This is a genomic window from Labilibaculum euxinicum (assembly GCF_009795715.1).
In the GTDB taxonomy this organism is placed as follows: domain Bacteria; phylum Bacteroidota; class Bacteroidia; order Bacteroidales; family Marinifilaceae; genus Labilibaculum; species Labilibaculum euxinus.
This window is the reverse complement of the sequence record NZ_WTCR01000004.1, coordinates 172,759-230,429: the sequence shown is the minus strand read 5'-3', so window position 1 is coordinate 230,429 and position 57,671 is coordinate 172,759. Positions and strand designations below refer to the sequence as shown.

Annotated in this window: 41 protein-coding genes (2 of these 41 only partly in view); 31 read left to right on the top strand and 10 right to left on the bottom strand. The window is 37.0% G+C overall.

What is annotated here, in order from left to right; genetic code table 11:
* The 18 genes from GQR60_RS06520 to ilvA all read left to right on the top strand — a co-directional run.
* Window positions 1-1,446 carry the 3' portion of a hypothetical protein gene (locus tag GQR60_RS06520; RefSeq protein WP_124992160.1) on the top strand. Its footprint begins 1,353 nt before the window's first position, so 1,446 of the gene's 2,799 nt are visible here — the last part of the coding sequence; the start codon falls outside the window, past its left edge; it ends in the stop codon at window positions 1,444-1,446.
* Between the two features lie 1,057 nt (window positions 1,447-2,503).
* Entirely contained in the window at window positions 2,504-3,307 is an 804-nt protein-coding gene (locus GQR60_RS06515) for an energy transducer TonB (RefSeq protein ID WP_124992159.1), read from the top strand.
* A 165-nt stretch (window positions 3,308-3,472) separates the two neighbouring features.
* On the top strand, window positions 3,473-3,718 hold the full coding sequence (locus GQR60_RS06510; RefSeq protein ID WP_124992158.1) for a hypothetical protein: 246 nt from the start codon (window positions 3,473-3,475) through the stop codon (window positions 3,716-3,718).
* A gap of 338 nt (window positions 3,719-4,056) precedes the next feature.
* Complete coding sequence (locus tag GQR60_RS06505) at window positions 4,057-4,434, top strand: NifB/NifX family molybdenum-iron cluster-binding protein (protein ID WP_124992157.1); 378 nt, start codon at window positions 4,057-4,059, stop codon at window positions 4,432-4,434.
* Between the two features lie 362 nt (window positions 4,435-4,796).
* On the top strand, window positions 4,797-6,758 hold the full coding sequence (locus GQR60_RS06500; RefSeq protein ID WP_124992156.1) for a GNAT family N-acetyltransferase: 1,962 nt from the start codon (window positions 4,797-4,799) through the stop codon (window positions 6,756-6,758).
* 320 nt (window positions 6,759-7,078) lie between these two features.
* Window positions 7,079-7,345: a YtxH domain-containing protein gene (locus GQR60_RS06495; RefSeq protein WP_124992155.1), complete on the top strand. Its 267-nt coding sequence runs from the start codon at window positions 7,079-7,081 to the stop codon at window positions 7,343-7,345.
* Between the two features lie 69 nt (window positions 7,346-7,414).
* Entirely contained in the window at window positions 7,415-7,783 is a 369-nt protein-coding gene (locus GQR60_RS06490; RefSeq protein ID WP_124992154.1) for a phage holin family protein, read from the top strand.
* Window positions 7,784-7,874: 91 nt separating this feature from the next.
* Window positions 7,875-8,078, top strand: coding sequence for a hypothetical protein (locus GQR60_RS06485; RefSeq protein ID WP_124992153.1), 204 nt, complete (start codon window positions 7,875-7,877; stop codon window positions 8,076-8,078).
* Between the two features lie 857 nt (window positions 8,079-8,935).
* Window positions 8,936-10,771 carry a dihydroxy-acid dehydratase gene (gene ilvD / locus GQR60_RS06480; protein ID WP_124992152.1) on the top strand — a complete coding sequence of 612 codons (1,836 nt, stop codon included), beginning with the start codon at window positions 8,936-8,938 and terminating at the stop codon, window positions 10,769-10,771.
* A gap of 92 nt (window positions 10,772-10,863) precedes the next feature.
* Window positions 10,864-12,600 (top strand): biosynthetic-type acetolactate synthase large subunit, encoded by a 1,737-nt coding sequence (gene ilvB, locus GQR60_RS06475; protein ID WP_101311019.1) that lies wholly within the window; start codon window positions 10,864-10,866, stop codon window positions 12,598-12,600.
* Between the two features lie 97 nt (window positions 12,601-12,697).
* Window positions 12,698-13,213 (top strand): acetolactate synthase small subunit, encoded by a 516-nt coding sequence (ilvN, locus tag GQR60_RS06470; protein ID WP_101311018.1) that lies wholly within the window; start codon window positions 12,698-12,700, stop codon window positions 13,211-13,213.
* A gap of 104 nt (window positions 13,214-13,317) precedes the next feature.
* Entirely contained in the window at window positions 13,318-14,364 is a 1,047-nt protein-coding gene (gene ilvC / locus GQR60_RS06465; protein WP_101311017.1) for a ketol-acid reductoisomerase, read from the top strand.
* 455 nt (window positions 14,365-14,819) lie between these two features.
* The gene (locus GQR60_RS06460) at window positions 14,820-16,313 is read left to right on the top strand and encodes a 2-isopropylmalate synthase (RefSeq protein WP_124992151.1); all 1,494 of its coding nucleotides are present in this window, start codon (window positions 14,820-14,822) and stop codon (window positions 16,311-16,313) included.
* A gap of 178 nt (window positions 16,314-16,491) precedes the next feature.
* Window positions 16,492-17,892 (top strand): 3-isopropylmalate dehydratase large subunit, encoded by a 1,401-nt coding sequence (leuC, locus tag GQR60_RS06455; protein WP_124992150.1) that lies wholly within the window; start codon window positions 16,492-16,494, stop codon window positions 17,890-17,892.
* Window positions 17,893-17,980: 88 nt separating this feature from the next.
* Complete coding sequence (gene leuD, locus GQR60_RS06450; RefSeq protein ID WP_101311014.1) at window positions 17,981-18,565, top strand: 3-isopropylmalate dehydratase small subunit; 585 nt, start codon at window positions 17,981-17,983, stop codon at window positions 18,563-18,565.
* A 14-nt stretch (window positions 18,566-18,579) separates the two neighbouring features.
* Window positions 18,580-20,145 (top strand): alpha-isopropylmalate synthase regulatory domain-containing protein, encoded by a 1,566-nt coding sequence (locus tag GQR60_RS06445; protein ID WP_225441360.1) that lies wholly within the window; start codon window positions 18,580-18,582, stop codon window positions 20,143-20,145.
* Between the two features lie 75 nt (window positions 20,146-20,220).
* Entirely contained in the window at window positions 20,221-21,291 is a 1,071-nt protein-coding gene (leuB, locus tag GQR60_RS06440; RefSeq protein ID WP_124992149.1) for a 3-isopropylmalate dehydrogenase, read from the top strand.
* 85 nt (window positions 21,292-21,376) lie between these two features.
* On the top strand, window positions 21,377-22,636 hold the full coding sequence (ilvA, locus tag GQR60_RS06435; RefSeq protein WP_124992148.1) for a threonine ammonia-lyase IlvA: 1,260 nt from the start codon (window positions 21,377-21,379) through the stop codon (window positions 22,634-22,636).
* A 17-nt stretch (window positions 22,637-22,653) separates the two neighbouring features.
* On the opposite strand, the gene GQR60_RS06430 is transcribed toward ilvA, so the two are convergent.
* From GQR60_RS06430 to GQR60_RS06420, 3 genes are all read right to left on the bottom strand, one after another.
* Window positions 22,654-23,214: a transposase gene (locus GQR60_RS06430; RefSeq protein WP_124992147.1), complete on the bottom strand. Its 561-nt coding sequence runs from the start codon at window positions 23,212-23,214 to the stop codon at window positions 22,654-22,656.
* 200 nt (window positions 23,215-23,414) lie between these two features.
* Complete coding sequence (locus GQR60_RS06425) at window positions 23,415-23,792, bottom strand: hypothetical protein (RefSeq protein WP_124992146.1); 378 nt, start codon at window positions 23,790-23,792, stop codon at window positions 23,415-23,417.
* A gap of 572 nt (window positions 23,793-24,364) precedes the next feature.
* Window positions 24,365-26,437, bottom strand: coding sequence for a prolyl oligopeptidase family serine peptidase (locus tag GQR60_RS06420; RefSeq protein ID WP_124992145.1), 2,073 nt, complete (start codon window positions 26,435-26,437; stop codon window positions 24,365-24,367).
* 186 nt (window positions 26,438-26,623) lie between these two features.
* On the opposite strand from GQR60_RS06420, the gene GQR60_RS06415 reads away from it, so the two are divergent.
* The 3 genes from GQR60_RS06415 (at window position 26,624) to GQR60_RS06405 (ending at window position 31,239) form a co-directional block, all read left to right on the top strand.
* Window positions 26,624-28,159, top strand: coding sequence for a TldD/PmbA family protein (locus tag GQR60_RS06415; protein WP_124992144.1), 1,536 nt, complete (start codon window positions 26,624-26,626; stop codon window positions 28,157-28,159).
* Between the two features lie 44 nt (window positions 28,160-28,203).
* The gene (locus tag GQR60_RS06410) at window positions 28,204-29,520 is read left to right on the top strand and encodes a TldD/PmbA family protein (protein WP_124992143.1); all 1,317 of its coding nucleotides are present in this window, start codon (window positions 28,204-28,206) and stop codon (window positions 29,518-29,520) included.
* A gap of 111 nt (window positions 29,521-29,631) precedes the next feature.
* A complete protein-coding gene (locus GQR60_RS06405; protein ID WP_124992142.1) occupies window positions 29,632-31,239 on the top strand; it encodes a DUF6377 domain-containing protein in 1,608 nt (535 codons plus the stop codon).
* Window positions 31,240-31,359: 120 nt separating this feature from the next.
* Here the strand turns inward: GQR60_RS06405 and GQR60_RS06400 are convergent, their stop codons facing one another.
* Entirely contained in the window at window positions 31,360-31,962 is a 603-nt protein-coding gene (locus tag GQR60_RS06400) for a hypothetical protein (protein WP_124992141.1), read from the bottom strand.
* A gap of 392 nt (window positions 31,963-32,354) precedes the next feature.
* On the opposite strand from GQR60_RS06400, the gene GQR60_RS06395 reads away from it, so the two are divergent.
* From GQR60_RS06395 to GQR60_RS06370, 6 genes are all read left to right on the top strand, one after another.
* Window positions 32,355-34,430: a glycoside hydrolase family 97 protein gene (locus GQR60_RS06395; RefSeq protein WP_225441359.1), complete on the top strand. Its 2,076-nt coding sequence runs from the start codon at window positions 32,355-32,357 to the stop codon at window positions 34,428-34,430.
* A gap of 184 nt (window positions 34,431-34,614) precedes the next feature.
* The gene (locus GQR60_RS06390) at window positions 34,615-37,890 is read left to right on the top strand and encodes a S41 family peptidase (protein ID WP_225441358.1); all 3,276 of its coding nucleotides are present in this window, start codon (window positions 34,615-34,617) and stop codon (window positions 37,888-37,890) included.
* 420 nt (window positions 37,891-38,310) lie between these two features.
* Window positions 38,311-38,898 carry a hypothetical protein gene (locus GQR60_RS06385; RefSeq protein WP_124992140.1) on the top strand — a complete coding sequence of 196 codons (588 nt, stop codon included), beginning with the start codon at window positions 38,311-38,313 and terminating at the stop codon, window positions 38,896-38,898.
* 24 nt (window positions 38,899-38,922) lie between these two features.
* The gene (locus GQR60_RS06380; RefSeq protein WP_191991596.1) at window positions 38,923-40,341 is read left to right on the top strand and encodes a flotillin family protein; all 1,419 of its coding nucleotides are present in this window, start codon (window positions 38,923-38,925) and stop codon (window positions 40,339-40,341) included.
* Between the two features lie 321 nt (window positions 40,342-40,662).
* On the top strand, window positions 40,663-43,494 hold the full coding sequence (locus GQR60_RS06375; RefSeq protein WP_124992138.1) for a M16 family metallopeptidase: 2,832 nt from the start codon (window positions 40,663-40,665) through the stop codon (window positions 43,492-43,494).
* A 142-nt stretch (window positions 43,495-43,636) separates the two neighbouring features.
* Window positions 43,637-45,337, top strand: coding sequence for an SWIM zinc finger family protein (locus GQR60_RS06370; protein WP_124992137.1), 1,701 nt, complete (start codon window positions 43,637-43,639; stop codon window positions 45,335-45,337).
* An 84-nt stretch (window positions 45,338-45,421) separates the two neighbouring features.
* Here the strand turns inward: GQR60_RS06370 and GQR60_RS06365 are convergent, their stop codons facing one another.
* The 6 genes from GQR60_RS06365 to GQR60_RS06340 all read right to left on the bottom strand — a co-directional run bounded on the left by GQR60_RS06365 (window position 45,422) and on the right by GQR60_RS06340 (window position 51,192).
* Entirely contained in the window at window positions 45,422-46,723 is a 1,302-nt protein-coding gene (locus GQR60_RS06365) for a S28 family serine protease (RefSeq protein ID WP_124992136.1), read from the bottom strand.
* A 44-nt stretch (window positions 46,724-46,767) separates the two neighbouring features.
* Window positions 46,768-48,150: an aminopeptidase P family protein gene (locus GQR60_RS06360; protein ID WP_124992135.1), complete on the bottom strand. Its 1,383-nt coding sequence runs from the start codon at window positions 48,148-48,150 to the stop codon at window positions 46,768-46,770.
* Between the two features lie 394 nt (window positions 48,151-48,544).
* Entirely contained in the window at window positions 48,545-49,150 is a 606-nt protein-coding gene (locus tag GQR60_RS06355) for a lysine exporter LysO family protein (RefSeq protein WP_124992134.1), read from the bottom strand.
* Between the two features lie 115 nt (window positions 49,151-49,265).
* Window positions 49,266-49,550 carry a LysO family transporter gene (locus tag GQR60_RS06350; RefSeq protein ID WP_191991595.1) on the bottom strand — a complete coding sequence of 95 codons (285 nt, stop codon included), beginning with the start codon at window positions 49,548-49,550 and terminating at the stop codon, window positions 49,266-49,268.
* Between the two features lie 181 nt (window positions 49,551-49,731).
* Window positions 49,732-50,742 (bottom strand): aldose epimerase family protein, encoded by a 1,011-nt coding sequence (locus tag GQR60_RS06345; protein WP_124992133.1) that lies wholly within the window; start codon window positions 50,740-50,742, stop codon window positions 49,732-49,734.
* Window positions 50,743-50,919: 177 nt separating this feature from the next.
* Window positions 50,920-51,192 carry a DUF493 family protein gene (locus GQR60_RS06340; protein WP_124992132.1) on the bottom strand — a complete coding sequence of 91 codons (273 nt, stop codon included), beginning with the start codon at window positions 51,190-51,192 and terminating at the stop codon, window positions 50,920-50,922.
* Window positions 51,193-51,454: 262 nt separating this feature from the next.
* Here GQR60_RS06340 and GQR60_RS06335 point away from each other — a divergent pair, with 262 nt between their 5' ends.
* The 4 genes from GQR60_RS06335 to GQR60_RS06320 all read left to right on the top strand — a co-directional run.
* The gene (locus tag GQR60_RS06335; protein WP_124992131.1) at window positions 51,455-52,576 is read left to right on the top strand and encodes an efflux RND transporter periplasmic adaptor subunit; all 1,122 of its coding nucleotides are present in this window, start codon (window positions 51,455-51,457) and stop codon (window positions 52,574-52,576) included.
* 6 nt (window positions 52,577-52,582) lie between these two features.
* On the top strand, window positions 52,583-55,747 hold the full coding sequence (locus tag GQR60_RS06330) for an efflux RND transporter permease subunit (RefSeq protein ID WP_124992130.1): 3,165 nt from the start codon (window positions 52,583-52,585) through the stop codon (window positions 55,745-55,747).
* A 75-nt stretch (window positions 55,748-55,822) separates the two neighbouring features.
* Window positions 55,823-57,121, top strand: a complete 1,299-nt coding sequence (locus tag GQR60_RS06325; RefSeq protein ID WP_124992129.1) for a TolC family protein — start codon at window positions 55,823-55,825, stop codon at window positions 57,119-57,121.
* 474 nt (window positions 57,122-57,595) lie between these two features.
* Window positions 57,596-57,671, top strand: the start of a protein-coding gene (locus GQR60_RS06320) for an ArnT family glycosyltransferase (protein ID WP_124992128.1). 1,496 nt of this gene lie beyond the right edge of the window; 76 of the gene's 1,572 nt are visible here — the first part of the coding sequence; its start codon is at window positions 57,596-57,598; its stop codon lies beyond the right edge, outside the window.

Below are 57,671 nucleotides of genomic sequence, written 5' to 3'. Positions count from 1 at the left end.
ATGCTGAAAGACAGTGACGTGAGATCCTCGGTTTATCCGAAAAATATCCCCGCTACTTGTGGCAATTGTCACAAGGGAATTTACAATGAATACATACGGAGCGATCATGCAATTTCAAAAAACAATGAAGAACAAAAATTCCCGACCTGTACGGTTTGTCATTCGGCTCACCTTATTTCCGAGATCGACAAAGATGAATTTATGCATGAAATTACTCATCAATGTGGCCTTTGTCACAAACATTTGTCTGAAAGCTACATGGATACCTATCATGGGAAGGCCTATCAGCTGGGTTATTTAAAAGCAGCCCGATGTTCCGATTGTCACGGCGCTCATTCCAATATGAATGTGAAGGATCCAAATTCAGCCGTTGGCTACGACAATATTGTGGCAACCTGCCAGAAATGCCACGAAGATGCAAACATGCGGTTTACCGGATTTTTAACTCACGCAACACATCACAACCGCGATAAATATCCGGCTCTGTATTTCACCTTTTGGGGAATGTCCTCCTTACTGATTGCTGTGTTCGGCTTTTTTGGTTTGCATACCCTTTTATGGTTGCCCCGATCCTTGCGCGAACGAAGGCGGAAGAAACTGATGCCTCATTTTGGCAAGGCTGTTTATATCCGGCGATTTACCGAAAGCCAGCGGATTACCCATGTGTTTGTTATTTTAAGTTTTGTGATATTGGCCCTAACCGGTATGATGCTTAAGTTTGCAAATATGCAATGGGCCAGACATTTGGTTGATTTGTTGGGTGGTGTTGAAATGGCAGGTACATTGCACCGTTTGGGGGCCGTAGTTACTTTCGGATATTTTGTTTTTCATCTTTTTTCACTCATTAAAAACAAGAAAAAAATGGGTTTTGGATGGTCGCAATTTATATTTGGCAGGCATTCTCTGCTGTTCAACCGTCAGGATGCTAAAGATTTTTGGGCAAGCATGAAGTGGTTTGTAGGAAGGGGAGAACGACCAAATTACGGGCGATGGACTTATTGGGAGAAATTCGATTATTTAGCCGTATTTTGGGGTGTGGCCATTATCGGTTTTACCGGATTGGTCTTATGGTTTCCCGAGCTGTTTACCAAGTTTATGCCTGGCTGGCTGATTAATGTGGCTCAAATCATTCATAGCGATGAAGCCTTGCTGGCAGTAGGTTTTATCTTCACCATTCATTTTTTCAACACGCACTTTCGCCCGGAATCCTTTCCCATGGATACCGTAATTTTTACCGGTCATGTGCTGTTGGAGGAATACAAGGCCGACAGGCCAAGAGATTATGAAGAATTGGAAAAATCGGGCAAGTTGAACGAATTAATCGTCGAAATGGAGATTCCTGAAGAGAAAAGGCGGATCGTGAAAGTATTTGGTTTCTTTTTCCTTTTCGTAGGATTTCTTTTGATTGCTTTAATCATCTATTCCTTGCTTTTTGGATCCAGTTAAATGCCTGATTTTGTAAGGGAATCTAATATAGAAAAGGAGTCAACGCTAAGGAGCACAAAGAATACAGAATATGAAGGGCTCAAACATCAATAGACTGAGGTAAAACCCTAGGTCTAATGAATCATGAACATCCGTCGCAAAGGAAGTTGACAAACTGCTCCCGACGATTAAATTTGGCTAAAACCACGCGGCAAACTGCTCCCGACGATCAAACTTGGCTAAAACCACGCGGCAAACTGCTCCCGACGATCAGATTTGGGTAAATCCACGTGGCAAACTGCTCCCGACGATTAAATTTGGCTAAAACCACGCGGCAAACTGTAGCCTGTTAATTTATCCAATCCATAAGGTTTGTATAGTCAAGCTTAATGTTATTAATATCGTATTTTAGTAATGATTAATCGATCAATAAAGGTAAACTAGTATCCAATCAAGGAATATGTTGTTGGAGTGCACTTGCTTGAGGGCTCTTTTTTTATTGTTGGTTTTTACAGCAGGTAAGCTCTCGTTAATTGCCAAAGCTGTTTTTGGTGTTCAAATTATCTCTTCTTATAAAAGATCTGTTTGGCTGGCGGGATTTCTTCCTTTTCCCGGTCAGATCTTTCTGTTTGCAAAACAGGCTCATTTGTGCGCCCAATAGCTGTCACGGAAGGGGTGTTGGAGCATACGAAAAAGCAAGCCTGTGTAAATGAACAGACAAAGAAGCGAAAGTTTGGTGTGTTTTTCCAGAAAGTAAATAATGTCTTAGCATCTGAAAAGTGCTTAATTTTTCCCTCTTAATTTTAAAAAGAAATAGGGTCATAGTACTATTATTAAGTTTATCTTTAATACTTAATTATTTGGAACAAGGGAATCGTTTTGCATGATTCAAGTAAAACAATTGGGATTTACGATTGAAGAAGCGAAAGATCTCTTGCAAAAATAAAAAGTCTATAATATCTGATTTTGAGGGATAGAAGACACAATAACAACAACTTACACAAGACAACAGATAAGTGATGTAAGACGCATAGCGTCTTAGCCACTTGTTGGGCAACATTTTAAACAACACAGTAACATGATAAAAACGACACTTTTATTAGTTTATTTATCTATCACTTTGATAGGTTTTTCACAGACTTATTATGACCAAGGAACTCAATATCTTCAAACTGGAGATTATATAAAAGCTGATTCTATGTTGACACTTGCAATAGAAGCAATACCGTTTGGAGATGCATACTATAATCGAGCAATTGCAAGATTGAAAATGGATAATATGGCTGGATTCTGCATAGATATAAAAAAGGCTGCTTCTTATAACGATATTGAAGCAGAGAAATTACATATACAATATTGCCTTAATATTGATACAATAAACTATTCAGATACGTACGAAATTGTTGAGAATGTATCTTCATTTGTAGAAATAGTAAATAAGGAAAAATATTACGATTTGACAGAGGGTTTCGTCTTTGACAAAAATGACAACCAGATTGCTAGATATAGAATTCAGAATAATTACAAGTGGTATGGACTTGTACCAAATATGCCGGAATTCGAGGGAGGAGAAAAGAAAATGCTTAAATTCCTAAAATCTAACTTAGTATATCCTGATTCCGAAATAGATGCGTACAAAAAATATGCTGGAACCTATGCTACAGTTTATGTTCAATTTGATATTTCAGAATCAGGTAAAGTGACAAACGTCCAAGTTTCTGATGAGAAGAAAGAACATACGGAGAAAAACATAAGCAGAAATTTTGTAAATGAAGCTCTAAGAATTGTGAGTCTTCTCCCTGACTTCAAACCTGGAACTTTTAAAGGTGAATCAGTAATTGTTAGAAACGTGATACCGATTAAATTTGATTTTCCTAAATAAAAACGATTGCCCAACAATGTATATAGCAAATAGGCGTGATAGTAATAAATTCAACGGTTTTAGCCCGCTCCAACTTCATCTCGGTTTGATAGGTTTGAAGCACGCAATCGCCTACTTGCCATATACTCAACGTTGTAGGAAATACAATAATAAACATTTAACACTATGAATACTAAAAAAATATTTGGATACATTTTTATAGTAATTTCAATTATCCTTTCAATTGCTATAATTGGTCAATTACCAAGTTTTGTTTCATCGATAACTAACTTATCTAATATTTTTAACAAAAATATAGACAGTGAAAAATTTGGTAATATTATAGGGGCATTTATGTATTGGGTAATTCATATTACCCTAATAATTATTCTTTGGAAGTATGGTAGAAAGTGGACAAAAAAGAGATCGTAACTATAAAATGATTAATTATCCCGCTTAAAAATCCATAACAAAAGTAACCGTTGCACAACTGGTTAATATTTCTAAAAAACAAGATTCATCCCTGATAAATGAGGCATTTATTTTGAATCTCCTGTGGTCTGCATAGGCTGGGGAATTTAAAAATTGGGATCTCTCACAACTTTCCAATTCGGTTTCTATACTCAATCAGATACAAACAGGAAGGTTTTATTCCTTATTTGGAACTAATCTGAGAATCAAAGCCCAATGTTCTAAATAATGTTTTGCTAATTTTATAAAACAAAAGGATAAAATACCTTTGTGTAAAATCAATCAATAAAAATAAAAAAATGAAAATAGCAGTTCCAGTAACAAGCAGCAGACAAATCGATGGTCATTTTGGTCATTGTGAATTTTACAATGTGTTTGCAATTTCAGAAAACAAGGAAATTGTTGATGTACAAAAGATGGAATCACCACAGGGTTGTGGCTGCAAATCGAACATTGCATCGGTTTTGGCTGAAGCAGGCGTAACAGTAATGCTTGCCGGAGGAATTGGCAACGGAGCAATTAATGTACTTAACAATTCAGGAATTGAAGTAGTTCGAGGCTGTTCGGGTAATGCCGAGGAAGTGGTTAAGCTGTATGTTGCAGGCCTGGTAAGTGATAGTGGCTCGAGTTGTCAGCATACTCATGGCGAAGGAGAAGATCATCAATGCAGTCACTAAAATTCTTTGTTTAAGAAGAAAATTACAGGAGTAGAAAGAACATATTTTGCAGTTTGGCCGGCAACATACTCAAAAATCAGTTTAAGGATAAAGTAGCTGTATTTAAATAGCGGTCAATGCAACTGTTTTTTATAACTAAAGAGGTTTATAGTCAGTGCTGTAAACCTCTTTTTTGTGATGGAACAAGTGCCGTTTATACAATGTCTTTTTAACAGATTATACAAGTGAAAATATTTGCAAAATTGCAAATCTTCAATCACTTTTATTATTTAATTTGTAGTAGTAAATGTGATTTGTATTTAAATTAAGAAGTAAGATTAGTCCATTATTAATCAGTGTTATAAACGACTGTAAGAAGTGTTATGAATGTTAAGATAAGAAAGTCCGACATCAATGATTTTAATTTTTTAGTAAAATTAGAAGAGGAGTCTTTTCCTGCTTTTCAACAAAGTACAAAGCAGAGTATCAAGCATGGTATTCAAAGTGATTTTCAGGAGATATTAATCGTTGAAACAAAGGATAAGAACAGAGCGCCGATTGGAGCTTTGGTTTTGTTTAAATACAGTAAATCATTACGCATATATTCTATTGCTATATTGCCCGAATACCAAAATCTGGGATATGGTGATTATTTACTTAAACATGTATTTGAATTTGCCAATCGTCAGAATTATGAAAAAATATTGATTGAAGTAAGTACCAGAGACACAAAACTAATAGACTGGTATAAGCAAAGGGGATTTAATTCTTTTGAAAGAATAGCTGACTATTACGGCGAAGGAGAGGATGCTGTGAAAATGGAATTTAAAACCAATATTGCTTCATGTTCTCATAAAACAACCAATATTATTGTAATTAACCAACCTTATAAATGGACATTCCCAGATATAAATGCGAAGATTATTACCGTTAAAGAATATATAAATAATCCAGTATATCAGACAAATACAGATTTCAGAATCTTTAACTTGTGCAGCAGTTATAAGTATCAAAGTTATGGTTATTATATTTCTTTACTTGCTTCGGCCCGTGGGCAGCGGATTATACCAAGTACAATTACGATTCGTGATTTTCGTATCGTGAACGTGATTCATTCCATTGCTTATGATATTGAGGAATACACCAATAAATCACTGCATAAGGAGAAGGGAAATACTTTTTCCTTACATGTTTATTTTGGACAAACAAATACCAAAGGTTATAATGCGCTGGCGGCTAAGCTTCATCAATTGTTCGAAGCACCTTTGTTCAAAGTGGATTTTATTAAGCATGATGAAAAATGGATTATTAAAAAAGTACAGGTTTTAACCCTGAATAAGGTGGCAGAGCAGGATTTAAATTCGGTGTATGAATTTGCCAAAAAGTATTTCAATAAAAAAAGATTTCACAGCACTAAACTGGTTAATTACAAGTATGATATAGCTGTACTTGTAAATCCTAAGGAAGAGAATTCACCTTCTTGCCCTAAAGCATTGCAGAAATTTAAAAGTGCGGCCAATCGCCGAGGATTATATTTGGAGTTTATAACAAAGCAGGATATTGATAAAATAAATGAATTCGATGCTTTGTTCATTCGGGAAACAACAAGTGTAAATGATCATACTTATGAATTTTCGCGTACAGCTTATGCCGAAGGTTTGGTTGTTATTGATGATCCCTGGTCTATTTTAAGGTGTTCCAATAAGATTTATCAGAATGAAATATTTAAGAAGCATAAATTATTAACGCCTGAAACAGAGGTATTCACCAAGAATTTATTTGACCCTAAAGTTTTGAATCAAATGAATTATCCTTTGGTGTTAAAACAACCCGACAGTGCTTTTTCATTAGGGGTGATAAAGGTTGAAGATAAAGTTGAAGCCCGTGCCGAAATAAATAAGCTTTTTAAAATTTCGGATATGGTTGTTTGTCAGGAATTTCTTTACTCCGACTTCGATTGGCGAATTGGAATTATTGATAATACGCCGCTGTTTGCCTGCAAATATTACATGTGTAAAGATCATTGGCAAATATACAATTGGAAAGGCGAAGAGGAAGATAAAACGGGTAATTCCGAAACTGTCAGCATCGAATCGGTTCCTGAAATTGTGGTGCAGACAGCCTTAAAAGCATCAGCTTTAATAGGAGATGGTTTGTATGGCGTAGATTTAAAAATGATAGATGGTAAAGTTTATGTTGTTGAGGTAAATGACAATCCAAATATCGATGATGGCATTGAGGATTTTGTGTTAAAGGATCAATTGTACGACACAATTATCGATTCGATATATCAGCGAATAGAGATCGCTAAAAATGTGCAGCGAATAGATTTCAGACGAAAATAAGCCCTGCAATCCGGTTGCTTTGTATAAATTACAAATGATTTAAAATGAAATTTAAATAAAAAGATTGCATCTTCAGCAATACATTTGTTTTTAAGAACATAGTAATGCCAATATCATCACGATATTGGCATATTTTATATGTAAAATTCAATGTGTAGATAGTTTTTAATAGTATGATCGGACAAAATATACTTATAAAAAAAATGCCTGATGCAGAATGAAAAAATTGACTACTGCAGTAAAAATCCTTAACTTGATATAAGGTGTTATACATCAAATCTTTATAATATATTTATTGTTTCATTTTAAAATTTTATGATATGTCAAGTACAGGAGGAATTGTTGCGGGCTTGCTAGTTGGCTGTGCAATTGGTGTTGGTTTAGGTGTTTTATATGCTCCCGATAAAGGGGAGGTAACCCGTAAAAAAGTGAAAGCGAAGGCAAAAGAAAAGGTTGAAGAATTAGATGCTGTTTTCGATAAAAGTGTAGAAAACATGCGTGTTAAAATGGACGAACTAATTGTGGCGTTAGAGAAGAAATTAGAAGACTTCAGAAGAAAAGAAAAGGAAGAAGAAGAATTAGCATAATTCTTTCTGACGTCTGTTTGTTATTGAAATCAAATTATTGAAGTTTCAGTTTGCTAAAACAAAAAGATATTGGGAAAAATCGCCGAACAGTTCACACAATTAAAGGAGCTGCTTATTGAGTATTTCGATTCTAATGTTGAATACTATAAGTTTGCTGGTTTCGAAAAATTAATGCGCTTCGTTGTTGCCATGACGTTTGCTGCTGTGTTTTTCATATTGCTTATGCTTGCATTGTTTCTTTTTGGATTTAGTGCTGCCATATGGCTGGGCGATTTGCTGGGAAATGAAGCTGCAGGTTACCTGGGCATAGGTTTCTTTTATCTCTTTTTGTTGTTATTGGTTTATCTTCTTAAAAAACCCCTGATTGAGCGCCCATTGATCAAATTCTTTCATCGATTCCTTTTCAAAAAGGAAAATAAAAATAATGAACCAAGCTGAATTCTATCGATTCTAACGCCAAAGCTATGGGTTTATTATTCCAGATTTTTCACAAATTACGGTAACACTGTAAAAATAAAATAGATACTAAATGAAGCGCTTTCGGTCACTTAAGGATATTGAAAAAGAAAGATACCGCCTTTATCTGGAAAAGGAATTGGCTGGTTACAAGCTGGAATATTTTTTTCGAAATACCAGAAAAAATTTTAGTGCTGAAAATTTTTTGGAGAACAGTGTTGGAAATTGGTTTGGAAGAACGATTGGACGATTCATCAGGAAAAAAACCAATCCTTAAATTTCCATAGAGGGAATACTCTGGAAAGAAAGGAGTATTACTAAAAAAACGCAGAAAAATTCGGAGTAAAAAGTGATTAAAATTGGAGGCTGTTGAGAAATTAAATATCAATAGTCTCTTTTTTTTTGCAGAATAGTAGATGGAAACTAAGAAAGAGGGATCGGATATTTTGTCTCGAATTAGGCTAAAAGCAAAGGGTGCAAAGCTTTGCATAAAATTATTTTCGGTTTATTTTATCTGTTTTTTGACAATTGAAAGTTACATTTAATCGCAATCGCTGTAAAAATTATAAGTATTGATAATCAGTGCTTAATGGTAGTTATTTAGATTATTATCAGATTAAAAAAAGCAATTGGGAATCGTAAGATTTGCAAATAAGGGATTTTTCCTCTTATATTTGTCGCATAGATTTGTCAACGTAATCAGATCGAAAGAGAGATTGTAGATGTTCGTTGACAAAATTAAAAACAAATTATGAATCTTTAGAGGTTCGAATCAACAAAAAGAATATGCAATTTAATTCAGTAATTATTATTAGCGTCATTATTCGCGTCCTTCTGGACACGATTCGAGGCTGAGCATATTTAAATTAAACGAATTTAATTTTACAAAATATCTAAGGCCTCTTCAAAACGAAGGGGCTTTTTTTTTGATCCGATTATTGTATGTTATCATTTAAGGTAGTCATTATCGTCATTATTATTTCAATTGTCATTATTAGAATGACAAGGAAGGAAAGCGTGCACAGACAATAACTTTCTATAAAACGAAATTATTAGCGCTCTTTCCAACGAAAGGGCGTTTTTTTTGACGCAAACTGAAACAAACAAGAATAAACTATTAACGAATTAACCAAAATGTATAAAAATAAATTACGCAGTGATCAGACCACACAAGGCCGAAGAATGGCCGGAGCGAGAAGCTTGTGGCGGGCAAACGGAATGAAAGAAGAGATGTTCGGAAAGCCGGTTATTGCGGTGGTGAACTCTTTCAGCCAATTTGTACCGGGACATGTGCACTTGCAAAATGTAGGGCAAATGGTGAAGACGGAAATTGAAAAGGCCGGCTATTTTGCTGCTGAATTTAATACGATAGCTATTGACGATGGAATAGCAATGGGTCACGACGGAATGCTCTACTCTCTGCCTTCACGCGACGTAATTGCCGATAGTGTTGAATATGTTTGCAATGCTCACAAGGTTGATGCCATGATCTGTATTTCCAACTGTGATAAAATTACTCCTGGAATGATGATGGCTGCCATGCGATTAAATATCCCTACTGTTTTTGTTTCGGGTGGACCAATGGAAGCCGGTGAGTCGAAAGGCGAGAAGCTTGATTTGGTGGATGCCATGGTAAAAGCCGGTGACGATAGTGTCAGCGATGAGCGCATGCAGGAAATTGAAGAATCAGCTTGTCCTACTTGTGGCAGCTGTTCGGGAATGTTCACCGCCAATTCTATGAACTGTTTGAATGAAGCATTAGGTTTGGCTTTGGCAGGAAATGGAACTTTACTGGCTACTCATAAACTTCGTAAAGATTTGTTTACTGATGCGGCGCAATGCATTGTAGATATTACGAATAAATACTACAAAGAGGGTGACGATCGGGTTTTACCTAGATCAATTGCCACAGTGGATGCTTTTAGAAATGCAATGACATTGGATATTGCAATGGGAGGATCAACAAACACTGTGCTTCATTTGTTGGCAATTGCCCATGAAGCCGAAGTTGATTTCACCATGAAAGATATGGATGAACTGTCTCGTAAAACACCAAATTTGTGTAAAGTAGCTCCAAATTCGCCTAAATATTACATCGAAGATGTGAACAGGGCGGGAGGAATCATGAGTATACTTGCAGAATTGGATCGTGGAAATCTTTTAAATACTGATGTGTATCGTGTTGACTCTGCCAACCTAAAAGAAGCTTTGGAATTGAATGATCTTTTTTCTGAAAAGTTGACTGCTAAAGCACTGGAAATATATCATGCTGCACCAGGTCAATCGGGTAGGAACTTAACGTTTGCTTCTCAAAATACTGCTTTTAAGGAGCTGGATAAAGACAGAGAAGCCGGTTGTATCCGAAGCATGGAAAATGCTTACACTCAAGATGGTGGATTGGCCGTTTTGTTTGGAAACATTGCTCCAAACGGGAGCATTGTAAAAACGGCAGGAGTAGATTCGTCAGTTTTCAATTTTACTGGTACGGCAAAAGTATATTATTCACAGAAAGATGCTTGCGAAGCCATTCTTACAAAACAGATTAATGCTGGCGATGTGGTTGTGATTCGTTACGAAGGACCAGCTGGCGGACCCGGAATGCAGGAAATGCTGTATCCAACCTCTTACCTGAAATCAATGGGATTGGGAGCAAAATGTGCTTTGATTACCGATGGACGTTTTTCTGGTGGAACTTCCGGATTATCAATCGGTCATGTGTCTCCTGAGGCAGGAGCCGGAGGAGCAATTGCTTTAATTCAGAATGGTGATAAAATTGAAATCAGTATCCCTAAAAGAAGCATCAATGTCTGTATTTCTGATGAAGAGTTAGCACAAAGAAGAAAAGACGAAGAAGCATTTGGTCAGGAAGCATTTGTGCCGCGAGGACGTAACCGTCAGGTTTCAAAAGCTCTGCAAGCCTATTCAAGACTTGTGTCTTCGGCAGATAAAGGAGCAATTAGACAATTATAAATTATTAATTAAGAATTAATAATAGAGTCAAAGGAGTCAAAAAATTTTAAGGAATTCACTGCTTTCGACTTTTGGCTAAAACAACAAACACAATGGAAGTAGCAGCAAAAACAAAAAATACAAATGGAATGATTAAAACCATTGAAAGAATATCGGGAGCCGAGATTTTGGTTCGAACGCTTATTCAGGAAGATGTAGATACCATGTTTGGATACATTGGTGGTGCAATCATGCCTGTTTACGATGCTTTGTACGATTATCAGGATGAAATGAAACAGTACATGTCGAGGCATGAACAAGGAGCAATGCATTCTGCTCAGGCTTATGCACGAATCAGTAAAAAACCAGGTGTGTGTTTTACGACTTCGGGTCCTGGCGCAACAAATGTAATTACCGGATTGGCGGATGCATATCTGGATTCGACTCCTATGGTTGTAATTACCGGACAAGTAGCCAGTGGTTTATTGGGAACAGATGCTTTTCAGGAAACCAATATGGTTGGTCTGTCAATGCCTGTAACAAAATGGAATTATCAAATTACAAGTGCTGATGAAATTGCCAAGGTAATTGCTAAAGCATTCTATATTGCCCGTTCAGGTCGTCCGGGTCCGGTTTTAATTGATATCACTAAGGATGCTCAGATTGCCACAGCAGATTACGAATATAAAAAATGCGAAAGGGTACGTTCTTATCAGCCGGTTCCAAAAATAAATCAGTCGGAGATTGAAGCCGCCGCCGCATTAATCAATGGTGCAAAAAAACCATTGCTTTTGGCCGGGCAAGGAATTTCTCTTTCGGGAGCTGAAAAAGAATTGATGGAATTTGTTGAGAAAACTCAGGTTCCTGTTGCTTGTACTTTGTTAGGATTGTCATCATTCCCTACTGATCATCCGTTGTATGTTGGAATGTTGGGAATGCATGGAAATTACGGACCGAATATGAACACCAACGAATGTGATGTTTTGATTGCAGTTGGTATGCGTTTCGACGACAGAGTAACCGGGGATACAGCAAAATATGCCAAACAGGCAAAAATCATTCATATTGATATAGACAGATCAGAACACAACAAGAATATTATAGTTGATGTACCTGTATTTGCGGATGCCAAGCAAGCTTTAGCCGAACTGAATAAGTTGGTTAGTGGTGGAGAAAAAGCAGCATGGATGAAGACTTTCAAAGATTACTATCAGCTTGAATTTGATAAAGTAATTAGTAAGCAGGCTTATGCCAATAAGGAAAACATTAACATGGCCGAGGTAATTCGATTGCTGTCGGAGCAGACTAATGGCGAAGCTATTTTGTGTACCGATGTTGGACAGCACCAAATGACAAGTGCCAGGTATTATGAGTTTAAAAACCCAAATACTCAGATTACATCAGGAGGACTAGGAACCATGGGATTTGGTTTGCCTGCAGCCATTGGAGCTCAAATAGCTGATATGGATGCAACGGTTGTATCTGTTTCCGGAGATGGTGGATTCCAAATGACTTTACAGGAGCTTGCGGTAATCAAACAGTATAACCTGCCGGTTAAAACAATTGTATTAAACAACTCGTTTTTAGGAATGGTACGTCAGTGGCAGGATTTGTTTTTCGAACAACGATTTTCAAATACCCAGCTGGAGAATCCTGATTTTGTAAAGATTGTTGATGGATACGGAATCAAAGGAAAAAGAGTATCGAAGAGAGAAGATTTGGATGCTGCAATAAAAGAAATGCTGGAAACACCGGGAGCTTTCTTTTTAGAAGTGATTGTTGAAACGGAGTGTAATGTTTTGCCAATGATTGCACCGGGAGCTGCAGTATCAGATATGCGGTTGGAATAAGTTTAAAGTAAAAGGAGAAGGTTTAAAGTGAAGAGAATAAACCATTTTATTGAGTTTTATCTCGTATCTCATTTCTCACATCTAATATCTAAATAAAATGAAAGAATATACAATAACAGTTTTTTCTGAAAACGACATCGGTTTGTTGAATGAGGTAACCATCGTTTTCTCGAGAAGAAAAATTAACATAGAAAGCTTAACTGTTTCCGAATCGGAAGTAAAAGGGGTTTCACGATATACCATTGTTGCTTTTATGGATGAAATGAAAGTTGAGAATGTGGTTCGTCAAATCGAAAAGATCATTGGGGTATTCAAGGCCTTCTTTTTTGAGGCTGATGAGATTGTTCATCAGGAAGTGGCATTGTTTAAAATTGCAAATTCTCCCGATTTAAATGGAAATCTGGAAGCATTAATGAGAAGTCAGAATGCAAAAATTCTTACTGTTCATCCGGATTTTCTGGTGATTGAAAAAGTTGGGTATAAGGCTGATAACCAGGAATTGTTTAATGAACTGGAACAGTTTGGTGTATTGCAGTTTGCCCGTTCGGGTCGGGTTGCAGTATCCTGTCAACAGAAAGAATTTACAAGTTATTTAAAAGAATTATCAAATTAAAAATAGATGTAAGATGATAGAAATGAGATGTGAAAAAATAGAATCGTTCACATTTCACTCTCAAAATCTAATATCTAAAATCTAATATCTAAAAAATAGAAAAAATGGCAACAATAAACTTTGGTGGCGTTGAAGAAAAAGTAGTTACACGTGAAGAATTTTCGTTGGAAAAAGCACGTGAGGTAATGAAAGATGAAACCATTGCGGTTATCGGATATGGTGTTCAGGGACCAGGTCAATCATTAAATTTAAAAGATAATGGTTTTAACGTAATCGTTGGTCAGCGTAAAGATTCTAAAACCTGGGATAAAGCTGTCGCTGACGGTTGGGTTCCAGGAGAAACTTTATTCGAAATTGAGGAAGCTCTTGACAAAGCTACCGTTATTCAATATTTGTTATCAGATGCCGGACAGATTGCTGTTTGGCCTACAGTACAGAAATATTTGAAGCCAGGTAAAGCACTTTACTTTTCTCATGGTTTTGGTATCACTTACAAAGAGCGTACGAATATTATTCCTCCGAAGGATGTTGATGTAATTTTGGTGGCTCCAAAAGGATCAGGAACCAGTTTGAGAAGAATGTTTTTGGAAGGACGTGGTTTGAATTCTTCGTATGCGATTTTTCAGGATGCAACTGGAAGAGCTTTCGACCGTGTTGTGGCATTGGGAATTGGTGTTGGTTCAGGTTACCTGTTCGAGACTACTTTTAAAAGAGAAGTTTACTCGGATTTAACTGGTGAGCGTGGAACATTGATGGGATGTATTCAAGGAATTTTTGCTGCACAGTATGAAGTTCTTCGTTCTAACGGACATTCTCCTTCTGAAGCGTTTAACGAAACTGTTGAAGAGTTAACTCAAAGTTTAATGCCATTGGTTGCTGAAAATGGAATGGATTGGATGTATGCAAATACTTCAACAACAGCACAACGTGGAGCATTAGATTGGTGGAAACCTTTCCGTGATGCTACCAAACCGGTTTTCGAAAAATTGTATAAAGAGGTTGCTGCAGGTAACGAAGCACAACGTTCTATTGATTCCAACAGTCAAAGCGATTATCGTGTGAAATTAGACGCTGAATTAAAAGAACTTCGCGAAAGTGAAATGTGGCAGGCGGGTACTGCTGTTCGTAAATTAAGACCTGAAAATAACTAGAAATACATTCAAAACCTGACAGATTTTTAAAACCTGTCAGGTTTATTTCAAGCTTGGATATCCCATTAATTAGAAAACAAAGATTGGCTTAGTTTGCAGGTTAATAGGGTTTTGTGTTTTAGTTTGTGTTTCGGGAAATGTATTTGAATTAGTTTGAAGATCGTAGTTGCAATTGAATAATTGTTTTTCCCAAAGGCCATAAGTTTTTAGGTTTGTCAGGGATTGGGAGATTTCTCCCATTATTCTAAAATAGTCCAAAACTTTAGTAAGATGATTTATGATAGTATCCTTATTGGTTTTAACCTGATTATTGATCTCATTATTGGAGAATCAACAAGGAAGACTGTATAATATTCTAACTAATGTAAGGTTATCATGCAAGGTTCTTCCAAAGACAGGGAGAATTTTTTTTTGCAGCAAAAACGAGTAGTAGCATACGTAAAAACACAAATACAATGAGTGATAAAATATTTATTTTCGACACCACACTTAGAGATGGTGAACAAGTTCCGGGATGTCAATTGAATACAATTGAGAAAATTGAAGTTGCCAGAACTTTAGAGGCTCTTGGAGTGGATGTTATAGAAGCAGGTTTTCCTGTTTCAAGTCCGGGAGATTTCAATTCAGTCGTCGAAATAGCCAAAGCGGTTAGTAATCCCATTATCTGCGCACTTACCCGCGCTGTTGAAAAGGATATCGATGTAGCTGCCGAGGCTCTTAAATTTGCAAAAAGAGGGAGGATTCATACCGGAATTGGTACTTCTCCTTATCACATAAAATCAAAATTAAATTCAACCCCCGAGGAAATACTCGATCGTGCTGTTCGCGCAGTAAAGTATGCCAAGCGTTATGTCGAGGATGTTGAGTTTTATGCTGAGGATGCCGGGCGTTCAGATAATGAATATTTGGCCCGCGTAGTTGAAGCGGTTATTAAAGCCGGAGCTACAGTTATTAATATTCCTGATACAACAGGATATTGCCTTCCCGGAGAATATGGTGCGAAAATTAAGTACCTGATGGAAAATGTCTCCAATGTTCACAAAGCAATTTTATCAACCCATTGCCATAATGATTTGGGTATGGCTACTGCGAACTCTTTAAGCGGCGTAATTAATGGAGCCCGTCAGGTAGAGGTTACCATAAACGGAATTGGAGAACGGGCAGGAAATACTTCATTGGAAGAGGTGGTGATGGCCATTAAAACGCATCATGCCTTGCCTTTCTATACCGATATCAAGAACAAGGAAATTTATGCTGCCAGTCGTTTGGTTTCGTCTTTAATGAACATGCCTGTTCAGGCAAATAAAGCCATTGTTGGAAGAAATGCATTTGCTCATTCATCAGGAATCCATCAGGATGGATTCTTGAAAAACAGAGAGAATTACGAAATTATCGATCCTGTTGATGTTGGGATTAAGGAATCAGCAATTGTTTTAACAGCCAGAAGTGGTCGTGCAGCATTAAATCATCACCTAAGTCAAATGGGCTATACATTAACCAAAGATCAGCTGGATGATGCCTATAATCGATTCTTGGTGATGGCTGATCAGAAAAAGAATTTGACAGAGAAAGATCTTTCGGAATTAATGGGTGATGCCAATGATTTGCAGAAATCAGTGGAATTGGAATTACTGCAGGTTGTTTCCGGTAAATCAACCATTCCGATGGCTACGGTACATCTGAAAATAAAAGGAGTCAGCTGTGCGGCAACCGCTGAAGGAAACGGGCCGATAGATGCTTGTTTCAATGCGGTTAAAAAACTGATAGAACAAAAATTCACTTTGGGTGAATTCCTTGTTCAGGCGCTTACCCGCGGAAGCAATGATTTGGGAAAAGTTCATGTTCAGGTTGAACACAAAGGTCGTACAGTCTATGGATTTGCAGCGAATGTTGATATCATTACAGCTTCTGTTGAAGCATTGGTTGATGCGCTTTCCAAAATAGTATAAGACAGATTTAGATAAAAATATTCAGAAACTATTTGAATTTGTTTTTAGAATTTTTTTCGGTGAAAGATGAAGCGTAACAAGGCAAATTAAGGCAGTTAGGCTTTATTTATTCATATAAAAAAACTGAAGGATAAATTAAAACAGTTTCTCAAATACATAATCGTATTAAAAGAGTAATATGGAACCAAAAACACTATTTGATAAAGTATGGGATGCTCACGTGGTTGAGAAAATTGAAGGAGGCCCCAGTGTATTTTATATTGACAAGCATTTGATTCACGAGGTAACCAGTCCGCAGGCATTCTCCGGATTAGAGGCAAGAGGAATGAAAGTTTTTCGTCCTGAAAATACCATTGCAACTCCAGATCATAACATTCCGACAGAAAATCAACACTTAACCATTAAGGATGAATTGTCGAGAAAGCAAGTTGAAACTTTAACGGCTAACTGCGAGAAAAATAACATTACACTTTATGGTTTAAATCATCCATATAATGGGATTGTTCATGTTGTTGGTCCGGAGCTTGGACATACCCAACCGGGAATGACTCTGGTTTGTGGTGACAGTCATACTTCAACACACGGTGCTTTTGGAGCTGTAGCTTTTGGTATTGGTACTTCGGAGGTAGAAATGGTTTTGGCAACTCAGTGTATTTTGCAGCCGAAGCCTAAAAAAATGCGGATTACTATTGATGGCCAACTGCAAAAAGGCGTTACCGCAAAAGATCTTACACTTTATGTGATAGCACAGCTGGGAACCGGCGGTGCAACCGGATATTTTGTTGAATATACAGGATCGGCAGTTCGTGCTTTGAGTATGGAAGGTCGAATGACTGTTTGTAACATGAGTATCGAAATGGGAGCCCGCGGAGGAATGATTGCTCCCGATCAAACTACTTTTGATTATGTGGAAGGTCGTGAATTCGCACCAAAAGGTGAGGACTGGACAAAAGCTTTGGCCAAATGGAAAGAGTTAAAAACTGATGAAGGAGCTAAGTTCGATAAAGAATATACATACAAAGCTTCGGACATTGAACCAATGCTGACTTATGGAACCAATCCAGGAATGGGAATTGGTGTTTCCGGAAGTATCCCAACGGCAAAAGATGTGGATCCAACCGAATTGCCAACTTTCAAAAAGTCATTGGATTATATGGGATTTGGTTTAGGAGACAAACTATTGGGTAAGAAAGTTGATTACGTTTTTGTGGGTAGTTGTACCAATGGTCGTATTGAAGATCTTCGAATTTTGGCTGCTGCGGTTAAAGGAAAGAAAAAGGCAGATTCAGTTACTGCATGGATTGTTCCCGGATCAAAACAAGTTGAAAAACAGGCTATAGAAGAAGGCTTGGTTGAAATTTTGGAAGAAGCAGGATTTAAAATGCGTCAGCCTGGCTGTTCTGCATGTTTAGCCATGAACGACGATAAAATTCCGGCAGGAAAATACAGCGTTTCTACATCAAATAGAAATTTTGAAGGAAGACAGGGACCTGGCGCAAGAACAATGTTGGCCAGTCCGCTTACGGCTGCAGCGGCTGCAATCACCGGAGTTGTTTCCGATCCTAGAGAATTGTTTTAATCAAATTCAGTTATCAGTAAATAGTAATTAAACAGTATTTGGTTAGCGTAACGATAGCTATCGGCTAACTGCTAAAAGTTAAATAATTATGCCAATAGATAAATTTACCACATTGGAATCGACATATGTACCGCTTCCCGTTGAAAATGTGGATACAGATCAAATTATTCCTGCACGTTTCCTAAAGGCGACAAGCCGTGAAGGATTTGGTGAAAATCTTTTCCGCGATTGGAGATATACTTCTGACGGAAAAGAAAACCCTGATTTTGTTTTGAATAAATCTGAATATTCAGGCGAAATTTTAGTGGGAGGAAAAAATTTCGGAAGTGGTTCATCAAGGGAACACGCAGCATGGGCAATTCACGATTATGGTTTTAAAGTTGTTGTGAGTAGTTTCTTTGCTGATATTTTCCAAAATAATGCATTGAATAACGGAGTACTTCCTGTTATGGTTTCGCCTGAATTTTTAGCGAAAATATTCGATGCCGTAGAGAAAAATAAGGAACAAAAAATCGTAGTTGATTTGGAGAAGCAAAGCATTAGTCTGAATGGAGAAAGCGAAAGTTTTGCAATTAATCCTTACAAGAAAAATTGTTTACTGAACGGATTCGACGATATCGATTTCCTTCTCGCAAGAAAAGAAAAGATAGAGGCTTTTGAAGCCAATAACTAATAGAACATGCAAAGATGAACGAACTGCGTAGCTTAGAAATAATGGACACCACTCTGCGGGATGGTGAGCAGACTTCTGGGGTAAGCTTTAATTCCGAGGAAAAGTTAGGCGTTGCAAAATTATTACTGCAATCCTTAAAAGTAGATCGGATAGAGGTAGCCTCAGCCAGAGTATCTGAAGGAGAATTTCAAGCAGTAAAGCGAATTACCAAATGGGCAGAAGAGAACGATTGTCTGGACAAAATTGAAGTTCTGGGTTTTATTGACGGAACTGCCTCTCTTGATTGGATTCATGCAAGTGGTGCAAGAGTAGTGAATTTGCTGTCGAAAGGTTCATTAAAGCATTTACAGGGACAGTTGAAAAAATCACCGGGACAGCATGTTCAGGATATTAAAGACGCCGTGGCCTATGCATCAAATCTGGGAATCAAGGTAAACCTATATCTTGAGGATTGGTCGAATGGGATGATTTCTTCAAGAGATTACGTTTGGTATCTGATGGATGAGCTTCAACATGAAAACATTCAGCGTTTCATGTTGCCCGATACTTTAGGTGTATTAAATCAGGTGCAGGCTTTCGATTTTTGTTATGCTTGCCGCGAAAGATATCCAAAACTGCATTTCGATTTTCATGCTCATAATGATTACGATTTGGCAGTAGCTAATGTTTATTCTTCAATTTTAGCTGGTATTAATGGCATTCATACAACAGTGAATGGTTTAGGCGAACGAGCGGGAAATGCTCCTTTGGCTTCCGTAATAGGAGTAATAAACGATCATTTGGCTCGTAAAATAAATGTTGATGAGAACAAAATCAATATTGTTAGTCGAATTGTAGAGACTTTCTCAGGAATTCGGATACCCAGAAATAAGCCTTTGGTAGGAGAGAATGTTTTCACACAAACCTGCGGCGTTCATGCCGACGGCGATTCAAAGGATGATTTGTATTTTAACCGTTTAATGCCCGAAAGATTTGGACGTGAACGCAAATATGCCCTTGGCAAGACATCGGGTAAGGCGAACATTAAAAAAAATCTGGAAGAGCTGGGGATTACTTTGGAAGAAGAAACCATGAAACTGGTTACAAAGCGGGTCATCGAACTGGGAGATAAAAAAGAAGTAGTTACCATAGATGATTTGCCTTACATTGTTTCTGATGTTTTGAATCAGACAATGGATGAGATGCCAATTCAGATCAAACATTATTCTTTGTCTTTATCCAAAGGAATGCGTCCGTTTGTTTCTATTAATCTGGAAGTAAACGGGAAAATGTACGAAGGAACATCGTCTGGTGATGGTCAATTCGATGCTTTTATGAATGCCATTTGGAGCATTTATGACGAATTGGGCAGAGAACGGCCAATATTGACCGATTATCTGGTTCGAATTCCTCCGGGAGGAAAATCAGATGCTTTGGTGGAAGCTTTTATTGCATGGAATTATAAGGGGAAGGAATTTAAAACCCGGGGATTGGATCCTGATCAGATAGAAGCAGCAATAAAGGCTACTCTTCGAATGCTGAATTTAATTGAGCAACATGACAATGTACTCGCAGGGCAATTATCAGATAACAATAAATAAAAACATAAAATGTGTAATTGGATTTTGATAAAGTTAAATCTTCTCAAATCTGATATCTAAAGATCTTACAACAAAATGAAGTACAAAATAGCAGTATTGGCCGGAGACGGAATCGGACCTGAAATAGTAGCACAGGCAAGAAAAGTTACCGATGCAGTTGTTCAAAAATTTGGACACGAATTTGAATATACAGAAGCTTTGGTAGGAGCTGTAGCCATTGATGAAGTTGGTAACCCTTATCCTGACGAAACACACGAATTGTGTATGAATTCGGATGCCGTTTTATTTGGCGCCATTGGTCATCCCCGGTTCGATAACGATCCAAGTGCAAAAGTTCGTCCTGAGCAAGGTTTGCTGGCCATGCGTAAGAAATTGGGCTTGTATGCTAATCTTCGTCCGGTAAATACGTTTAAGTCGCTGATTCATAAATCTCCTTTAAAAACCGAATTGGTTGACGGTGCCGATTTTATGTGTATTCGTGAACTAACCGGAGGAATCTATTTTGGCCGTCCGCAGGGACGTACCGAAGATGGACAAACTGCTTACGATACATGTGTGTACTCCGCCGATGAAATTGAACGAATTGTTCGTTTGGGATTTGAATATGCAGGAAAACGCCGCAAAAAACTAACCATTGTTGATAAAGCAAATGTATTGGCTACATCAAGATTGTGGAGAGAAGTTTCTCAAAGAATTGAGCCTGAATTTCCTGAAATTGAAGTAGAATATATGTTTGTTGACAATGCAGCTATGCAGTTAATTACCTGGCCAAAACGTTTCGATGTAATGGTTACCGAAAATATGTTTGGAGATATCCTTACCGATGAGGCGAGTGTAATTTCAGGTTCAATGGGAATGCTGCCTTCAGCATCAATAGGTGTTCACACTTCGGTATTTGAGCCAATTCATGGTTCTTATCCACAAGCTGCAGGTAAAAATATTGCCAATCCTTGTGCTACGGTTCTTTCTGCAGCCATGATGTTCGAATACGCATTTGGCTTGATGAAAGAAGGAGCTTTAATTCGCGAAGCAGTTGACAAAGCATTGGAAGCAGGTATTGTTACTGAAGATATTGCTGATGGCAAAAAGGCTTACTCAACGAGTGAAGTTGGTGATTGGTTGGCAAATTACATTCAAAATGCATAATTAATACACATCATATGTAAGAATAAGCCTGAAGGAATTGGTTACTTTCAGGCTTATTTATTTTAACAAAAAAAAGGGGGACGAAATGTCAGAAGAAATTTATTATCCGCTAATGGCGGATATTGTTAAGGCAAACAGGCGGGTTCAGGAGGTGGTGTTGGAAACTCCTTTACTCAAAAACTTAAATCTATCATCAAAAAACGAAGCAAATATTTATTTGAAAAGGGAAGATCTGCAACAGGTTCGTTCCTATAAAATCAGAGGTGCATATAATAAGATATCCAGTTTGTCGAAAGAGGTGCTGGCAAAAGGAATTGTGTGTGCAAGCGCGGGCAATCACGCTCAGGGAGTTGCCTATTCCTGCAATAAACTGAAATGTTTCGGAAAAATCTACATGCCCGAAACAACCCCTCGTCAGAAGATTAAGCAGGTGAAAATGTTTGGCGGCGATCAGGTGGAAATCATTCTTACCGGTGATACTTTTGATGATGCCTCGGCCAAAGCAAATGCGGATGCTCTGGAGCTGGGACAAACCATTATTCACCCGTTTGATGATCCAAAGATTATTGAAGGACAGGGAACCATTGGTTTGGAAATACTGCGGCAGCTTAAAGAGTGCATTGATTATCTGTTTCTGCCGATTGGCGGAGGCGGTTTGGCTTCCGGAGTAGGAGCATGGATCAAGGAATTTAGTCCGAATACAAAAATTATAGGTGTTGAGCCCGAAGGGGCTGCTTCCATGAAAATGGCATTCGAAAAAAAGGACAATGTGGCTTTGGAGACAATTGACCGCTTTGTAGATGGTGCTGCAGTAAGAAAAGTGGGAGATCTTACCTGGAAAATATGCGAAAAGGTTTTGGATGGAATTGTGGTTGTTCCGGAGGGACTCATCTGCTCAACCATTTTGCAGATGTACAACGAGGATGCAATTGTGGCTGAGCCTGCAGGAGCCTTATCCATTGCCGCTTTGCAATTAATGAAAGAAGAAATAAAAGGTAAGAATGTGGTTTGCGTACTAAGCGGAAGCAACAACGACATTACCCGAATGGAAGAAATCAAGGAGAGAAGTCTGTTATACGAAGGCTTAAAGCATTATTTCATGGTGCGTTTTCCGCAGCGTTCGGGAGCTTTAAAAGAATTTGTAAACGATGTGTTGGATGCGGGTGACGACATCACGCATTTTGAATATTACAAAAAGAGCAGCAGGGAAAAAGGCCCGGCAGTTATCGGAATCGAAGTACAAAATCCTTCCGATTTACAGCGCCTGCAGCAACGAATGACCGAGCGCAATTTTATTTTTAAATACCTGAACGATAAAACGGATTTGTTTCAGTTCATCGTTTGATAATTTTCTTAGGGTGATTAACATTTTTTCAATGTAGAGACGTTGCATGCAACGTCTTGCCATCTTTTAGGATTGGAATGAATGTATTCCTCAATTCTGCTATATTCTTCCTGATTTCGAATGATTCTTTCATGGAAACGGGCTAGCCAGCTAAATGAATGGGAATCATTTAATCCGCACCATCGTGTTAGCACAGATTTGTAGGATCTGATTATTGCGGATAAACTCCCGGATTTTGGAGAGATGGATGCCATGTATTCGTTTTTATTTGATGTATCCGTAGGGACATTGCTCGTAGGGATCTTGCATGCAAGATCCCTAGGGTTTACAATTCCAATTATTCCGTGGATATGATCTGGCATAATTACGAATTCTCCCAATTCAACATTCGGAAAATGTTCAGGGATCTCCAACCAAAAGATCTGTGCCTGTTTTCCGATTACAGACAATTGCATTTCTTCATTCCTGATTTCACCGAAGAAATACTCCCTGTTTTTTGTGCAGATTGTTACAAAATACCAGCCTGTATTGGTGTAATCGTAGTTTCTTTTTCGGATAATTTTACGATTGGGATGCATCGATTTTTGTTTAGGTTTTCTTCTTTTTTTTTGATGTATGGTAGGGACATTGCATGCAATGTCCTTACGGCTATCCTTCATAAAAAAAAACAGCATCCTTAAAAGCTTCCATCTTATTTTTTTAGAAATAGTAATCGGTTGTGCAATGGCTACTTTTGTTGTAAAGCGTTTTTATACACTATTTCAGCTCTAAATCTTAATTAAATTTTAATCCATTTCAATGCCTGTAGCATACCTGTCAAACCAGAAACACCGCATATTGTAGCCATTAGAATTCCCCATGCTATTGGCTCATTCATTTCATTTCCAATAATTATCGTCATAGGTAATGCAAGATCAACAAGCATTATCAGTCCGCCAAAAATAAAAGTCAATATTTTCATAGTTTTATTTTCCGACAGTAGCGGAATGAAAACAGGTATTAATGATATTGCAATCCAAACTGTAACTGTATTAAATACTCCAATTGTCATTTCAACAGGAACAACAAACAGTCTAATCACATAAATTATAAAACCTATTAGCATTACTAAAAATATCAATGAAATTCTGATTCGTTCATTTTTTAGATTTTCCATATTACTGTTCTTTTAAAATTCTTTACAATTTTTAAATCAAGCCATAGGCTTTATTTAGTTTATATTTTTAGTAAAAGTGTATTTCCCTAGCCATATAGGGTAATAATATGTGTACTAAAGTACTAAATCGAAACAAAGATTCAAGCTGTCAAACCTGCCAACTTGCAGTTCTGCGGGTAATTGCCTAAAAAAAGGTTTTTTGTCTGGGCGGAAACCCAAAGGAGAACGGTAGGGATATTGCATGCAATGTCCTTACGGTTATCTTGTGTTTTTATCTATTGCAGTTTGGCTTTAGCCAACTGAAATTAAAATATTCTGAGTGTTTTTATTTAAAATTTAGTTCTCTGCTTTACCCATTTAGTTTTTTCGAAATGTCATTTTTTGCTTTATCTATTTGGGTATTGATCAAAAAAAGGAACATACCTATGAAATGGTATAAGACTACTATTATTCCGACACATGGACTAGTAGTGGTCCGACACCCGGACTAGCAGTTGTCGGATCAGCACGACTGTAAAAAAGCGATAGCCAGTAATTGCTTATTGCTTTTTTTTTGCCTGTTGAATTTATTTTTAGTTCAGAAGAATTTTAAAAATAAAATCATATAAGTTGGATTGGGAATTAATACGAGAATAGTAATTCATTCCACCATAATGGCCTGCATCTTTTTCAACCCTCAATAAAATTGGGTTCGTTTGTGCCTTTCTATTTTGAAGTTGAGCTACAAATTTGTAAGAATGTAGTGGTGGAACTCGATCGTCATTTTCAGATGTCATAACTAACATGGCGGGATAATTTACATCTTCTTTAATGTTGTGTAAAGGCGAATAACTGCGAAGATTAAGAAAATCTGTTGAGTCTGCTACAGTTCCAAATTCATCTTTGTGCAGCACACCAACAGTAAACTGTTCAAATCGTAACATATCAGTTACAGCAACAACGGGAACAACTGCAGCATATAAATCTGGTCTTTGAATTGCAGCAGCAGCTACAACCAAACCTCCATGTGAACCTCCTGTACAGGCCATTTTATTAGCAGAAGAATATCCTTCTTTTATTAAATATTCTGTAGCAGCATTAAAATCATCAATTGTGTTTTGTTTGTTTAATCTTTTTCCAGCTCTTGCCCACGACATACCTAAATCACCGCCTCCACGTATGTTGGCATAGGCATAAACACCACCCTTTTCAATGAAATGAATTATTCCAGGATTGAAGTGTGGCGTTGAAATTGAACCAAAACCACCATATGCTTTTAGCAGACATGGATTATTCCCATCGAGCTTTAATCCTTTCTTGTACACCAAATTCATAGGTATACTTATGCTATCATTAACAGGATACTTAATAGATTTTGTTTCGTAATTTTTAAAATTGAATACAACATTTACAGCTTCCCCATATTTTACATCAAATGTTTTGACATTAAAATGATAAGAAATGGATGGCATTGTGTATTGTTCCCTATAGAAGATCAGGTTTTCATCTTCTTTTTCGCCATTAAATCCACTAATTGAACTACCACTAAGAAAATTCATATTGAATAATTGTTTTCCGGAATAATCAAACACTTTTAAAATAGGATGTTGATTGCTTTGATAGGTTACGATAATTCGATCCGTTTTAGTAATACAACTTAATAAAACTCCATTATTTAATTCGGGAACAATTTGTCGCCATTCAAAAGGATTATACGGATCAATTGCAACGACGGAACCACCATTGGTTTTTCCTGTTGTAGCAATCAATTCTCCATCTTGGCTATCAATTACTGATATACTTGCTTTTTGCTTCATCAATAATGGACGTAAATATGGTTTTTCTGATTGATAATCAATAAAAAAGTAGTTGAAGTAATTTGTAGTTTCTTCTTCTAAAATAAAATAGCGCTCATTAGAGGTGGTTACATATGAAAATTTGGTAGTAGGATTTTTTCTTTTAAAGATAAGTTTGTCCTGTTCTTGAGTATCTCCTAGTTTATGGAAGTAAACTTCTTCTCCAACTGCGGCATAGAATTCTCCAAGATATGGATATTGTGAATAGAAGAAGCCATCACCTTTCCATGCAACAGAAGAATATTTTATTCCTTTTAAATGATCCTTATGTTCTTTTCCAGATGGTAAGCCAACAACTTTAATTTCTCGCCAATCCGTTCCATTTCGGTTGATCATGTACACTAATTTTTCAGAGTCACGAGAAACATCAAAACCGGTAATGTTAACTTTGTCTCCTCCATTTTTAAAGTTGGGATCTATTAAGAGTTGATTAATGTTGTCGTAACTATCACCTATGTACAAGCCTGAAGATGCTAGTTTATTTCTTCGACCAGAATCAAAATAGTATTTTCCTTTTTTTGTAGCATAAAATCCATCAACAAAACCATACTTTTTAATTGATGCTTTTGAATTGTATTTAATTGATGCTTTTCGAAGAAACTTTTGAGATATTTTATTTTCATCTTTTATCCATTGTTCAACTTCAGGACTTCGAATATCTTCCATCCATCTATAATTTTCTGAAACGGGGTATTGATTAAAAAAGGTATCTACAACAGTTTGTTTTGGACATGTAGGATATTCAAGCTGTTGTGATTGTAATGTTTGAATGCTTAATAAGCAAATAATTACTAACAGAAAATGTTTCATTAATGATTGATTTTATGTTTTAAATTTTGAAAATTTATCAAAAATAATAAAAACTATGGATATCTATAATTGAAAGGGGCAGAATTCAAAAAATATTAGATTAAACTTTGTTATGATAATGAAAAGTCTTAACTTTTTGGACACCAAAGAATTCAAAGAAAACCCAAACCCTAAAAAAACTTTTATATGAACAATGAATTTTCAAGAAGAGAGTTTATCCGAACAGGATCTTTCTCTTTAGCGGGAATGGCAATTTTGCCCTCATTCTTAAGCATGGGATGCAATCGGATTACTGAACAATCGGGCTTAGAGGAGTATTACGCTCATTTTAATGTTGATAGAGAAATGCTGCAAAAAGTGATGGCTGAAGCATTATTAAGAGGAGGAGATTATTGTGATCTGTATTTCGAACATTCTCTTTCAAACTATGTTGGACTTCAAGACAAGCAAGTAAATCGAGCCGGATCTAACATTGACTATGGAGTAGGTGTACGCGTTTTAAAAGGCGATCAGACCGGTTATGCTTTTTCGGAAGAGATTTCTTTGGATGCTATGAAAAAAGTAGCCAAAACTGCAGCAAGTATTGCAAGTGAAAGCAAAGACTATCCACCTATTAATTTGCAGGAAAGAGTACATCCTGAATTCTGTAAAATTAAAACTTCCTGGGAGGATGTATCTATCAAGCAAAAAATACCATATCTCCAAAAATTGAATGATAAGATTTTCGATTTGGATGGTAAAGTGGCTAAGGTTCAGGTGTATTTGGACGACAGTTCTTCTTATATTCTTTTTGCGAATTCCGAAGGCGTGGTAAGTTTTGATTATCGCCCTATGGTGAGTTTTATTGCTGTTTGTGTTATGGAGAAAGGAGATCGGAGAGAAGATTTCTTTGCATCCCGTTCCATGAGAATAGGATATGAATATTTGAATGAAGAGTTAATGGATGAAATCGCAAATGAAGTTGTTGTAGGCGCCAATAAACAATTTGAAGCTGTGAAACCGAAAGCAGGACAAATGGAGGTGGTTTTGGCTGCCGGCGGAGCTGGTATTCTATTGCATGAGGCAATGGGACACGCATTCGAAGCAGATTTTAATAGGAAGGAAACCTCAATCTTTAGTGATAAAATGGGGCAAAAGGTAGGAGAAGATTTTGTGACTATTATTGATGATGGAACCAACCCAAATTATAGGGGGACTCTGAATATTGATGATGAGGGAATCCTTACCCAGAAAACAAAAATGGTTGAAAATGGCGTATTAACCAGTTATCTGCACGACAGAATTAGTGCAAAATATTACAATGTGGCACCAACAGGAAATGGCCGCCGGGAATCTTTCCGCTATGCCCCAATTCCTCGAATGAGAAATACATATATGGAAGCCGGACCTCATAGCAAAGAAGATATTATTGCCAGTGTTAAGGATGGAATTTATGTGGATACATTTACAAATGGAGAAGTGCAAATTGGAGCAGGGGATTTTACTTTCTATGTGAAATCGGGTTATTTAATTGAAAATGGTAAACTGACCCAACCAATAAAAGATGTAAATCTGATTGGTAATGGGCCGGAAGCTCTTCGTCAAATCTCAATGGTAGGTAAGGACCTTAAAATTGATTGTGGAACTGGAACTTGTGGTAAAGGCGGACAAGGAGTTCCTGTATCTATGGGATTGCCGACGGTTAAAGTAGCACAACTGACTGTTGGTGGGGTTAATGCTTAATCATGCATTAGAGTTTACTTGTAATCAATTAAAAAGAAGTTTCGATGAAAGACAATAAAAAAGTGGAATTGGCCCAATGGGCTTCCAAATATGCCACAGAAAATGGCGCAAAAGAAGTTTCAGTTTCAGTTTATGATTCTAAAGAATCAGAGGTTGAAGTGAGAAAGCAGAAAATTGAAAAAATACAGGAATCGATTCAAAGTGGATTAAGCCTTAAGCTTTATGTGAACGGTAAATACTCAACACATTCTACAAATCGATTGGACAGGAACGATCTTGAAAAATTTATCAAGGAGGCTATTCTGGGTACGAATTATTTAGCCAAAGATCAATATCGTTCTTTACCAGATCGTCATCTTTGTTATGATGGAACCGAAAAGGATTTGAAATTATTTGATTCAAATTACGACTCGATAGATCCTCGTCAGAAAATCGATTTGGCCATGCAGGTTGAGGCTGAAACGACAGGTATGGACGAAAGAATTATCAGCGTTACCGGATCTTATAGTGATGGATCGTACCGTAGTTATTTAGTGTTGAGTAATGGCGTTGAGGGGTTTAAAGAATCAACGTCTTATTCTATTGATGCAAGTGCGTCAATTAATGGAGGTGATAGTCGCCCAAGTGATTATTATTATAATGCCACAAGATTTTGGGATCAGTTATCTGGAGAAGGTGTTGGGAAATATGCTGTTGAAAGAGCTTTAAGGAAAATTGGAGCCAAGACTATTCAATCGGGAAAAATGGAAATGCTGATTGAAAACAGATCAGTAGGCCGTGTATTTAATTCTCTGCTTCAACCCATGTTTGGTTATAACCTTCAGCAAAAAAGATCCTTTTTAGAAGGAAAAATTGGCAAAAAAATTGCTTCTGATTTATTGAGTATTACCGACAATCCATTTATTGAATCGGGACGTAATTCACGATTGTATGATGGTGATGGTTTGGCTTCCCGTAAAATGACGGTAATAGAGAATGGTATACTTCAGACCTACTATATTGATGATTATTACGGTAAAAAGTTAGATATGGAACCAACTACAGGCTCGTCATCTAATTTGATTTTTGAACTGGGAGATAAAGACTTATCAGCTTTGACCAAAGATATGAATGAAGGTATTTTGGTAACTGGTTTTAATGGAGGTAATTCCAATTCTGCAACGGGTGATTTTTCGGTTGGAGTAGAGGGCTTCTATGTTAAAAAAGGAGAAATACTTCATCCTGTATCAGGAATGAACATTACCGGAAATCATAAAGAGATTTGGAACAATTTAATTGCGATTGGTAACGATCCATTAACTGATCGTTCGTGGCAAACACCAAGTATGCTGTTTGAAGGTGTCGATTTTAGTGGATTATAATATTGCGAAAATAAGTTTAACTCAGCCCTGTCAATTTGATAGGGCTTTTTTGCTGCAGAAAATATTAATCTTACTTTTACCCCTTGTTCAGCAAACCCATATTCAATAAGCATGTACAGAAGTGTCATTCTAACATTTTTTGTTTTACTAAGTCTGAATTCTTTCGGACAAAATGATTCTCTTGCATTTCAGTTTGCCGAGGCGAATAAATATATTGAAGCGAAAGACAGCATTGTTCAGGTAAAAAAGAACAAAATCGCCTTGCTGACAGATTCCCTGCATCATTCAAATTTTGAGGACCGAAGAAACGAGGAGTACAATTTATTGGTGAGATTGACCAAAGAATACGAGTATTTTGTTTACGATTCGGCTTTTTATTATGGGAATTTGGCATTGAAAACGGCTTATCGGTTAAAGGATGCATCAAAAATTGCTGAAGCCAAATCAAATATTTCCCTGATTCTTCTGCTTCGGGGATTATACAAGGAAACCATCGACAGCATTCAGACCATCGATCCGATGGCTTTGGATCAAAAAAAGCGCATTGACTTTTATTCTGTAGCTTATCGTGCCTATTACGATTTATCCAATTCCCGTTGGGGATATTATGCGCCCAAATACCGCGAAAGCGGGAATTTATATGCGAAGAAAATTGCAGCAGAGGGTGATCCAGATTCTTTCGAATATATTCTGGCTTTGGCATTAAAAAGTCAGAATAATAACGCCAGTTACGATGTTAAAAAGTATTGCACATCCTTATTAAATAAAAAGGATTTAACCCCGCATCAGGCTGCGATAACCAATTGTATTTTGGGCATTTCGTATTTAAAACTGCAGGAAAAAGAAAAAGCAAAATATCATCTTTGTAAAGCTGTTGTAGGTGATATTCAGTCTACCACAAAAGAAACTTTGGCGGCGAAAGTATTGGCAGAACTACTTTTTCACGACGGAGATTTAGAGAAAGCAAACCGGTTTATCTCCGAAGCTCAGAGGGATGCGGTATTTTACGGCAGCAATGCGCGGCAATTGGAGATATCATTTATTCGGCCCGATATTGAAGCTGCTGTTTTGAATAAAGTAGAAAAGGAAAAAAAGATCATATCCAATATTTCTCTGATCGTGTCTCTTCTGGCCTTGCTGTTAATTTCTTTTTCCATCATTATCTACCGGCAGGTAAAGGAATTGAAAAAAGCCCGTAAAGAGATTTTGGAGAGCAATAGTAATCTTCGGCAATTGAATGAACAGCTTCGTGAGGTAAGTAAAATTAAGGAAGAGTATGTTGGTTACTATTTCAATTTCAGCTCGCAGTTTATCGAGAAACTGGAAGCGATGAAAAAAGCCGTTTCGCGCCAGCTAATCACGAAGCAATATGATGCCATCGAATCGGAATTAAAAAAATACAATTCGAAGAAAGAACGCGAGAATTTGTTTCAAGACTTCGATCGGATTTTCCTGAAATTGTTTCCTGATTTTGTGAATCGATTCAATCAATTGTTCGAAGAAAAAGATCGAATCAGTTTAAAAGATTCTCCATGTTTAAATACCGATTTACGGATTTTTGCATTGATCCGATTAGGCATAAACGACAATGAGAAAATAGCCGGTATTCTTAATTTTTCGGTGAATACCATCTACACTTATAAAACTAAAATTAGGAATCGTTCCATTTATCCCAATGAAGAATTTGATTTAAAAGTGATGGCGATAAAGTCGGTTTAACTGTAATTAATGCCTATTTTATAACAAAGCACTACAAATTTTCTTATACGAAAAACTCCCAACTTGCCATAAGCAGTTTGGGAGTTATTTCTCTTAAAAAATCAAAGTTGAATCAGAGAATTAAAAGCGATAAGCTAAGGATAATAAGACAGAAGAACTATCAAAACCATATCTAATATCGGAATGGTCTACTTTGTTACTATACTCTGGAATCCTTCTTTCTTCCGATGTTTGTCCAAATGTATATTTAAGGTAAGGCAGAACTTCTGCACCTAATATTAATTGATCACTAATTATATAATTTAAACCAAACACAAGATTAAGTCCAGGTGTAAATAAATTACTTTTTCTTTTACTTGGATCAGTGGTAGATCCATTGTTTTCTTTTGAGTGATTATATCCAAATGATAAATCGAGGCCATATCTGTATTCAAGATTTTCTGTAATAAGTTTTCTGTATTCTTTTCCAGCACTAAAACTTAATCCGAATTGTTGAGAATCACTATCATTAAATGCTTTGTCTGAATTTCTATCTTCATTCATCCCTGATAAAAAAATGGTATTGAATCTCCATAATGACTGTTCTGTACCAATTTTATAGCCGAAGCCAAATTCATCCAAATTTCTAAAAGTGAGACCAACCTCTTTTATTTTAGTTTTTTCTTGAGCCATTACAAAAGTTGATAGTGTAAGGGCGATTAATAAGATCACCGTTTTTTTCATGTTCTATAATTTTAGTAAATATTATTAATTATTTATAATTGTTGTTAATTAACAATATTTATGCCAATATATATTAATATGTTTTTTTTATTCAGGAAAATAAATTGTCAAAGTTCAATTATTCACTTTGCTGAAGATTCAAGTTCTCAAATTATTGTATGTGTAGCTTATAAAGGATATTGTATTTTATCTATATTTTCAAGAGTTTCGTATTTTATTAATGCAAAGACTGTTAGGTTTTTAGGTGTTTTTGGGTGATGTTTTAATCTATATTTTCAATTAGTATTTAGTTATTGAGCTTATTCTCTGGTTACTTTGATAATTATTCAGAACTTATAGGAATTAACTATAGTTTGAACTTAATTAATACTAATCTTTTGATTCAAAAAACTATGAATTTTAAATCAACACTGTTTTTTATTGCTGGTCTTGCAATGATATTGGCATCCTGTGCCAATGGCAAATTAGTCCGGAATGTTGAATCGCCCGATGGAAAAATTGGCGTTCAATTCAGTATGGTCGAAGGACAGGCCACTTACGAGGTTTTGTTCAATGGTAAAAAAGTAATTGAGCCGTCAACTTTAGGCTTCGATTTTCAGAATATGCCATCTATCGAAAAAGGATGGAAGATTGTTAACTCACAACTTTCATCAAGTAACTCAACTTGGGAAATGCAGTGGGGCGAGAAAAGAGTGGTTGTGGATAATTTCAATCAATTAGTATTGAATTTAGAAGAAGAACAGGCTCCAAACCGAAAAATGAATTTGGTGTTTAAAGTATATAATGATGGTCTTGGATTTCGGTATGAATTTCCGGAACAGGAGGCTATGAAAGAGGTGATGATTACCGATGAAAATACACAGTTTAATCTCACCGGCGATCACAAGGTATGGTGGATTCCGGGCGATTGGGACATTTACGAACACTTATATCATACTACCTCACTTACCGGTATCGATGCAATTGCATTGCGTTCCAACGACAATCTGGCTCAAACTTATATACCGGAAAATGCGGTGAACACTCCGGTTACCATGAAAACAGCTGAAGGTGTTTACTTGAGTTTTCACGAAGCCAACCTGACGGATTATGCAGGAATGACTTTGAAAGTAAACAAAGAGAAATTGATGCTGGAAAGTGAATTGGTTGGATCGGACAGAACGGGTTACAAAGTAAAAAGAGCTGTACCTTTTAACACACCTTGGAGAACCATTCAGATTTCTGAAAATGCAGGCGGTTTAATTGAATCCGATTTGATTGTAAACTTGAATGAGCCCAATAAAATTGGATCGGTTGATTATTTTAAACCGATGAAATATGTAGGCATCTGGTGGGATATGCATTTGGGAACCAAATCATGGGATATGGCCAGTGGCAAGCACGGTGCTACAACCAAATATGCTAAGGAGCTAATCGACTTTGCTTCAGAAAATAAGATTGGTGGTATTTTGGTTGAAGGGTGGAACACCGGTTGGGAACACTGGATTGGTTTTGAGGATCGCGAAGGTGTTTTCGATTTTGTTACTCCTTATAAAGATTACGATTTAAAGGAAGTGGTTCGGTACGGAAAAGAAAAAGGAGTAGAGTTGATTATGCATCATGAAACTTCGGCGGCTCCGAGAACTTACAATCAGCAAATGGATACAGCCTATCAATTGATGAATTCGCTGGGAATTCATTCGGTGAAAACAGGCTATGTTGGCAAAATTATCCCGAAAGGAGAATATCATCACGGACAATGGATGGTGAATAACTACAGAAGAGCTGTGGAAACAGGTGCGAAATACAAAGTGGCAGTTAATGCTCATGAACCAATAAAAGCAACGGGTTTGCGTCGAACTTATCCGAATGTAATTGCCCGTGAAGGATTGCGCGGACAGGAATTTAATGCCTGGGCAAGCGATGGAGGAAATCCTCCGGAACACCTTCCAATTGTAGCATTTACGCGAATGTTGGCAGGGCCTATCGATTACACGCCGGGTATTTTCAATATCAAGTTAACACCAAACAAACCAAACAATCAGGTGAATACAACCTTGGCGCAGCAATTGGCATTGTATGTGGTAATTAACAGCCCTATTCAAATGGTTCCCGATTTAATTGAGAATTACAAAGGAAACGATGCATTTCAGTTCATTCGGGATGTAGCCGTAACCTGGGAAACCAGCAAGGTGTTGAATGGTGAAGTAGGGGATTTTGTGACCATCGCCCGTAAGGATCGTAATTCTGAAAATTGGTTTGTCGGATCAATTACGGATGAAAATGCCCGCGATATGAATATAGATTTGAACTTTCTTACTCCAGGAAAGAAATATAAAGCAACACTCTATTTGGATGGTAAAAATGCTCACTGGGATAAGAATCCAACTGAGTTTCAGATCCTAAATAAAGAGGTAGATAACACGTCGAAAATAGAATATCATTTGGCTGAAGGTGGCGGAGCAGCCATTAGTTTGATCGAATTATAAGACTTAGAATTATTATTGTGTTAAAGTGGCATTCCTTTTTTTAGTAATGTCACTTTTTTTGTAGCTTCACGGAAAGTTTTTTATGAAAATAAATTGATATGCTACTTAAAGCCAATACTTTCTGTAATTAAGGAAGGATTTGTTTTACACCAAATAATATTCACACACTAACTTATAAATTGAAATGTTAAAATTCAATCTTAAAATTGTGGCATTTTGTCTTATTCTATTTGGGACAATGAAAAGTGCTCAGGCCGAAAAGGATGTTCGTTTAATGAGATATCCTGATATCAATAAAAATTTAATTGCCTTTGTTTATGCGGGCGATATCTGGACAGTAGATTCCGATGGAGGTGATGCCAAAAGATTGACTTCGCACAAAGGAATGGAATTGTTTCCTAAAATCTCTCCTGATGGGCAATGGATTGCTTTCTCGGCTGAGTATTCGGGGAGCCGTCAGGTTTATGTAATGCCTTCAACAGGAGGAACACCTAAGCAGTTAACTTATTACAATTCGGTTGGAATGATGCCCCCTCGTGGTGGATTTGATGATGCAATACTAGACTGGAATCCGGATAGCAAATCCATTTTGGTGCGTATGAATCGTACTCCTTTTGGAGAGCGAAACGGAACCTATTATCAGGTAAGTATTGATGGTGGCTTGGAACAGGCCTTACAAATTCCTGAAGGGGGATTTGGAGTGTTTTCACCGGATGCAAAAAAAATATGCTATGCCCCAATCAGTCGTGAGTTTCGTACCTGGAAGCGTTACAAAGGAGGTAGAGCTGCCGATTTATGGATTTATGATTTGGAAAAGGATCAATCGGAGAGAATTACAAAATTTGTAGGTTCCGATCAAATTCCTTCCTGGTATAAAAATGCCATTTATTTTGCATCAGATCGAGATTTAAAGTTGAACATCTATAAATATGATGTGGACAGCAAAGAGATTACTCAGATGACTCATCACAAAACATTTGATGTAATGTGGCCATCGGGTGAAAACGGACAGATTGCTTATGAGAATGGTGGTCAATTGTTCAAACTAAATCTGGAAACAGGGAAAGAGGAACGCGTTGTTGTGAACATCAATTTCGATAATCCGAATACATTACCTTATTATAAGAATGTAAAAGATTTTATACAAAGTGTTGCCGTTTCTCCTTCAGGGAAAAGAGCTCTTTTTGATGCTCGCGGCGATATTTTTTCGGTTCCTGCCAAGAACGGACCAAGTATCAACTTAACACAAACTCAGGGAGTTCGGGAAACTGCACCAAGCTGGTCACCAAACGGGAAATACATTTCTTACTATTCAGATGCTACGGGTGAATACGAAATTTATCTTTTGGAGAACAAAAAGGGAGCAAAAGCGAAACAAGTAACTTTTGGTTCTTCGGCCTGGATGTATGATGCCAAGTGGTCGCCGGACAGCAAATACATGCTGTTTTTCGATCGTACTTTAAAGCTGAAATGTTTAAATGTTGAAAGTGGAGAAGTTAAAATAGTTGATGTTGCCAGACGAAATGAAATTACTGATTTCTCATTTTCACCTGATTCGAAATGGATTGCCTATGTGAAAGACAGTAATAATGATCAGGGAGCAGTTTGGGTTTACAATATCACGACAGGGAAGAATTATCATTTAACGGATGATACTTTTGGTGATTCATCTCCGGTATTTTCGAAGGATGGAAACTTCATCTTCTTTTTATCAAACCGTGATTTCAATCTTGATTTTTCAAGCTTCGAGTTTGATTATTTGTACAACAATGCAACCCGGATTTTTGCCATGTCGTTAAAGGCAGACGGACCTAAATTGTTTGCTTTAAAAAATGATGTTGAAGAGGTGAAAGAAGATAAACCTGTTGTTGACGAAAAGAAAAAAGTGAAAAAGGATGATGCTAAACCTGAAGAGAAGGTCAAAGTTGAAATTGATTTTGAGGGCATCTCCAATCGCATTACAGCTTTTCCTTTATCATCAGGAGATTACGATAATCTGGAAGCTGTTGAAGGAGGAATTTTGTACACCAGCGATAGAGCCTTACATCATTATACCATAGAAAAAGAGAAGGATGAAGTGATTTTAGATAAGGTTTCCGGTTATTCTTTAGCCGGAAATGGTGATAAATTATTGTATTGGGCAGGTGCTGCATATGGAATTACCGATTTGTCTGCTGGTCAGTCGGCCGATGCCGGCAAACTCCAATTGGATGATTTGGACATGAAGATTGATCCTAAAAAGGAATGGAATCAGATTTACAACGATGGGTGGCGTATTTTTCGGGACTTCTACTATGTGGATAACATGAATGGTGTAGATTGGGCGCAAATTAGAGCCAACTACAGTCAGTTGATGCCATATGTAAGTCATCGTGCCGATTTGGATTACATCCTGGGTGAGATCATAGCGGAAACCAACACCGGACATTGCTACGTGAACTATGGCGATTTCGAAAAGGTGAAAGCTGTGGAAACAGGTTTGTTAGGAGCAAAATTAAAAGCTGATGCAAAAACGGGTAAATACATCATCTCAAAAATTTATCAGGGCGAAAACTGGACTCCTAACCGACGATCACCGTTAACCGAGCAAGGTGTTGATGTAAAGGAAGGTGATTACCTGTTAAGCATCAATGGTCATGCTTTAAGTACAGACGTGAATCCTTATCTTTATTTGGAAGATCAGGTGGATAAAATGGTGGAGATCACCGTGAACAGTCTGCCCGGTTTTGAGGGAGCAAAAACCTATACCATTAAACCAATTGAAAGCGAATTGGAATTGATGTATCTGAATTGGGTGAACGAGCGCCGCGAGATGACAGACAAATTATCCGGAGGAAAGATTGGATATATCCACGTTCCAAATACAGCAGTGGAAGGCAACAGGGAATTGAACCGAGGCATGTATGCCTATCACGATAAACAAGCCTTAATTATTGATGATCGTTACAATGGCGGCGGATTTATTCCTGATCAAATGGTAGATCTTTTAGACCGTAATGTATTGTCTTACTGGCATCGCAGAGGTCTTGAGGCGAATCAAACACCTGCAGTTGCCCACGATGGACCAAAGGCAATGCTGATTAATTCTTACTCATCTTCAGGGGGAGATGCTTTCCCATATTATTTCAAGAAAAAAGGTCTTGGCAAATTGATAGGAACCCGCACCTGGGGTGGATTAGTGGGTATGTCGGGTAATGCCGGATTAGTCGATGGCGGCTACATTGCTGTTCCCCGCTTTGGTATTTTCGATGAAAATCAGAAATGGATCATCGAAGGAGTTGGCATGTATCCTGATGTAGAAGTGTACGATGAACCACATTTGATTGCCAAAGGAATCGATCCTTCCCTGCAAAAAGCAATAGAAATACTGCTAAAAGAATTGGAGAATCAATCGGAAGAAAAAGTAGTAGCTCCGGCGGATCCAAACCGTTCCAATTGGATTGAAGTGGATGTGAAATAATAGATGAACAAAGTCTTAAACTATAAAAGGAGCATCATTTGGTGCTCCTTTTTATCTACATAAAATTTGGTAAGATAATTTCAGGAATCAACACTCTTTCGTATTATTTCAAATTGCTTTCACGATCTTCACTGCGTTGCGGTATCCTTTCTAGGGAAGATTCAATGTAAAAACACATACAAAAGTTAAAAGTGGTGAATTCTCACATTTTAATGGGAAAATGTTCGAAGAACAGAGGGGAGCTTGTATTTACAAAGAATCCTTTTCTTTAGGAGAAGTGAAAAAGATTTTTCACCCCCCAAAAAACACTTAAAAACATGTAAAAATAAGAATACGGCAAAAAAGATAATAACTGGTAAGCATAATGGATAATAGGTCGATATTTATTATTATTTTCATCCTAAATAAAAAACAATAATTATGATACTACAAATTTCAGATTGGTGGAGTTCAATGGAAATGGTGGAAAAGATCTTCTGGAGCATTTCAGTCCCATTTTCTCTTCTGTTTCTAATTCAGATCGCACTTACTTTTGTTGGTGGTGATATTGATGATCTGAGTGCTGAAGGAGATGCAGATACTGCAGTGGAAGGCGATACTGGAATTGATTTTCAGTTTATAAGCTTAAAAAACCTGATTGCCTTTTTTGCTGTATTTGGTTGGACAGGTATAATTTGTTTGGATATGGGCTTAGGAGCCGGTGTCTCGACATTAATTGCTACTCTTGCTGGTTTAGCAATGATGTTAATTATGGCTTCTATTTTGTATTTCATGGGAAAGCTGGTAGAAGAAGGAACCTTAAATATAAATAATGCCAAGGGGAAAATCGGCAATGTTTATTTGTCTGTACCGGCCAATAGAAAAGGAATGGGAAAAGTACAAATTGAAGTGCAGGGGCTTCAAATTTTGGATGCGGTTACCGATAGTGATTCAGATATTCCTACCGGTGCAGTAATTCAGGTTGTAGATGTTTTAAATGATCAAATTTTAATTGTAAAACCTTATTAAATAAACTATTAATAATAAGTTATCATGGGAGAATATGTTGTTCTATTAATTGCGGTCATTGTAATTGCCGTTTTTTCTTTAATTGTATCGTTTTTTAAGAGATACAAAAGGTGTCCGTCCGACCGCGTTTTGGTTGTGTATGGAAAAGTTGGTAAAGGAGTAGATACCGAATCGCGTTCGGCCAAGTGTATTCATGGTGGTGCAGCCTTTATTTGGCCAATCATTCAGGATTATGCTTTCCTGGATTTAACACCGCTTTCGATTGAAATCAATTTGAAAAGTGCTTTGAGTAAGCAAAACATTCGTGTGGATGTACCTTCTCGTTTTACTGTAGGAGTTTCTACAGAAGGAGGAGTAATGACTAATGCTGCTGAGCGACTATTAGGATTGTCTCAGGCAGATATCAGTAATTTGGCTAAGGATATTATTTTCGGTCAGTTACGTTTGGTAGTTGCTACCATGGATATTGAGGAAATCAATAGCAACCGTGATAAATTCCTTGCAGCTGTATCAAATAATGTTGAGGCTGAATTGAAAAAGATTGGTTTGAAACTGATCAATGTGAATGTTACGGATATCAACGATGAATCGGGATATATTGAAGCATTAGGTAAGGAAGCTGCGGCTAAGGCAATAAATGATGCCAAGAAAAGTGTTGCTGAGAAAAACCGTGATGGTTCTATTGGTGAGGCAAACGCCCATCAGGCACAACGTGTGCAGGTTGCTGCTGCTGATGCATCGGCAGTTGAAGGAGAGAATACGGCAAAAATTACAATTGCCAATTCGGATGCGCGCAGAAGAGAGAGAGAAGCAGAAGCAGAACGTTTGGCTTCGGCTGCAGAGAAAGTAACTCAGGCGCGTGCTTTAGAGGAAGCTTATGCTGCTGAACAATTGGCTGAAAATGCCCGTGCAACTCGTGATAAAGCAACACAGACTGCTAATGTTGTGGTACCTGCCGAGATTGACAAGCAAAAAATTGAGATTGCCGCCGAGGCGATTGCAGAACAAACCCGTCGTCATGCGAAAGGGGAGGCTGATGCGATCTTCATGAAAATGGAAGCAGAAGGTAAGGGTATTTATGAAATTTTAAGCAAACAGGCTCAAGGTTTCGATAAACTTGTTCATGCTGCCGGAAGTGATGCTAAAGATGCAGTAATGTTAATGATTGCTGATAAGTTGCCGGAATTGGTTAAAACTCAGGTTGATGCTATCAAGAACATCAAGATTGATAAGGTTACTGTTTGGGAGAATGGAAGCGGAAAAGATGGCAAAACATCTACCGCTAACTTTATGCAGGGCATGATGGGATCTATTCCTCCGATGGAAGAACTTTTCAAAATGGCTGGAATGGAACTGCCAAACTATTTGGGTAAAAAAGTAGAAGAAGGTGAAACCGTTGAATTCGACGATGTTTCGGATACCAAAGAAAAAGAAGAGAAATAAGCATATTTCTTTTTAATATTGGAAAAGGAGTACCGGTTGGTGCTCCTTTTTTATGCTTATTTCGTTGTTTTTATTCATAGGATTTGACCCTATGTGGATACTATATTTTTTTTCATTGATTCTAAACCGATCAAGTTTTAGATTAACCATGGAAATGTTGACAGATAGGTAAATGATATCATTTTAAAGGTGAAAGAATAGTAAATATATTGTGTTAAAAATCATTAAGTAAATTGTTAAATAGCTAATTATTTCTTTAATTTATAAGAATTACACTTATGTTGTGTATTTTGTACTACAAATCACTAAAACAAATCACAAATGATTAAGAATTTATTTAGCAAAATGAGTCTTTGTACTGTTTTGGCACTGACCGGCACTGGAATGCTGTCCGCTCAAAACAATATGGATGCTAAACTTCCTATGGATCCGAATGTGAGAACCGGGAAATTAGACAATGGATTAACCTACTATGTTCGTCACAATGAAGAGCCTAAAGATCGGGCTAGTTTCTACATTGTTCAGAATGTAGGAGCAATTTTGGAAGATGATAATCAAAATGGATTGGCTCATTTTTTGGAGCATATGGCCTTTAATGGGACGGAACATTTTCCAGGAAAAGGTGTCCTTAATTATTTAGAGAAATACGGCGTAGCATTCGGTCGTAATATTAATGCTTATACCAATGTAGATGAAACGGTTTACAATCTAAGTAATGTTCCAACTACGAATGAGAATTTGCTGGATTCTACTCTTTTGGTTTTACACGATTGGTCGAATTATTTAAGTCTTACTGGTGAGGAAATCGACAGCGAACGTGGAGTAATTCATGAAGAATGGAGAACCCGGCGATCTGGAGGAATGCGTGTTTATTTAGAAAAAAACAAACTCGTTTATCAAGGCTCTAAATATGAAAAACGTGATGTTATTGGAGATCTTGATGTCATTGATAATTTTGACCATCAGGTAATCAGGGATTTTTATCACGATTGGTATCGTACCGATTTGCAGGCCATTATTGTAGTTGGAGATATTGATGCAGAGAAATTTGAACAAAAAATAAAGGACATGTTTGCACATATTCCTGCTGTTGAAAATCCGGAGGAAAGAGTGTATTTCGATGTTCCTGAAAATAAGGAACCAATTGTTGGTGTAATTACAGATCCTGAAACCAGCAGAATTAGTTTTGAAATTGTTTACAAGCACAACGCGACTCCTTTTTCCGAAAAAAATCTAAACTATTATCGCAAGCTTTTAATCGAAGATCTTTATTCAAGTGTATTGGGAGATCGTTATAACGAACTGCTCCAAAAAGGGAATGCACCATTTATAGCCGGTTATGCCGCATATTATAATAAAGCCCGAAAAATGGATGTTTTTCAAAATGGAGTTACCCTTAAAGAGGATAATATTTTGGGCGGAATTGAAGTGCTTTTGAAAGAAACAGAAAGAGCCAAAAGATATGGTATAGTGGCTTCAGAATTGGAACGTGCTAAAATGGCTATGTTGAGTAAAATGGAAAGAGCTTATAAGGAAAGGAACAAGCAGAACAATGATCGCTTGGTTCGTGGCTATCAGCAAAATTATTTAACCAATGAGCCTGTTCCTGGAATTGAGTTTGAGTTCGAAGCAATGAAACAATTATTGCCTGGTATTAGTGCAGAGGAAGTAAATGCGGTTTCAAAAGGATGGATTACGGATGAGAATGAGGTGATTACCTTATCGGCTCCTGAAAAAGAAGGATTACAATTGCCGACTAAAGAACAATTACTTGCAGTGGTTGCAAAAGTGAAACAAATGGAGTTGGCGCCTTATGAAGATAAAGTGATAACTGAACCTTTACTTTCAGAACAACCTACGGCCGGAAAAGTTGTAAAAGAATCAAACTTGAAGGGTTTTGAAGCTACAGAGTGGACATTGGCTAATGGAGCAACTGTAGTTGTGAAAAAAACAGATTTCAAAGAAAATGAAATTAGTTTACAAGCTTTCAGTAAAGGTGGAAACTCTTTGTATGAGGTTAAAGATTTGCCTTCTGCAGAATTGCTTGGTGGTTTTGTACCTAATTTTGGATTGGGCAAATTTGACAAGATTAGCCTGCAAAAATTATTAACGGGTAAAGAGGTTAAGGTAGCACCATATGTAGGTGAATTATCAGAAGGACTTAACGGGAATTCATCCATAAAGGATTTTGAGACCTTATTGCAGTTGGTGCATATGTATTTTGAGCAACCACGTTTCGATCAGGAAGCTTTTAATGCATTGAAAGGAAGATATATGGCTTATGTGGCCAATATGGGAGCTGATATAAACAAAGCGTTTAGTGATTCCGTATCAATGACTTCTACCAATCACAATCCAAGAACAATTCTGTTTGATACAGATATGATTGACAAATTGGATTTTGAGACAATGAAACGCATTTATCAGGAGCGGTTTGTTGATGCCAGCGACTTTACATTTGTTTTTGTAGGCAATATAGATGCAGAGGAAGCAAAACCAATGATAGAAGAATACTTGGGAAGCATTAAGGATATAGACCGTGAGGATAACTGGAAAGACAATGGTGTGGATTATCCTGAAAAAGATACTTATACCCATTTTGACAGAGAGATGGAAACTCCTAAAACAACCATCGAAATTGATTTTCATGGTGATATTGAATATTCAAAAGAAAATTCAGTATTGATGGATGTTGTTGCCAAACTTTTAGATAAAAGATATCTTGAGGTGATTCGTGAAAAAGAAGGAGGATCTTATGGTGTGGGAGTTGGTGCTTCGGTTGATAAATTTCCTCGGGAAGAGTATAAATTAGTGATTCGTTTTGATACAGATCCTGCCAAGGCTGAAAAATTAAAAGGAATTGTTTATAATGAGATTCAGGCTCTTTTCAACGAAGGTGTTAAAGAAGATGACTTGCACGAAGCGAAGGAAAATTTCATTAAGGTTCGTCAGGAGAATCTTCGTAAAAATGGTTATTGGTTAAATGCGATCAATCGTTACTATGTGTACGATGAGGACATGATGAGTACTGAAGATTTCGAAAGAATGATCAACTCAATTTCAAAAGAGAAGGTTGAGAATTTTGCTAAAAAGTATTTTTCAACACCAGCAAAAATTGAAGTAGTAATGTCTCCAACACAGAAAGAGATTTAATTCCAATTCATTAGTATAATAAAAAGGATGCCCATTTATGGGCATCCTTTTTTGCGTTCTAAATCTCTTTCATAAGTGAGAGTGTTCTATTCAATTTCCTTGAATTTATATAAATTGCAGGGGTGTAAATAAAACAGAGATAATGGAAATATCATTTAATGAATTTGAGCAATACATAGATGACAAAATTTTAAAGCGCGGGTTGTCGTATTTTAAGAATAACAAAGTAAATCAGCCAATAGAAACAGGAATAGGGGAATATGAGGCTACAGTTGAAGGGACTGAGGATTACACGGTAAAATTGGTAATTAGGAAAGATATGATTTTGGAGCATGTTTGTAATTGTCCGTATGATTGGGGACCTTTCTGCAAGCATGTTGTTGCTGTTATTTTTTATTTGCAACAAGATCAATTGAATTTGAAAAGAAATCCACTTACTAAGACATCCGAAATACCTGCTGTGAAAAAAAAGCGCAAAACATTGGCGGATAAAGTAATTTCAATGCTTGAAAATGCATCTCATGATGATCTGAAACAATTTGTCCGAATAAAGGCAGAGGAAGATAGAGGATTCCGAAATCAATTATTGGCTTACTTTGCTCAATACAATACTTCAGAATCGAAAAGTTTTTATGTAAATCAAGTGAAATCGATTGTGAGTTCAGCTTCGGATAGATATGGTTTTGTAAGTCATTCATCTTCACGAGATGTTTATTATGAAGTAAATAATCTTCTCGAATCGGCACAAAATCAATTTGATAGAGGCAACTATAAAAGCACTTTTTTTATATGTACAGCTATTATGGAGGAGATGGTAAAGGCTGTTAATTATGGTGATGACAGCAGTGGTTATTTAAGTTTTGGCATCGATTCATCTTTTGACTTATTAGTGCGTATTGGAACATTACAATTGGATGAATCGATTCGAAAATTGTTGTTGGATTATTGTTTGAAAGCATACGGAAACAATACTTTTGGGGGTTGGGACTGGCATTTAGGATGTCTCCATATAGCATCATTATTATTAAAAACAGAGGCCGAAATAGAAAGTTTTTTCGTGTTGACAGATCATTCAGAAGTGTCGGAATATTCGTTGGAGGAAATGCAGGCAATAAGATATAATGTGTTGCTGAAGTGTAAAGGCGAAAATCAGGCTGCCGAATATTTAGAGGCACACATATCCAATTCGAAATTACGAGGCATAGCTATTGAGAATGCTTTGAAAACGGAATCGTACGAAAAAGCAATTGGCATTGCTGTGGATGGTATTAAATACGATAAGAAAGACAGGCCTGGATTGATTCATGAATGGTATGATTGGTTATTGAGAATTGCGCAGAAGCAGAATGATACCGAGAAAATTATTGAATATGCCCGTTTTTTATTTGTAGATAATTTTAGATCAAAACAGGATTATTATCAGATATTAAAAGAAAATATAGCTCCTGAATCATGGTTTTCATTTGTGAATGAATTGGCAAAAGACTTAAGAAAATCAAGTAGGTGGGATCATAGCGGTTTGTTGGCAAAAATTTACATAAAAGAGGAATGGTGGGATAAACTTTTGGTTTATTTACAGAAGAATCCGGACTTCCCAACCATTGATACTTACAGTGAATATTTAATAAGTAATTATCCTGGTGAAATCATTAATTTATACGCTGTTGCAGTTAAGAAATATATGGAAGATAACATAGGGAGAGGTCATTATCAGAGTATTTGCAGATACATAAGACGAATGATTAAGCTTGGCGGAAGAGATGAGTCGAACGATCTGATTGCATATTTAAGAAAAGAATATCCAAAACGGAAGGCTTTATTGGAAGAATTAAATATGATTTAAAAGATAAAGAGACCATCTGAATTCTCAGACAGTCTCTTTTACTGGTTTTGTTTTTCCTTTTACAGATGCTTGTCCCTCAAATAATTACTTTTCATTGTTAACGGTTAATTGTACATCCATCCATTTTTCCAAAGTGTTTAAAATTTCTTTCTTCATTTCAGGAGGAAAGCTGTTGATTCTTGATCTGTGAGATCCTTTGGGATTCACAAACTTTTTGCATTTGTCATTTCCTTTCAGATTAACTGAAGTTGCCGACCATGTATCGTTCTCACCATATATGAACAATATTTTTTCCGCATCAGTCTGCAGCCATTTGTTAATTTTAATCATCGATGAGGCATCAAATTTCCGGATAGGTTCATTGGGGAAAGTAAAATCGAAAGTGATATCCTTTTCATCGTTCAGGTATTGTTTGAAAGGAGCAATTTCGTAGCTATACATTCCAATCTCGGTTAATGCCTGATGATAAAATGCAAGAAGCGGTTTGATGTTGCTAACATCGAAAAAATCGATACTTGATACTTTAAACAAATGCTCGAAAAGCTCTTCAGAATTGGCATTTTTATCGGGAATGCTGTCAATTCCGCCCCATTGCCAATAGGCAAATGGATATTCAAGAATACTTAAATCAAGTGCCTTTTCCAGGCCCATTGAGAAAGAATAGTTCTTCTCTTTTGCATAGGCATCAGCAAGAGGAAGTAATTTTTCTCTGTTATTAAAGCAAGCCAGCTGAAATTGATAAATCTGATCTCTGGTTTCTTTACTGCCTACACTGGCAAGGCGTTCGTGGATTCTTTTGTCTTCACGAGCCAGATTAAGTGGTGCAACATAAGGAACACTAACATCAACATCATCAGGATAAAAATACCTGTGAAAAATAGTTGTTTGCCCTCCTTTACTGATTCCGGTCGACAGCCATTTTTCGGGATATATTTTACGCAAAGCCTGAATGATTACATGCTGATCGGCAGCTGCTTGTTTGATGTTTAGGTATTGCCAATTCAAACTATCGGGCATTGAATTTTTAAAGTAACGGTGCTCAATGGTCAATTGATTTGCATTCAGTAATTTGCTCAACTCCCCAGCCTTTTCAGACCAAATCTGATAACCTTCCAGTTCCACAACCATAGGCTGATCGAAAGACTGATGACCCAATAAGACCCGTTGTTGAAATGTTCCCGCTTTGGGATTTTGATGATCGAGATCTTGTGTAAAATAGAGTTCGTAATACGCTGCAAAAGTAGAGTCTCCGGCAATCTTTTTTACACTTACTCCTGGGATTTCTTCAAGTTGGGTCAGCAGATCTTTTGGTTTTGTTTGTCCGCAGGAGATGCTGCCAACGAAAAGAAATCCAATCAGAAGGAATGTAATTTGTTTAAGTTTCATTGATTAGTAATTTTAGAAAATATAGGGCGTGTTAATGATAATTTTTAGATTCTTTCTCTTTCTACATCAGCAATGCTTTTAGGAATAGGTTTTCCTAACAAACGGGCACCATCAGGAGTAATTAAGAAATCTTCTTCATTCCTAATGCCTCCAAAGTCTTTGTATTGTTCTACTTTATCGTAATTAATGAATTCCTCGAATCGTTTTTCGGCTTTCCACATGTCTATTAATTCAGGAATAAAATAGATTCCCGGTTCAATGGTTAATACAAATCCCGGTTCAAGTTCTCTTCCCAGACGCAATGATTTTAGTCCAAACAGAGTACTTTTTGCTTCGCCGTTGTAACCAACACAAACCTCGCCTAAATTTTCCATATCATGAACATCCATTCCCATCATATGACCAGTACCGCATTGAAAGAATAAGGCGTGTGCTCCTTGTTGAACAGCATCTTCAACATTTCCTTTCATAAAACCCATTTGCTTCATTCCTTCGGCAACAGTTCGGCATGCAGTAAGATGAACATCTTTAAATTTAGTACCGGGCTTCAATTTTGCAATGGCCGCATTGTGAGCATTCAAAGCAATCTCATAAATTTCTTTTTGGCGGGTTGTAAATGTTTTATCTACAGGAAATGTACTCGACATATCACCAGAGTAATGCATTCCATTTTCAGCACCACAGTCAAGTAATACCATATCGCCGTTTTTTAATGTATTGCCATGATAATGGTTGTGAAGTGTTTGTCCGTTTATAGTTGCAATTGTTGGGAAAGATGGTTGTCCACCCATGCTGATTGCTATTTCCTGAACTTTGGCAGCAATTTCATATTCTTTCATTCCCGGGCGAGCCATACGCATGGCTGCAAGATGCATTTCTGCTGTAATGTTAACAGCCTCTTCAATTTGAATGATTTCTTCGGCTGATTTGTAATTTCTTTGATTTACAACCGCCTGAATGAATTCAGAAGATGCATTTTTTACTGAAATATTGGGATGAACATTCAATAGGGACTGTAATTTAATTTGATGTTCAGGACGGTAAGAGGGCAGGTGATGAACTCTTTGTCCTTTTGTTAAGGCTTTTTCAAGATATGTTTTTAATTCTGACTGGGGAGCTGTCTCTTTAATTCCAACAGCTTCGCTTTTTTCTTTTATGGTAGGCTGGGTACCCATCCAAACAATATCATCAATGGTTAATTCATCGCCGAAAATAATTTCACGATTTTCATCGATATCTATAATTGCATTTAGTCCGGCATAATCGGAACCAAAGAAATATAGAAAGGTACTGTCCTGACGGTAATGATAAGTATTGTCAGCATAGTTCATTCCACTTTCGTCGTTGCCAAGAAAAAGCAGGATTCCTGATTTTACGTCAGATTTAAGTTTGTTTCTTCTGTTGATATAGGTTTCTTTTGAGAACATCATTATGGGTATTTGGTTAATTAATATATACTATTGAGTATTTGTTTAAGTACCTTAACAAATTGGTAAATTTAAACTGGATGTAATTTATTTGTTCAATGAGGAAACTATTAAATTATGCCAGCGGATACAAGAATCTCACTAAAGGACATTATCAGTTAGAATGCACAGAACAAAATAAGTTGTGAAAAGTGATATTGGGGAGATTTAACAAATCCAACATTCGAACAAACCTTTGTACGAACAATTGTAAAGAAGTATAAATTCGTTAAAACAAAACATGATAAGCTTGTTGATTCGGAGTAAATTTATAAAAAACAAATTAGTTTATTGGTGTATTATTTTTAAAATGAGTTTAAACTGCAGTAAGTTCCTTTTTAAAGCCGAAAAAAAATTATACGAATTTTAGTATGATTGGAATAATTACAGGGACTAATATGGTAAGTACTATTCCACTAAAAACGGCAATGATAGCGTACTCTTTTCCTGAATAGCGTACAATAATCGGCAGGGTCGTATCCATTGCAGTTGCACCACCAGATGCAATCCCGGCTAATTTTCCAAAGTATTTTACAAATAAAGGAGTTGCTAAAAGAGTCAGTATTTCCCTGATGATGTTTGAAAGAAGAGCAATAACACCCAGCGTATCGCTATGGAATTCTGTAATAATAACGCTGGATAAACTATAATAGCCAAATCCGGCTCCCACAGCCATTGCTTCACCAATACCAATATTCGAAAGTAAGGCAGAAACAGCAGAAACACCAAGAAGAGATCCTACAATGACTGATAGAGGAACCAAAATAATCTTGATGTTCACCTCACGGATTACTTTCCACGAACCGCGATCGGTTCCAATTCCCATACCCACTAAAAACATCAACAAATAAAGAGCATATATACTGAAATCACCTTCTAAAAGAGAGGAAGGTAAAAAGCGTGTTAGTCCAAGGATTAAGCCCAGAATAAAGAAGCCAAGAATTATTAAACTGCCTTTCATGTGTCTAAATTTGTTTTTTATTGCCACATGGAATTTGCCATGCTGGAATAATAATCTTCCTATGTATTAAAATCTCTTTGGTTTGGATGTTCATAGTTATCGTTGAAATAGAGATTTATTTCTTTTTGAAAAATAGGATATAGGTAAAATAGGCACAAATTAAAGAACCTAAAACAGCTCCGATTGTAAGGATCAAAGCTTGAATTCCGATAGAATCAAGATTGTTTAGTATTTGTTTATTGGTTCCAACACCTATCCCCAAAAGAAAAAGTAAAAGGAAGATTGAAAAGGAAGTTAAAACACCTATGATTTTAATGGTCTTTGGTCTGTTGCCAATGAGGAGACCAATTCCAATTCCTAAAACCATTATGGATAAAACAATGATGATGTCCGTTAGCATAGTTGTGACAATCTTATTAAAATAAGTTTTGAAATCTGAGCCTGCAAGATTGGTTTTTTCTTTCAGATAATAAAATTGTAATATCAGATAGTTTGTTTTTTATTGCCGCGCTATTTCAGGAGGAGACATTTACAGTTAATAAAAAAGGCTGCATCTTTCGAAACAGCCTCTTATCTATTTTTTAGAAAATAAGTTTGTAGTTTGTCTGATGCTGGTACACTTCGCCAGGTTGTAACCACCCCTGTTTAAAGTTTGTATGATTGGGAGCATCCGGATAACCTTGAGCTTCTAAAGCAACACCTGAGAAAGAACCGAATTTCCCAGCTGCGATATATTTTCCTGTATAAACCTGTAAACCAGGGAATGTAGTTGCAATTTCCATTGTCACTTCACCATTTTTATCAGAAAGTTCAGCTATTTTTCTTGGTGTTTCAGTCGATTCTCCAAATGCAAAACAGTCGTCGTAGTTCTCAATATCTTCGATGTCTCTGTCTATTTGTTTTTTTGTTCTAAAGTCGAAAAGAGTATTCTTGATATTGTATATTTTACCGCTTGGAATCAACAAATCGTCTGTTTCTAAAATGAACTCAGTATCAATCTGAAGTTGATGGTCTAAGATACTCTCAAAATTGTTTGATAAGTTAAAATAGGCGTGTTGAGTTAGATTAACCGGGGTTGTTTTATCCGTTACAGCTTTGTAATGAATCTGCAATTCGTTATCATCAGTCAACTTATAAATTACCTCAGTATTTAAATTGCCGGGAAAATTTTCTTCTCCGTCGGGACTCAGGTAAGTTAATTTTAAATCAGTATTTTTCCCGATTTCTGCTTTCCATACTTTTCTGTCAAACCCAATATCACCACCATGCAAATGGTGCATTCCATGGTTGCAGGGAAGCTGGATTTCTTTTTCATCAAGTGTAACTAATCCTTTGTTAATTCGATTTCCAAACCGACCGATTAAAGCTCCAAAGTAAGGATAGTTTTTAAGGTATTCCTCATTTGTATACTCTTCAAGCGAATCAAAACCCAGAACAATCTCTCTTTCCTCGTTGGGCAAAGGAAGAGTAAATGAGGTAAGAATACCACCATAATTGGTGATTTTTGCTGTCAGGCCATTTTTATTTCGGAGAGTGTATAGTTGTACTTTTTCTCCATCACGAGTCAATCCAAAATCAATTACATCTATCATTTAAAAAATTGTTAGTTTTATTCAGAAGCCCGAAAGTAAAACAAAATATCCATTTTTCATTTTAGAAAGGGAATTTTTAACAAATTAATTAACGTAAAGGCAATCAGAGGAATGGAGAGTTTAATTAGCTCTTTAGCATAATCAGTTTTTTAATAAGGATGTAAACAGTGGCTTTTGTTAAAGTATCATTATGCCTTCAATGCGCTGTGCTTTCATGTAAATATCGATTACGGCATCAGCTGATTCCATCTCTTTTTTCAAAGTAATTCCTATGAATTTTAAGTCTTTGGAAGTTTTAAAAGAAAATTCAGTGTCTGCAGGGAAAAGTTCCTTAACAGCCTTTACTTTTTCATCTGAATTGGGAATGATAAATTTAAACATGTATAATGAAGGCCAGGTTAATGACTCCATGAGCTGATATCTAAGTTTCGTATATTTTTCTTTTTCCATTTTGTGTTCAAATATAAATTGGAGGTCAAAAATCGGAATTTATTTTGAATTTATCGGTTTTTGAAAACTGAATGTTCAAATAGAAACGAATAAAACCCGCTATTTGTTTCACTGAAAGTTTAAATCGGGAGGTTTGTCGAAATCCAAATGAAAATTTTAAAATTGGTTAAGATTATCTCATAAATATCTATCTTTATGCGTTATAAATAAAAATTATTGATCGTAAAAATTCTTGTTAAGAAACTCCAAATAAATTTTATAGATGAATCGGAAAATAACCATCGTTTTACTGGTAATTGCAACATTGGCAATTTCTTTTGTTGCAATGAAAGGCTTAAGCAGTTTAAAAGAATCTCCTAAAAAGAATTTAGATAAAAAAAAGCTGCCATTTGTTAAAGTTGAGGCTGTAAAGTACAATGAAATATCTTCTCCCATAGTTGAGAAAGGACGATTGGCTTCTAATCTGGAAGTGAATTTGAGTTCGGAAGTTGCGGGCAGAATCGTTGAGACAGGTGTTCCTTTAAAAGTGGGACAGAAGTTTAAAAAAGGACAATTGCTGATTCGTATTTACGAGGAAGATGCAAAAATGGATTTACGCGCTCTTAAAAGCCGTTTTCTGAATAAACTGGCTGAGAATTTGCCGGATATTAAAGTTGATTATGCAGATAATTTTGAGGCGTGGATGAATTTTTTCAATGCGATCAATTTGGAGGAAAGTATTCCTGAATTGCCAAAGGTAAAATCCGATCAGGAAAAGGTGTTTATGGCAAGTAGAAATATTTTAGGCGATTATTATGCCATTAAGAGTGCTGAAGTTAAGCTAGATAAAAGAAAAATATATGCACCCTTTGATGGTTCTTATGCCGAGGTAAATACGCAGATCGGATCGGTTGCCGGAATGGGCACTAAGCTGGCCGGCATCATTGAATCAAATAATCTGGAACTTCAGGTTCCTATTGAATCGAAAGAAATTTCATGGTTGAGTTTAAATGAAAAGGTAGATATTTTGGATTCGGATGGAGAGGTTGTTTTTACCGGCAAATTGGTGAGGAAATCTGATTTTGTTGATGAGGGAACTCAGTCCATTTCAGTTTTTGTAAAGTTGGAGAAAACCAATGGGAATGAATTGTATCAGGGACAGTTTTTAACGGCTCGTTTTAATGGGAAAAAGATTGCCAATGCGATGGAAATTCCCAGAAACGCAGTTTTTAGCTCTAATAAAGTGTTTGTTGTTGAAGGCGGTATCCTAAAAGAAAAGGAAATTAAGGTGATCAAACGAAATGAGAACACCTTGGTTTTTAATGGTTTGAAAGAGGGAGAGATATTGGTTGTGGAACCTCCTGTTAAAGCAACTGAAAACATGCAGGTACAAATCAAGAAATAGCGCATAATGAGAAATATAATATCACAATTTGTAAGATATCCGTTTTACGGGAAAATGATTATTGCGGTGCTTGTTATTGCAGGATTTGTTTCTTTGGCTTTTATGAAGAAATCATTTTTCCCCGAGACCGAGTCTAAAACGATCACAGTTTCTATGGTGTTTCCGGGCGCTTCACCAAAGGAGGTTGAAGAGGGCATAACCTCTCGGATCGAGGATGCTGTTAGGGGAATTGTTGGAATCAAAGAAATGAATTCCGTATCATCGGAGGGCTTTTCCCGATTAACCATCACCACAACCGGCGATTACGATTTAGATGAAACATTAGCCGATGTAAAAAACTCGGTGGATGGAATTCCTACTTTTCCATCGGGAGCCGAAAAAGCCGTTATTGCCAAGCGCAGGGCTACATCACCTGCCGTGCGCATGGTGGTTACCGGCGATATCGATTTAATCAGCCTGAAAAAATATGCCGATCTGATTTACGACGATTTAATGCGTTCGAAAGTCATGTCGCAAATATCTCTGTCGGGTTTTCCAAATCTGGAATTATCAGTAGAGGTGAAGGAAGATGATTTGCGAAGATACAATCTGACATTTAGTGAGATCTCTGCAGCAATCGCCAATAATAATATCGATATTTCGGGAGGAACAATTAAGAATGAGGTGGAAGAAATTCTAATTCGTTCGCGTAACCGATCTGTTGATCCAGATCAAATCGGCGAAATTATTTTAAAAGCAAATCCTGACGGAAGCTACATCCGGATTCGTGATGTCGCGAATACCCATTTTCAGTTTCAGGATGTTCCGAATTCAACCTATGTTAATAAAAATCCGGCGATCTCAATTCAGGTGAACAAGCTGAATAATGAAGATTTGGACGACATATCGGTATACTGTAACAAATATGCCAAAGAGTTCAATGAAAAATATGATGATGCCCGACTGGAAATCAGTTTCGATTTCATTAGTCTGCTGCAGTCAAGATTGAATCTGCTGTTTAAAAATGGCGGGTATGGTTTGTTGCTGGTGATTATTTCATTGGCGCTTTTTCTGAGTTTCCGATTGTCTATATGGGTTGCGTGGGGAATTCCAGCGTCTTTTTTAGGGATGTTTATTGTTGCCAACTTAATGGGAATTACCATCAATATGATTTCTCTTTTTGGGATGATATTAATAATTGGTATTCTGGTGGATGACGGCATTGTGATCGGGGAGAATATTTATTCTCATTTTGAAAGTGGTAAAAGTCCCCGAAGAGCTGCAATAGATGGTACAATGGAGGTTGTTCCTGCAGTGCTTACTTCGGTAACTACAACCATGGTGGCTTTCTCACCGCTCTTGCTGGTTACCGGGAATATGGAATTTATGTACGAAATGGCATTTGTAGTGGTGGCTTGTTTAAGTCTGTCGCTTTTCGAAAGTCTTTTTGTATTGCCTGGTCATATTGGAAACGAAAAAGTATTGCATAGAAATCGGAAGGATAACTTTTTTAACCGGTTTAGAGGAAAAGTTGAAAAGGGAATTCTTTTTGTCAGAGACAACGTTTATGCAGGGACTCTGGATCGTGTAGTTCGTTGGAGATGGTTTGTTGTTTTTATTCCTGCAGCTCTGTTCTTTATTACCATAGGTTTATTTAGCGGCGGATTTATTCAAAGTACATTTTTCCCCAATGTGGCTTTCGACACCTTTGCTGTGAACATAGCTTACAAGCCTGGAAGCAATAAGGAAATCACAATAGCCAGATTAAAGCAGTTCGAAAACTCAGTTTGGGAGGTGAATGATGAATTGATGAACGAATTTCAGGATACAGCAAATTTTATCAAATATACAAGACTTTCATCAGGTAATGCATTTGGCGGACAGGAAGTGGGGCCGCATGCAGGAAACCTGTCTGTTACTTTGCGTGATATGGAAGGAGCCCCGGTTTCAAGTTTTGATATATCAGACAGAGTAAAGAAGAAATTGGGAGATGTTTCCGATCTTGAGAAATTTACCATTGGAGCCAGCAACCGTTGGGGAGCTCCTGTTTCTATTAGTTTGCTTGGAAACGATTTGGAGCAGCTCAATCAGGCCAACGATTATTTTCAAGGGGAGTTACGCAAAATGTCCTCTTTATACAATATCAACGACAATAACCCATTGGGAAGCCGTGAGGTAAGGTTGCAATTAAAACCAAAAGCCTATTACCTGGGGATGAATTTAAGTTCCATTACATCGCAGATCCGGCAAGGCTTTTTCGGAGGACAAGCACAGCGCCTGCAGGAAGGAAAAGATGAAATTAAAGTGTGGGTTCGGTATCCGAAAACCGACCGGGTTTTTATCGGTCAAATGGAAGACATGAGAATCCGTACACCAAAAGGTGAATTTCCATTGTCGGAATTAATCGATTATGAAATTTTACGCGGGCCTGTTAGCATACAGCGTTACAATGGTGCACGGGAGATTCGTGTTGATGCGGAACTAATTGATCCGAGTGAACCGGTACCACCTATTTTAGACTACATTGAAACCACAATTTTACCCGATTTGGAAGCGAAATTTCCAAGTGTTCGTCCAGAATATCAGGGGCAGCAAAAACGCTCTGCCGAAGATATTCATGAATTGAAAATTTATTTTAGCATAGCATTTATGCTGATCGTTTTTATTGTGATGATTCATTTCCGAAGCTTTACACAAGGAATAATTATATTACTGATGATTCCTTTGGGCTGGATGGGATCTGCCTGGGGACATGGAATTGAAGGGTATCCTGTTTCCATGTTAAGTGTTTGGGGGATGGTTGCTCTTTCGGGGGTAATTATAAACGATGCTGTGGTCTTCCTGTCCAAGTACAATTCGCTGATTGTAGAGGGAATGGAACCTGAGCCTGCTGTTAAAGCTGCTGGCAGAGCCAGATTCAGGGCTATTATTTTAACCACAATAACAACCTCAGTTGGTTTGTATCCATTAATATTGGAGAATTCATTTCAAGCTCAATTCCTAATACCAATGGCTATTGCCCTGGTATACGGAGTTTTAATCGGCACCTTGTTTCTTCTGTTATTCTTCCCGGTATTAATTTTAATCCTGAATGATATCAGAAGAATAACAAAGGGCATATGGGAAGGTGAAAAAATTTCACCCAGAGATGTTGAGCCTAAGGTGAAAGAATCAAAGGTAAGTTTGGATTAAAAAATATGAATCGCCCTGTATAAATTACCCCGGATTATGATCCGGGGTTCGGGGGTCAAATAAAGAACAAAACAAATGATCAGAAAAGTATCATTATTCATAGTCTTCATTTTGTGCAGTCAGTTTATTGTGCAGGCACAGAAAGAACTAAGTTTGTCCAAAGCCATCGAGGTGGGATTGGAAAACAATTATCAGTTAAAGATTTATCGAAAATCAGAAAAGGTATCTGAATTGAATAATACCTGGGGAAATGCCGGAGCTTATCCCAGCCTTGAATTTAATCTTGGGTATCGGAATACAAAAGATTATAACGAAGAAAAGGATTTCATGAGAAACAGTTTAATTCCTTCTTTGGATGTAAACTGGACTTTATTTGATGGGTTTGCGGTACAAATTCGAAAAGATAAATTCGATGATCTGGCTCAGTTGTCAAAAGGAAACACCATAATTGCTGTCGAAAACAAAATAGAACTGATCATTCTTTCCTATTATAAGGTATTGTTAGAGAAAGAGCGCATGGAGGTGAACCAAAGAATCATGCAGTTATCTTCCGATCGATACGAGAAAGTAAAAGTTGGAAAAGAGCTGGGAAGTTCGGTTACCTATGATGTTTTACAGGCGCAAAATGCATGGTTGCAGGATCGTTCCTCCTTCCTGATTCAGGAAGTGAATTTCAACAATGCTGTTCGGGATTTAAATTTTCTTCTGGGTGTTAAAGAGAGCGAAACCTATACTTTCGCAGATGAGTTCTTACCCGTAAGTGAAGAATTTCAGATGGCAGCATTGCTGGATAAAATGCTTTCGGGAAACAATACTCTTAAAAACAGATACATACAGGAAATGTTGCTGAAAAGGGATGTAGATATGGCACGAAGCAATTATTATCCCCGTGTTTCATTGGGTGCCGGTGTGCAGGGAAATTCAGTAAGAACGAAATTGGATGGTCTGCCTGCTTCAACTGCTGATTCGCATAATTTTTATGCCAATGTGAGCTTGAATTTCATGATTTTTAATGGAAATTCGAATCGAAGAGCCATGCAGATTGCAAAAATTCAGGAAGAAATAGGAAAGGTTGAAACGGAAGATGTAAAACATTCTTTGACGAATTTACTGGCTCAGCAATTTGAGTTGTATGAAGTGCGGAAAGAACTGTATCAGCTTGCCGAGGAGAATTTAGCGGCAGCAGAACTCAACCTCAGCATTTCAAAGGATAAATATGAGTCTGGCAGCATCAATTCGTTCAACTACCGGGACATTCAGATCACCTATCAGAATGTGGCTTTGTCAAGAGTGAATGCTATTTTTAATCTGATTCAATCGAGAACAGCATTGGTACGAATGACGGGTGGAATTTTAAGCGAACAGACGAAATAAATACTGCGGATGTAAACAGTCTTACAAAAACAGGGAATTGTCATTCTAAGCAAAGCCGAAGAATCCATTTTTTTAATGTGGTGTTTCGTGAAGCTCAACCTGCCATTTGTACCAAGGAATGATCCCGATTTTTCCGAAAAGATTTAAACGATTAAAAGCTTGCTGGTATTTGTGTTGCATCACAAATAGCAGCAAGCTTATTTTCTGTATATATAAGATTGCTTTTGATGTTAATTTGGTATTGCAAGCATAGGATAAAGTTTTGCAGAACTATACAATAGAAACATAAAAATTTCCCTCTAAAAGATAAAGTACTATTAGAACAATTGCATTTTCGACCTGCACCATTTTTTTTATGGAAACAGGTAAAAAATGTCTGTCTCACTTATATGGAATGTTGTATATTAGACTGATATACTGGATTTTTTGTAATAAATGTCCAGATCTTCATCGTTGAATTCATATTCTTAATTTATGGCTGGGCATTCACGATTTGGTATTTCTTTTTTATTTGAATTTATTGAGGAGAAATGCTCAATTTTACGTGATG

What these genes read in the sequence shown, in the direction of transcription:
- GQR60_RS06515 (WP_124992159.1), top strand. Translation starts at nt 2,504, where the DNA reads ATGATAAAAACGACACTTTTATTAGTTTATTTATCTATCACTTTGATA.
- GQR60_RS06510 (WP_124992158.1), top strand. Translation starts at nt 3,473, where the DNA reads ATGAATACTAAAAAAATATTTGGATACATTTTTATAGTAATTTCAATT.
- GQR60_RS06505 (WP_124992157.1), top strand. Translation starts at nt 4,057, where the DNA reads ATGAAAATAGCAGTTCCAGTAACAAGCAGCAGACAAATCGATGGTCAT.
- GQR60_RS06500 (WP_124992156.1), top strand. Translation starts at nt 4,797, where the DNA reads ATGAATGTTAAGATAAGAAAGTCCGACATCAATGATTTTAATTTTTTA.
- GQR60_RS06495 (WP_124992155.1), top strand. Translation starts at nt 7,079, where the DNA reads ATGTCAAGTACAGGAGGAATTGTTGCGGGCTTGCTAGTTGGCTGTGCA.
- GQR60_RS06485 (WP_124992153.1), top strand. Translation starts at nt 7,875, where the DNA reads ATGAAGCGCTTTCGGTCACTTAAGGATATTGAAAAAGAAAGATACCGC.
- ilvD (WP_124992152.1), top strand. Translation starts at nt 8,936, where the DNA reads ATGTATAAAAATAAATTACGCAGTGATCAGACCACACAAGGCCGAAGA.
- ilvB (WP_101311019.1), top strand. Translation starts at nt 10,864, where the DNA reads ATGGAAGTAGCAGCAAAAACAAAAAATACAAATGGAATGATTAAAACC.
- ilvN (WP_101311018.1), top strand. Translation starts at nt 12,698, where the DNA reads ATGAAAGAATATACAATAACAGTTTTTTCTGAAAACGACATCGGTTTG.
- ilvC (WP_101311017.1), top strand. Translation starts at nt 13,318, where the DNA reads ATGGCAACAATAAACTTTGGTGGCGTTGAAGAAAAAGTAGTTACACGT.
- GQR60_RS06460 (WP_124992151.1), top strand. Translation starts at nt 14,820, where the DNA reads ATGAGTGATAAAATATTTATTTTCGACACCACACTTAGAGATGGTGAA.
- leuC (WP_124992150.1), top strand. Translation starts at nt 16,492, where the DNA reads ATGGAACCAAAAACACTATTTGATAAAGTATGGGATGCTCACGTGGTT.
- leuD (WP_101311014.1), top strand. Translation starts at nt 17,981, where the DNA reads ATGCCAATAGATAAATTTACCACATTGGAATCGACATATGTACCGCTT.
- GQR60_RS06445 (WP_225441360.1), top strand. Translation starts at nt 18,580, where the DNA reads ATGAACGAACTGCGTAGCTTAGAAATAATGGACACCACTCTGCGGGAT.
- leuB (WP_124992149.1), top strand. Translation starts at nt 20,221, where the DNA reads ATGAAGTACAAAATAGCAGTATTGGCCGGAGACGGAATCGGACCTGAA.
- ilvA (WP_124992148.1), top strand. Translation starts at nt 21,377, where the DNA reads ATGTCAGAAGAAATTTATTATCCGCTAATGGCGGATATTGTTAAGGCA.
- GQR60_RS06430 (WP_124992147.1), bottom strand. Translation starts at nt 23,214, where the DNA reads ATGCATCCCAATCGTAAAATTATCCGAAAAAGAAACTACGATTACACC.
- GQR60_RS06425 (WP_124992146.1), bottom strand. Translation starts at nt 23,792, where the DNA reads ATGGAAAATCTAAAAAATGAACGAATCAGAATTTCATTGATATTTTTA.
- GQR60_RS06420 (WP_124992145.1), bottom strand. Translation starts at nt 26,437, where the DNA reads ATGAAACATTTTCTGTTAGTAATTATTTGCTTATTAAGCATTCAAACA.
- GQR60_RS06415 (WP_124992144.1), top strand. Translation starts at nt 26,624, where the DNA reads ATGAACAATGAATTTTCAAGAAGAGAGTTTATCCGAACAGGATCTTTC.
- GQR60_RS06410 (WP_124992143.1), top strand. Translation starts at nt 28,204, where the DNA reads ATGAAAGACAATAAAAAAGTGGAATTGGCCCAATGGGCTTCCAAATAT.
- GQR60_RS06405 (WP_124992142.1), top strand. Translation starts at nt 29,632, where the DNA reads ATGTACAGAAGTGTCATTCTAACATTTTTTGTTTTACTAAGTCTGAAT.
- GQR60_RS06400 (WP_124992141.1), bottom strand. Translation starts at nt 31,962, where the DNA reads ATGAAAAAAACGGTGATCTTATTAATCGCCCTTACACTATCAACTTTT.
- GQR60_RS06395 (WP_225441359.1), top strand. Translation starts at nt 32,355, where the DNA reads ATGAATTTTAAATCAACACTGTTTTTTATTGCTGGTCTTGCAATGATA.
- GQR60_RS06390 (WP_225441358.1), top strand. Translation starts at nt 34,615, where the DNA reads ATGTTAAAATTCAATCTTAAAATTGTGGCATTTTGTCTTATTCTATTT.
- GQR60_RS06385 (WP_124992140.1), top strand. Translation starts at nt 38,311, where the DNA reads ATGATACTACAAATTTCAGATTGGTGGAGTTCAATGGAAATGGTGGAA.
- GQR60_RS06380 (WP_191991596.1), top strand. Translation starts at nt 38,923, where the DNA reads ATGGGAGAATATGTTGTTCTATTAATTGCGGTCATTGTAATTGCCGTT.
- GQR60_RS06375 (WP_124992138.1), top strand. Translation starts at nt 40,663, where the DNA reads ATGATTAAGAATTTATTTAGCAAAATGAGTCTTTGTACTGTTTTGGCA.
- GQR60_RS06370 (WP_124992137.1), top strand. Translation starts at nt 43,637, where the DNA reads ATGGAAATATCATTTAATGAATTTGAGCAATACATAGATGACAAAATT.
- GQR60_RS06365 (WP_124992136.1), bottom strand. Translation starts at nt 46,723, where the DNA reads ATGAAACTTAAACAAATTACATTCCTTCTGATTGGATTTCTTTTCGTT.
- GQR60_RS06360 (WP_124992135.1), bottom strand. Translation starts at nt 48,150, where the DNA reads ATGTTCTCAAAAGAAACCTATATCAACAGAAGAAACAAACTTAAATCT.
- GQR60_RS06355 (WP_124992134.1), bottom strand. Translation starts at nt 49,150, where the DNA reads ATGAAAGGCAGTTTAATAATTCTTGGCTTCTTTATTCTGGGCTTAATC.
- GQR60_RS06350 (WP_191991595.1), bottom strand. Translation starts at nt 49,550, where the DNA reads ATGCTAACGGACATCATCATTGTTTTATCCATAATGGTTTTAGGAATT.
- GQR60_RS06345 (WP_124992133.1), bottom strand. Translation starts at nt 50,742, where the DNA reads ATGATAGATGTAATTGATTTTGGATTGACTCGTGATGGAGAAAAAGTA.
- GQR60_RS06340 (WP_124992132.1), bottom strand. Translation starts at nt 51,192, where the DNA reads ATGGAAAAAGAAAAATATACGAAACTTAGATATCAGCTCATGGAGTCA.
- GQR60_RS06335 (WP_124992131.1), top strand. Translation starts at nt 51,455, where the DNA reads ATGAATCGGAAAATAACCATCGTTTTACTGGTAATTGCAACATTGGCA.
- GQR60_RS06330 (WP_124992130.1), top strand. Translation starts at nt 52,583, where the DNA reads ATGAGAAATATAATATCACAATTTGTAAGATATCCGTTTTACGGGAAA.
- GQR60_RS06325 (WP_124992129.1), top strand. Translation starts at nt 55,823, where the DNA reads ATGATCAGAAAAGTATCATTATTCATAGTCTTCATTTTGTGCAGTCAG.